We start from the raw sequence: 57,671 nt of genomic DNA on the forward strand, positions 1-57,671 counted from the left end.
ATATTTGGATGGGAGTCCAATACATATTATTAAAATTAAAGTGGTTCAAGTCGGAGGAAGGCTCCTTAGGGGGTCTTATCTTTTTTATAAATGGTGGTATATTATACAAATAATTTTATAAAATATGTATATACAGAAATATAATAATTAAATGCGTATTTTCGAAATTATTATTTCAAAAGAAGAAGCTGTTGATTAACAGAAATTTATTTATGGTTAGTTCAGCAACCGGGCCATTTAATGGAGTAGGACTTCATAAAAAACGGATTAAAATACGCGAAATATTCAGAGTTTTTATGGTATTCTTAAACAGAATGCAATTATGGGAGGTAAGAAGTATGTCTTTATTTTCACAAACGATAACTGACTTTTGGTGGGGGCAATTCTTGAAGGGAGACGTCTTCTATAGTGATGAAGTTTTTACTGTCACCATCAATCCTAATTTGAGCACAGACAGACGTGTCATGGTGCTAGAAACTTCCGACGGCAGGGTTTTGGCGGTCCTGACGCCTGCTATGGCAGATAAAATAGGCCTGTATCAACTAAAAGATCTATCTGAGAGAACCTTTCTCCAAAAATTGAATCGAGAGGGAATCATTCTGCATGGAGCAGATTATCTTTTTTATTTTTCAGAAACTGATAAGAACGTATTGCTACAAGAGAAACTGGAGAGTGGATTACGCCAATTAACAGAGAAAGCTGATACTGTTTTCTCCGAGTTCCAGTCCTCTGCCTCAGAACAAGACTTGGATAATGCTTATGTGGAATTAGATCACTGGGCGGTGTTCGGCTCTTTTGAGCAAGATCGCCTGGTCAGCGCCGCAAGCATGTATCCATGGGGGAATGCACAAATTGCGGATCTCGGTGTATTGACTCTGGCTCCTTTTAGAGGAAAAGGGCACGCCCGCAAAGTGGTACGTTCAATCTGTAAGTACGCCTGTATTCAGGGATACGAACCCCAGTACCGATGTCAGCTTGATAACCAGGAATCTGTGTCTCTGGCTAAAGCTGCTGGTTTGACATTGTTTGGAAAGTGGAATGTGATATCTCCCGACTCCACTGATTAAGAGCTTCATTTAGGAGGAATATAAATATTTCTTTGTAGGGGTCACCATACATGTCCATCAACTTAAGAACTTTCTTTAACCCCAAGTTTAAAAATACGCCATCCTTTTCTATGATTCTACAGAAAGAATAGCGTATTTTTTTATTTTAGGGAGTATTTTGTTTTATTAGCTTAATAACATTGGCTTGCCTCCGTAATTCCAAAATCCCCAAAATTTTTTTTAGAATAAGTTTTTCGAACCAGAAATGTATATTTTTAACTATAAAAACTATGGGAAGATTTATCTGTTTTTCCTTTTTACCTACTTGCTAAATTCAGCAAGTAAAATATTTTTAAAAGGATCAGAACGACTAGTTTTATGGCCATTCAAATTGATGGCCAATGTATGCTTGCCTCCAAGTGTGCCTCCAGCAAAAGTAGAAAACCCTGGAGAGGCACCTGCGTGTCCCCATATCGAGACACCGTTTGGAAGTTTAGTTTCATAGATTCCAAGACCATATCTGCCGATTTCAGCAATTCCTGTAGGAACTGTAGTAAGCATTTGTTTTAGTTGCTGTTCCTTCAGTAATTTGCCACTGAGTAAGTAAGAGAAGAATTTGTTTAAATCGTCAGCAGTAGAAATCATATCTCCATCCGAGCTACCTGGGTAAGAATAAGTAACGTCTTTTAGCTCACTTTCTCCGTCATATCTTTCATATCCACGGGCATGATTGGTACCTGGAATAACAGTTGAATTACCAGGTAGGAATGTATTCGACAATTCGAGCGGCTCAACAATCCGATTTTCAACCTCTTCCGCATAGCTGTTTCCAGTTACTTTTTCAATAAGGATACCCAGTATTACGTATCCTGTGTTTGAATAAGACCAGCCCTTACCTGGAGCAAAGTCTGGTGGAAGAGAAATTCCCATCTTTACTAATTCTTCAGCCGTATACAATTTTTTTGTATCCATAATATCATAGTCTTTTGACTTTAAGTATTCAGCAATCCCACTTGTATGATTCAATATCTGCCGAATCGTAATCTGGTTAGCATCATATCCGTTTCCTTGAATGACGCCAGGCAACCATTTTTCGATGGAGTCATCTAGATTCAAGCGGTTCTCTTCAGCCAATTGAAGTAGAACTGTTGCAATGAATGTCTTCGTCGTACTGCCAATGCGAAAGCGAAAATCTGTTTTCATCGGCTTCTTGGTTCTCAGATCCGCTATCCCGGCGGCATAGCTCCAATTTTTACCACCCTTAGAAATTTGAGCGAGTATTCCAGGGTATCCAAGTTGGAGTGAATCCCGCATTGCTTTCTTAACGGAAGTACGATCGCTTTGATTACTTGTTTGTAACGAACTAGATACATTTTGCGTGGGTTCTGCTTTTACAATTGAGGCTGGTGTTATGTATAACAGGGAACTTCCAGCTATTAAAAGTGATAGACTTGCACATGTAATTTTACTGCATGTTTTCATAAAGCATCCTCTCCTTTATTTAAATTGTAAAGTTAGTTGCTTGCTGTTTCGTATTAATCACACAGCTATCATCTCCAACAATGACAAAAAAGTCAGAGTTAAATTCGTAATCATATTCATAATTATTATTTTTACAAAGGCTATTCTGTCTTAACAAACGGTAAATCCCTTTTCTTCCACATGTATGTTAACCCCAGAAATTACTTCTTTTCCTTGAAACACTCTTGTTACTGGTTTGTTTTTCATATATAAGTCATATCTGTTCCGCCTTTCACACCTCCTTATATTTTTATCCTACACAATGAAAATCTCTTTTTTCTTACCTATTCCTTACAAATTACTTACGTTCAAAATAGCTTCTATAATAGGATAGAAGGAGCATCTGTACCCGAAAGTTCAAAGTATTTTCCAATAAATATATTTATCAAAAAGAAAAACAGGGGTTTTTCACTTCTATGTTTCTTTTTTTCGTTTTGGGGAACAATTAATTCTTAAGTTGATAGCGATGGGGTACCGCCAACAAGAAGCGAATTTTGCACGCTAAGCAAAAAAATAATAAGCTGTCCACATGGACAGCTTATTTACATAATTCTCGATATAGGAAGTAAATGTGGCACCTTTGTTCAAGTATCTATCTCTTTAAAATAAAGGGCTATTTTTTGTACGTGTTTTTAATTACAAAAAAAAATTGTTAAAAATACTTTACGAATTGTAAGAAATAAATTACAATCATTTCAAGAGGTGGTACTATTGTTACATAATAAAATTGTAGTTTGTCGAGCAGAAAGAGGTTGGTCTCAAGAGGAACTGGCAAAAAGAGTGGGTGTTAGTCGTCAAACTATCGCTACTCTTGAAAAAAATAAATATAATCCCTCTTTAATTCTTGCTTTTAAAATTGCAAATGTATTTGGAAAGTCAATAACTGACGTATTTGATTATCAGGAGGAGTGAGACATATGTTGTGGTTAAAATCTTTATCTTTAGTTTTAATATTCATCAGTCAGATGTATGTAATAAAATTTCAATCAAGCGATGAAGCAAAAGATGAAAGAGGGAGAGAAATTCAATATAAAACAAATAATATGTTGTACAACATATTATATTTAGGTATCATTGCCATTATTATTTTTCAATTAATAGATATTGTTCCTTTAGAATTTATACCTGATTTATTGTTATATTTTGTACTTTTATTAAGTGTGTTAGGTAGTATTTTGATATTTATCAATAGAAACAAGGGAAATTACTAATATAAGTTAGGTTTTTTATTAGACGATTGAACAAAGAATCATGTATATCATATACATGATTGGTTAACATAAAGTCTCATTATCGGTAGCAAGTTTTTCATATAATCCTTGTTTTTACTAAATTTTTTGTCTCTATGTCTATCTATCTCTTATACAAGATTTTATACATCATTGATATAGCGGGGATTCTAGGGATCTTCGCTATTCTTTTTTGCATAAAACCTTGTATAAAAAAGTAGTTAGACTAGTGTGTTTTACTCCGGTTCATTTCAAAATATAATTGAAAATTCATCTTTAAATTAAAAAAGAAGGTGTTACCTTTATATATTAATATCTTCGAAGTATTGTATAACAGATAATTTTTATGCATTATTGATTAGCATTGCTTATTGTGCTAACGAATCAGGATAGTGTGGCGACCGACCAACTAAATAGTTGTTTATCCTCAATTATTAGAAGGGAAGTTCTATCATTTCGCGAATTTATTAGACATAGACGAGTGCTATAATTTTCTATATCTACATAAAGAGGTGACTACGCATGAATCAAAGACCGTCAGAAGAAGAATACGCCGGGGGTTCCGGCGAGTATATCCGTTTGGTGCCGGACGGTAACATCATCGACATTCTGCTCGCCCAGGAAAAGCAAATGACCGAGCTCCTGGCATCGTTGACCGAAAGCCAGGCCGCATATCGGTATGCGGAAGGAAAATGGACGCTGAAAGAAGTCGTGGGCCACATTGCAGACGCGGAACGCGTCATGACCTACCGCCTGCTCCGGTTCGCAAGAGGGGACCAGACGCCTCTGACTGGTTTCGATCAGGAATTGTTCATGCCTCCTTTCGGAAGCTGGACAACCGCGCAATTGGCCGAAGACTACCGGGCCGTACGGCAATCAACGATCACATTGCTGCGCGGGCTACCGGCGGAGGCGTGGACCCGCAAGGGCACAGCCAACAACCTAAGCATTACGGTGCGCGCCCTCGCGTACGGCATCGCAGGACACGAACTTCATCACATGGGGGTCATCCGAAATCGGTACTTGAGTTAATCATCAGCTGAGGCCTTTGGAATGGAACTAACACCTCTCATGAAACCTTAGATACCGTTCTTATTGGGGTCCTGCCTCACAACCATCAACTTAAGGATTTAGACTATTTTTGAAATTAAAAGCACGTTACTATTCTCTTCTGTTAATGAGAAAGGGTGACGTGCTTTTTATGCATATGCAAAAAAACAAGAGTTATATCGATTTTTCTCATTTGGGGGTATTTGTTTTCTTAGCTTAATGGTGATGGGGCACTACTCTATAATGGTCAAATTAAAATTTAAAACAGTTATAGAGACTCCATACCTCGGAAATATTGTAACTATTAAGTTGTAAAAAGAACCGTAGTTTTTCACTTTTGAAAAAGCTATGGTCTTTTTAATTGTAGCAAAGATATGATGTGAGGGAGGTTTTGTAAATCAAAAAAACTTGATTAATTAGTTGTATAAAGAACTAAACAGCGTATATACTATAAATATCAAAAAAAGTTGATGAAGGGAGAGTGAACTACAATGGCACAAGATTTTCAGCTCTATGAGAAAAAGTTTAAAGCGTTGGCGGATCAAAAGCGTTTAGAGATTATGTATGAACTTTGTCAGCGAGGCCAGACGTGTGTATGTGATTTAACAGAAGTTTTTGAAATGACGCAATCTAAGTTGTCATATCATTTAAAGATTTTATTAGACGCAGGTCTAATTGTAAAAGAAACAAAGGGTACGTGGAGTTATTATGATTTAAATGATGCGGAAGTTAATAATTTATTATCAGAAGAATTATGCTGTATCTTTAGAAAAACAGGAAAAGGTAGTTGTTGTTAAAATTTTGCACTATTAATCAAAAAAAATTGATTAATAACATGTAAAGAGGAGGAATAAGGTATGAGATATGTTCACGTTGGTATAAATGTTACGAATTTAGAGAAGTCTATTGAATTTTACGAAAAGGTATTTGGTGTGTCTCCAGTTAAAGTGAAAACGGATTATGCAAAATTTTTATTAGAGACGCCAGGGCTTAATTTTACGCTGAACGTACGAGATGAAGTGAAAGGAAATCAGGTAAATCATTTTGGTTTTCAAGTAGAGACAGCTGAAGAAATCACATTACATAAAGAACGATTAGAAAAAGAAGGTTTCTTTGCGCGTGATGAGATGGATACGACTTGTTGCTATGCGGTTCAAGATAAGTTTTGGGTAACGGATCCGGATGGGAATGAGTGGGAGTTCTTTTATAGAAAAGCAGATAGTGATGTTCATAAAATAGAAGATCCATCTTGTTGCACGACTTCTAACGTAGTAGAAAAAAATTCTTGTTGTTAATAGGAGATGGAAAATAAAATGAAACGTTTATCTTTTCTAGACCGATATTTAACACTATGGATTTTTCTAGCGATGGCTGTTGGGATTGGTTTAGGGTTTGTGTTTCCTAGTGTAGTAGACGGACTGAATACATTGCAAGTTGGAACGACGTCTATTCCACTTGCTGTTGGTTTAATTGTAATGATGTATCCGCCGTTAGCGAAGGTTCGCTACGAGGAAATGGGTCGGGTATTTAAAGATGTAAAAGTGTTAGTTCTATCTTTAGTACAAAACTGGATTATTGGACCTGTACTTATGTTTGTTTTAGCAATTATTTTCCTTCCTGATAAGCCAGAATACATGGTAGGGCTCATTATGATTGGTTTAGCACGTTGTATTGCAATGGTAATTGTTTGGAACGACCTTGCTGATGGGGATAAAGAGTATGCAGCTGGTTTAGTTGCTTTTAATTCGGTATTTCAAATGTTATTCTTCTCAGTTTATGCATACGTGTTTGTAACGGTAATCCCAGAATGGTTAGGAATTGAAGGAGCTATCGTTAGTATTACAATGGTAGAAGTAGCGAAATCAGTATTTATCTATTTGGGAATTCCTTTTATAGCAGGTATGTTGACACGCTTTGTACTAGTTAAGTTAAAAGGAAGACAGTGGTATGAAAAGGTATTTATACCTAAGATTAGTCCACTTACATTACTTGCATTACTATTTACAATCATCGTTATGTTCTCTTTAAAAGGGGAAATGATTGTTAGTGTGCCATTAGATGTAGTAAGAATAGCAATTCCGTTATTCATTTATTTTATTGTGATGTTTTTTGTTTCTTTCTTTATGGGAAGAAAAATTGGTGCAAACTATCCGGTGACGACAACGTTAGCATTTACAGCAGGTAGTAATAACTTTGAGTTAGCAATTGCTGTAGCGGTTGGTGTGTTTGGTATTCATTCGGGCGCAGCATTCGCAGCTGTTATCGGACCGTTAGTTGAAGTCCCTGTAATGATTGCACTTGTAAACGTCGCTTTTTGGTTTAAGCGTAAATATTTTAATGATCAACCAGTATAATTTAAAAACAAAGGTGGAAAACAACATGGAAAACAAAAAGACAATTTATTTCTTATGTACAGGAAATTCATGCCGAAGCCAAATGGCAGAAGCCTGGGGAAAGAAATATTTAGGAGATAAGTGGAATGTTTATTCTGCAGGTATTGAAGCACACGGAGTAAATCCAAATGCTATGAAAGCAATGAATGAAGTAAATATCGACATAACGAATCAAACATCAGATATAATTGATGCAAACATTTTAAATAGTGCTGATTTAGTTGTTACGCTTTGTAGTCATGCAGATTCTGTTTGTCCTTCGACACCTTCGCACGTAAATCGTGTTCACTGGGGATTTGATGATCCAGCAGGAAAAGAGTGGTCCGAATTTCAACGTGTTCGTGATGAAATTGGTGAACGTATAAAGCGATTTTCTGAAACAGGGGAGTAAATAAAGGAAAGAGTCAATCTTCTATTGTGTTGGAGATTGGCTCTTTTTTTACTACACATATTCACTATTGGGGATTAGTTGAAAAAGAATAGATAATATTTTGTAAAATGACAAAGTTAAGATAAGAAATTTTGAAGAATGGTGAGGCGTTACTGATAACAAATACTAAATCAGTCAGTTTAGAAAAAATGATTGTTTAATCTATTCAAAAGAAAAATAAAAGTTATTTTTTGAAAAGCTGAATGATTTTTTGAGAATTATTCTCACGTAAATCATACCCTTCGCCGTGCGTTTCATCACTTGCCTTTGCTATTACGATGTCATCGTCAGATTCTATCCAAACAAAGAATTCTTGAATAGAATTATCTTGATAAGTAACCTTCATTTTTGAATGTATATAGTTTTTGGCATCTTAATCTAGAAGTAGTGTTTTTTTCTCTGCGCTTTCCATACTTGTGAAAATTGTTTTCATATTTTCTTTATTTATGATTTTGTAAACATCTTTTGAATTTACGTGACTAATCTCAAGTTTTTTCACTTCTTTTTGTTCAAACATAATTTGTTTGGATACATTTTCTTTTATTGTTGTGGATACTTCTGTATTGGAAGCTTTCGTTTCAGTTGAATGACCTGTACATCCAACTAATCCAGCGACACATAATACTCCAATTACCCCAAACTTTAAGTTCTTCAATTATAGGCCCCCCCATCTACTATTTTCTATAATTCTATTTCATATTTGTAATATCCTAGGTATGCTTAATTAAGTGAAATAAATTTTGTTATGGGAAGCACAATGAATTACATGTACCCTAGTTTTTTGTATGGAAGGAGAGAACGGGGTGAAACACATAATAAGAAATGTAGTAATGAATTATTTTAAAGAAATTCATACATTAGCAGTGGAAGAAGAATTACATAAGAACAGTTGGCATACAGATTTACACTATAAAATCATCGTAAATGGAAAGCGGTATTCCGCAAGATTTATAAATAGTAAGCGAACAATCAATCCAGCTTTTGGGGCGTTATTAAATGAACAACTGATAGAGCAAGTACAGTATACGTATTATTTACGCAAGCATGGGATTCCATTTATGCAGATTAACAAGAATAGGACGGGAGAGTCATTTACATTTGTCACTTGGAATGATGAACAATACCGATTTGTATTGTCTAATTGGATTGAAGGAGAACATATTACATATTGTACAGAAGCTATAGCAAAAGCCTTCGGAAAGGAAGCAAGAAAGATTCAGGATATTTCTAATGCATTTCAAAGCTCGATTTTTCAAAAGAAATCTCATTTGGATGGGTATGCCCAGTTTATTCATATGCTAGAAAGTAAGGCAAGCGCCTGCAAAGAATTACGAGAGTATATAAATCTAGCTAAATATCATATAGAGTGCGCATATACGAGTGAATTAGAATTTATCGTACAAACAGATTTAAATCCGTTGAATGTTTTATGGGACTCAAGTGAACAGGTAAAAGGAATTGTAGATTTTGAATCGATTGGATATGTTGATCGTATTGAAGGACTAGCCTTTTTACTAAAGTGGTATTCTCGAACAGAAGGAATACAATCACATGAAGTCAGTTCAAGTGTTGCTAGTGCATTTTTAGAAGGGTATAAGGCTCATAATATTGTAACATCAAATGATTATAAAAGACTTCCATCATTATTATGGTTATCCGGTAGTTTGAATTGGAATTTTGTGAAGAAAACGCTAAGTGTAATAAGTGATGAGAGGGAATTGGAAGAACATTTGGAAGTTTATAGAGTGAGGGGAGAAAGACTATCTTCATTATTAATTTGTACATAACATGTATGCTCCTAATTTGGGGTTTAAAAAGAAACCATATGAGGTGTTCTAAAAATGAAAATACAAATTGTATTGTTTGATGGCTTCGGAGAGCTCGTCTCCTTTGCACCGTTTGGGGTACTCAAAAGAGCGATATTGCCAATTTAATACTTGAAGTAAACAACAATGCAGTAAATGCTTTTATTCAAAACATCCGCAGAAGATTGTCTATTTTAGAAAGACCTTTAATGACAGCTTGTGGAGATAGTAAAAGTTATATCTATTCTAATTTTAATGCAAAATACGCACAAATGGCTCTAACGATACTTAGAACTCATTATAACTTTTGTATGCCATTTACCACAAAGGAAGGGAAAAAGAAAACAGTAAAAACACCAGCACAACGATTGGGGATTACTGACAAAGTGTTTGACTTAAAAGATATAATTTACTTTACATAGTTCACTCAAATAATGGTGGACTATATTTTTTAAAAAGATAAATGGAAAATTTATGTTAAAATAATGATAGAGATTTTGAAAAAATGTTCTTAAACTAACGGTCAGGATACTTTAAGAAGAATTTTTCAAAGGAAATGGTGGATATCATATTTTGAAGGGGTGATTGTAGTGAAGTAAGTGATTTTTTTAATCTTGGTTAAATACTTTGAAGGAAGGGATTTATAACTATGAATACAAAACTAATAATAGTAGAAGGTTTACCTGGATTTGGAAAATCAACCACTGCAAAGCTAATAAATGAAATTCTAAGCCAAAATAAAATTGAAGTTGAACTATTTTTAGAGGGAAATTTGAACCACCCAGCCGACTATGATGGTGTATCTTGTTTTAATAAATTTGAATTCGATAGATTATTATCTAACAGTGGAGATTTTAAAGAAGTGCTTCTTAAAAGAGTTCTAAAAAAAGGAAGCAATTATTTATTACCATACAGTAAGATGAAAAATGAGTTTGGTGATCAGTTTTCAGAAGAATTATTTAACGCTATTTTTGAAAATGATATATATGAATTACCATTCGATAAAAATGTTGAATTAATTGCTGACAAATGGAATGACTTTGCTGAAATTGCTCTAGAAGACAATAAGGTTTATATCTTTGAATGTTGTTTCATACAAAATCCATTAACTATTGGGATGATTAAATATGGTGAACAAAAAGAAAAAATAATAAATTATGTAATGAAAGTTGCAAAAATCATAGAGAATTTAAATCCAATGTTATTGTATGTAGAACAAGATAATCTTGAATTTTCATTTAGGAAGGCATTAAAAGAAAGAACTCCAGAATGGTCCACAGGAATTGTCGACTATTACACTAATCAAGGCTATGGGAAAGAACATAACCATTCAGGTGTAGAAGGAGCGATAAAAGTTCTTGAAGCTAGAAGGAATTTAGAGTTAGAAATATTCGATATGTTAAAAATGAAAAAAGAAAAAATCAATAATACAAAATATGAAATTGACTCATATAGGTCAATGTTAAAAGATAAGTTAACAATACAAATGGTGAAATAGCTTTTTACACTAACTGGTGCAATTCTTTAAAAAGGCACCGCTGTTTTTGATGCGTAAAGTAACATATTGCGAAATATTGTACTTACGCTAACGGGTACTTTAGTTGAAGAAGGACATAAAAACGCTCAGAATATTTTCTGAGCGTTTTAGTTTGCTATTTATAATGCGAAACGGGGTGCGAAATGCATACAAATTATTGTGTTATTTCTAATGGTTATTAGCATTTTTCTCTCCCTAAACTGAACCCGTTACTCATACGAGTAGGCTCTTTCTTTTATGTATTCATTTTCTATGGTTAATAATTTGGCTGAATATACCCTAATTTTATTCCCTTTGTGACAGCTTCTAAAGAAGAGGAAACAATGTTACAAGAAGCATCACCTTCAAAAATTTCATCAGCCGATAAAATAAGGGAAGTTCAACATAATGGACATAAACGGTGCTTATACATGTAAAGTAAGATGTCACGAAAATGAATAAAGCCTGATAATTTTTGTGCGCTTTGATTATGTAGAAATAGGGGGAAATGACATGAAAGGCAATACTCCTAAGAAAATTTTATTTATTCAATCGGGAATTCCTTTTTATTATCCAATGATCGAAGCAGCAATTTTGAATAGTTTACAAAAGGTAAACAGCGATACAAGTATGGTGAGTCCGGAAAAAGCTATAAAAACCGCGTTAAAAATGAGACCAGATTTTATTTTGGTACTAAGCGGTTTAAGTGAAGAATTTTATCATATTATGCCATTCTTAAAAAAGGCAGGGTTTACTACTGGGCTTTGGCTAACAGATGATCCTTATTATACGGATGTAACACAAAATCTTGTTCCGTATTATGATTACATATTTACGCAAGATTTAAATTGTATCAAGTTTTATAGGGCGATAGGATGTAAGAATGTGTTTCATCTTCCTTTAGCAGCGAATCACGAGGTATTTAAACCTTCTCTTAAAGAAGATACATATAAGTATGATCTTAGTTTTATAGGCACAGCATTTGAAAATAGAATTAACTTTGTTGATTCTATTTCAGAGTATTTAGCAGAAAAAAACACAAAAATTGTAGGGTTCGGTTGGGAGAAGTTAAAGAATTATGAAAGGTTAAAGGATAAAATACAACTCTTGCCACTTGCAAAGTATGAAGATGCGTTACAATTTTACGTATCTACTAAAATCAATATAAATTTGCATCGTTCACTAATTGATCAGGAATTGAATTGTAACTCTGCAAATATCCAAGCATATTCAGTAAATAATAGGACGTTTGAAATTAATGCCGTAGGTTCTTTTCAATTAACTGATATACGCCCAGATGTAGCAAAGCATTACATACCAGGTGTTGAAATAGAAACTTTTAATAGTGCATCGGAGTTTATACAAAAAGCGGAGTATTATTTGGAACATGTACAAGAAAGAAAACGTATAGCTGAAAAGGGGCTGGATAGGACTTTGAAATATCACACATATGATAAACGAATCATACAATTATTAAACTATATTAATTTGAGGGGCATGAAGATGTAGTTTAACCATTAACTTGAATGAATTATCATCGGTATACATGAAATTAAGCATTTAATGCACTGGAATAGACCAGAAGAGATTGCTGAAGATGTATTAAATTGGTTCATATAAAAAAGAGTGATAGGGGATAAGCAAAAGCATTACAGTTCTATCACCAATTCATTTTTTGCTATAATGGATGTGAAGCAGAAAACAGATAGAAAGATACTGCTAGTAATTTATACTTAAAATGTAGGGAGATTGAACAGAGTTATGGGGACAGAAAAAGAAATTAGTTCCGCTAAATTAATATGGAAGATGACGCGCCCGCATACGTTAACGGCGACGTTTTCTCCTGTAATTTTAGGGACAGTCGCATCACTTTATGTTGCCAAAATTGATTGGCTTTTATTTATTGCGATGATGCTTGCATGTTTAGCACTGCAAATTGCAACGAACTTATTTAATGAGTACTATGATTTCAAACGTGGATTAGATACCGCTGATTCTGTTGGCATCGGTGGCGGAATTGTCCGTCATGGATTGAAACCAAAAAATGTTTTAACAGTTGCGCTTTTATTGTATGTAGTAGCAGCAATTATTGGAGTTTATATTTGTATGAATAGTAGCTGGTGGTTAGTCGTCATCGGTTTAATTGGAATGGCGGTTGGCTATTTATATACAGGTGGTCCATTACCAATTGCGTACACTCCGTTTGGAGAATTAGTTTCTGGATTGTTAATGGGGACATGTTTTGTACTCATTGCTTTCTTTATTCAAACGAATACGATAACGACTGAAAGTGTATTGATTTCCATTCCAATTGGAATTTTAGTCGGTGCAATCAACATGTCAAATAACATCCGAGATATTGAAGAAGATATTAAAGGTGGAAGAAAGACATTAGTAATCCTCCTTGGGAGAGAAAAAGCAATAGTAACACTAGCTATAGCCTTTTTCATTGCTTATTTATGGATCGCTGTAATTGTATTGATGGGTTATATAAGTCCTTGGGCATTAGTGATGTTCCTAGGTTTACGAAAACCAATCTCTGCCATTCAAAGTTTCCAAAAAGGGGCAAAGGATCCCGGATATATGCGCATCGCCATGAAATCAACAGCGATGACAAATACGATTTTCGGCTTCTTATTATCAGCAGGATTATTAATTAGTTATTGGTTTTAAATGAAAAATATTGTTAAGTAACTTAACCCCAATTTCTCAATTTTACTATTGAGAGATTGGGGTTTTTATTTTGCTTTTGTTTAACGTTAAGAACATTTTCATTTGAAATGCAAATACCAATAAATTGCAACTTCATCATTTTCAATATCCAAACCTTTATAAACAAGAAAATCAAACCCACCAATTACAAATCCACATTTTTCATAAAATTTACATGCTGCGACATTATTATTTTGCGTTTCAAGCATGATACCGGGCATATTGCCTTCTTTTACCCACTTCTTTGCTTGGTCAACTAATCTTTTACCAACTCCGAGTGTACGATATTTTTTATCCACTGTTATATCTTCTATGTAAGCATAGTGATTCCAATTCTTTTTCAATATTATGAATCCAATGATTTGGTTATGTAACAGTGCTATGTAAATTACTTGATTAGGGTTATTAATATATTCATTGTACGCTAGTTCTTCATTCTCATTTTCATTTTGCTTTTGTAAATAACTTTTTTCATAACTCGGAACGTCTTCTACTGTATATTCTATGCGTCTATTTACTTTTGAAAGAGAAAGCATTAACCGAGCATTCACTATAAAGCTGTCATCAATCTCCGGGAAATTATCTAAATCATTTGTTTCTAACTCTCTAATTAAAAGGCTCATCGTGATACCTCCAAATCATATTATTTTTTCTGGTTCTTTATTTGATCCGAATTCATTCCAATTACAAAATTATAATAGAATTTCAATAGTAAGGCTATCATTACAAGCTCTTTCTGAAAGCATTAAATTTTATAAAGAGCAAGGGTATGAATTTGGGATATACAGTGATGAGAGTCATTTTTGTTTAAACTTCCAGAAAGATCAACGACTATAGTATAAGCTTATTTCTTTTAAAAAGTGTTTTTATTACTAAATCAATAACTAAGACAAAAGTCGATTTACTATTTTATAAAGAAATCGGCTCTTTCGTTTATGTATTACGTTACAAGAGCTTTCTTATTTTCTCCGGAATGTCCTTTTTAGAAATGTATGCAACAGAGTCTTTATAGTAAGAGTATCTTGTTTGGAATAATTGAGAAAATCTATATTGTAATATGAAAATTGCACTATGATACTAAAGGATACCTTGCAACAATTCCTATAAATTCTTCTCAACAATTGAAAATAAAATCAATCCAGATTATTATATTGTTATTGTAATTATAAATGTAATTACATTTTATTGAAGGAGGATACATAGATGAAAAACTCAAAAGGCTCTATTGAATCAGAGATAAGCAAAGCAATTACTCACTGGGAAAAGGACTACCTAGGACGCGGGTCTATATCTGTTAAGACAGATATATTACGGGATATGATTATCGTAAATTTACAAGGTATTTTAACGCCGGCTGAATATACTGTTTGCGAAACAAAAGACGGTATGCTAACGATAAAGAAAAATCGTTCGGAGTTAGTTGAATCTGGAATTGACGATTTGAAAGAGATCATACTAGAATTAACTGGAGAAAAAGTGAAAAGCTTTCATACGGATATAAGCTCCCGTACAGGTGAACGAGTAATGATTTTTAAATTGTTCCATAATCTTGAGGGGAAATTTTAAAAATTAAAACCACTGTAGGGGTAGTGGAAGATGCACTAAAAATGCAGTGAGGTAATTAAGACACCTACAAGTTGATTTTATTAGTATGGTGATAATTAGAAAACGAGAAAACTTGAAATTATTTACGTATAATGAATTTCGATTGAAATAACGCTCGGAAAAACGGATAAATAAATTGACAAACTGCTTAATATGGTTTATCTTATAATTGTTTTAAAAATTAATAGATGCTTATTTTAACTGTTTGCTATAATTAAGGCTTTAGCATTTTTTTAATATGTAATATTGACTAAATGAAAAAGTTTCTTAATTGAAAGATAGCACATAACATAAATTGATATATTGCTTAATCTAGGAGATCAAAGATATACTGTTATTTTTAAATAGGAGTAATACATACATTATTATCCTCTATAAAATGGGAGCTCTTCAAAAAACTTTATTGAAGTTAGTTGAAGTGAAACCGACAATCTCCATAATTCAATGATGATATAAAATCATTGAATTATGGAGATTGTCGGTTTTTTTTATGGGAAAAAACGATGCACTAAAAAGAGTGAATGAAAATTGAAATTTAAAAAACTATCGTAATTAAAAGGAATTTTTATAGGTTATTTTCGTTTGGAAGGGAGTATTTTACATGTTAATTTCGCTGAGTTCATCAACACTGTTAACATTATTTTTTATGGCGCTTAGTGCTTCTTGGCTAAGTGGATTATTGTTTTTAAATGCAAGGATGCCTTTACGTTTTATTCATATCCATATTGGTATCGCTGCTTTGCCTTCATTGGTTTCTTTACTCGCACTTGTTAATAACAATGGAGATAGAGTTGTGGGGCCTTGGCATCTAGATACTTTAGCTTGGCTAATGGCTTTCTTTGTTCTTACAGTTGGATTAATTATTCAGCGCTTTTCTGTACGTTACTTAATGGGGGATCGCTCATATCGGAAATATTTCGCTCTTTTTACATTTACTACAAGTATATCTTCAGTTGCATGGTTGAGTGATGATCTCCGTTTCATGATTATTTGTTGGGGCGCAACTCTTATAGGATTGATTCTACTCATAGGGCTAAATAAAGGGTGGAAAGTAGTTAGTGAAGCAACAAAAATTTCTAGTTATCTATTTACAATAAGCTGGATTGCGTTGTTATCAGCTATCATCTGGCTATTTCAAATAACTGGACAGTGGCAGTTAACATCAGTTTTAACGAATGAAAATTTAGTTCAACATGGAACATTGGAAAGAACAGCAATCAATTTATTAATTATATTGGCTGTGATGATTCCAGCAGCACAATGGCCTTTTCAAAGATGGTTAATTGAATCAGCTGTTGCTCCAACTCCTGTTTCTGCTATTATGCATGCGGGTTTAGTAAATGCTGGCGGTATCATGTTAACTAGATTTTCGCCTCTTTTTCATGATGATATTGCACAAATCATTTTACTTATTTTCTCTAGTATTTCGGTCTTAATAGGAACAGGAATTAGTTTAGTTCAAGTTGATTATAAACGTCAGCTAGTAGGCTCCACTATTGCACAAATGGGATTTATGCTTATTCAATGTGCATTAGGCGCTTATTTAGCAGCCGTTATTCATTTAATTTTACATGGTTTATTTAAAGCCACACTGTTTTTACAAGCTGGTTCCTCAGTACAACGTGTTGAGGTAGTGAAGCAATCTAATGAAAAGATGTCCAATTTATGGATGATAGTCGGGCGTATTTTAGGATTATTTATAGCAATTGCTTTCTGGTTTATAACTTCTGGAGAGGGGTATCAATTAGTTAGTGCGATCATCTTAGGCTGGTCATTATACTTTTCATGGAAACAGCTTGTTGTTTTTGGAGAGGGAAGAATGGGACGAATTGCTGGCTTAATTGTTTTGATTGGGCTTTCTCTCATTTACTTTACCGTTCATAATTCTCTTTATAAATGGTTGCATACTGACATGTATCAAAGTGTTCAACCTTCAGCTCCAGCCGTTATCTTTGTTATATGTATCTTACTATTTAGTAGTGTTATTTGTACTTTCGTTACTCGTAATCAATCTTCTACTTTATTCGCTGTACTTTATCTTTGGTTAGTTCGAGTAGGTGAGGCGAGACGAAAGTCAGTAGAAAGTCATCCAAGCTATCTGAAATATTATGTATCAAAGGGAGGTAATTCGTGATGAGCATACCGTCAATATTAAGGAAAGAGACTTTAAAAAAGAAAGATACAAACATTGATCTACAAGAAAATAATATAAATGATTTAGTTGTATTTGCTAGCCGAGTTATTGCACCACTTTGGCCTATCTCTACATTTGCAGCTCATCACCCTTGGATGGGACTTGAAAAGCAATCATTTGAACAAGTTGCAAATTGGTTAAAAGAAGCTCGTAATGTGGATATTTATCCTAGTGCCTCCATAATTCATTCGGCAAAGGCGAAAGGTGAGATTGAGGAATCATTTTTACAAATTGGCTTGTCTCGTTGGCTTGATTCACAATCTTTTCATATTCCGCGAGAGACAGCGGAGCGTTTTTGCCAAGAAGCTTTAAAGTTAGAAAGATTACCTTCTAGTCTATTATCATCGCCAGAATTAAATAAATTAGCAGAAGAAATACGTTATGTAAATACAGGGAGTATGAAAGACTCTTCTTTGCAACCAATAAGCTCGCTTATAGAGAATCAAAATGGTGACAACCTATCTGATATTCTTAATTATCATATTATTAAATGGTGTAAATTATATCTTGATGACGCCGGGGCAAGTTGGACGATGCCAAATCGAGAGAAAGGTTTTTATCGTGCATGGCAACACCTTATTAAATTTGATCCAGCGCTCAGTAAAAATGAACGTAAAGTTTTAATAGATTGGCCACAAGATGCCAATGTAGCTTTAACAAAAGCATTATCTGAACTAGGAATTTCTGAATCTAACATGCAAGCTTACCTTGAAGGGCACTTACTTTCTTTACCTGGATGGGCAGGAATGATACTATGGCGCTCCCAACAATCAATTGAGGAACAGGAACTTCTCATAGAATATTTAGCAGTTCGAATTTCTATGGAGCTAGCCATTGTAAAAACTTATTTACCTTTAAAAAATCAAAAGGTTGAGAAAAAGGTTTCGGTTGCTCCACTTATAGCTTCTTGGATCTATTGGGGGAATATTTCAACCCGGGAATGGTCACAAATGTCTGCAGCTGAACAAAGTGAATTATTAGCATTTGCTTATCGCTTTGATGAAAATACTCGCAAGAAACTTTGGCTGGAAGCTTGGGAACAGACGCATGCAGAGCAATTAAGGGAGAAGATTGCTGCTAAACAACGTGCAACTAATGATAAAAAGCGTGTATTAGCTCAATTAGCATTTTGTATTGATGTACGTTCAGAACCGTTTCGTCGCCACCTAGAAAAATTAGGTCCGTTCGAAACGTTTGGAATAGCTGGTTTCTTTGGGTTACCAATTGCGACTAGTGAACTGGGCAGTAATGACAGCCATCCTTCTTTGCCAGTTATATTAAAACCGAAACATCAAATAAAAGAGCTAACAGATGAAAATGAATTTAAATCTTATGAGCAACGTAAGATGGTAGGAAGTTCGGTACGTTATACATTTAAAACGATGAAACAGAACGTACTGACAAGTATGTTACTACCTGAGGTAAGTGGTCCTTTACTTGGTTTACAGATGTTGACAAGGAGTTTTGTGCCAAGAAGAGTAGGTGGCTTAATTCGTAACCTTCGTAAAAATATGTTGCAAAAGCCTAATACAACTTTCTCGCTTAATCATGTTCATGACACGAAATGTGAAATACCGATCGGTTTTACGAAAGAAGAAAAAGTGAACTATGTGCGTCAAGCTTTAAAAATGGTGGGACTGACAGAAAAGTTCGCGCCTTTAGTTGTAATGTGCGGCCACAGTAGTCAAAGTACGAACAATCCTTATGCTGCAGCGCTTGAGTGTGGTGCTTGTGGCGGAGCAGCAGGTGGATTCAATGCAAGAGTTTTTGCTACTTTATGCAATCTTCCAGAGGTAAGAGAGGCGTTGTCTGTTGAAGGTATTAAAATTCCTGAGGATACCATTTTTGCAGCAGCTGAGCATAAAACAACAGTGGATGAATTGGAATGGATTTATGTCCCGGAACTTTCGGAAATTGCGCAAGAAGCATTTGATTGTATTGAGTCGATTATGCCAAATGTGAGCCAACATGCAAATAGAGAGCGTTTAATGCAATTACCTAATTTTAAAACGAAAATAAAAAATCCGAGTAAAGAAGCACACCGGTTTGCAGAAGATTGGAGTGAAATACGTCCGGAATGGGGATTAGCCCGTAATGCATCTTTTATTATCGGGCAGCGTGAATTGACTCAGGATTGTGACTTAGAAGGTAGGGCTTTCCTTCATAATTATGATTGGAAACAGGATGAAAGTGGCGATATATTAGCTAACATTATTGCAGGACCAGGAACAGTAGCTCAATGGATAAATCTACAATATTACGCTTCAACTGTAGCTCCTCATTATTATGGTAGTGGAAACAAAACAACCCAAACCGTAACAGCAGGTCTCGGTGTTATGCAAGGAAATGCAAGTGATTTGTTGCCAGGCTTACCTTGGCAATCCGTTATGCAGTCAGATAGTGAGACGTATCATTCACCACTTCGTTTACTAATTGTAATTCAAGCGCCTATTACATTTATAGAACGTTTGCTAAATAGTAATTTCACATTTCGAGAAAAAGTTCAAAATGGGTGGGTTAGACTTGCAAGTGTTGATCCAGAGGGACGTTGGAAAAACTGGTAACAATCATGTAATGAATCATCAACTATTGTTACTAGCTTAAAAGTTTCATAAATACAATCATGAAGAAGGAGTGCTATATATGAATGCAAAGAATAAAAAGGTTTTATTGTTAACAGACATTGAACACGGAATAGAGCCTATCATACAACAAGTAACTAACATTCAACGAGAAAATATGTTGACTATACACAGCTGCGATTCTGTAATTGTACATCCTTTTGGAGATATAATGAGGTCTATTATTATTGCTATTTATCAAGAAAATGTTGAAGAAATTTTTATTGTCGGAATAGAGGATAAAGAAACTGATGCAGTTAATCTACAAATTCAACGTGATTCCATAAAAAATAACAGGGAACTAGACTATCTCTTTGAAAATTGTATGCCTGAATTTTCAAGTGGTAGCCTTGATGAATGGCTAAGCGGAAAAGAAAATGTTAGTGAAAATATTGAGAAGAGTATAGACATGATTCGTCATCATCCATTAGTACCGTCGGATGTTAAAGTTTATGGTTTCAAGATTGATAAAACAGGTGGAAAAGAAACGGTTATTAAAATTCCTACTAATAAAATAGTTGAAAAAGTTAACTAATTTATTAAGGACAAATAAATTCTTATGTATGAATTGCTGTTATATAATAAAATTTATTATGTTTTAAGAATCAGAAGGGGTAGCCATGCAAAATAAAATTATCGTTATGTTTCAAAAAGATTTTCGTTTATATGATAACCCAGCTCTATTTGAGGCTGCTCAGTCCGGTGAGGTTGTTCCGGTATATGTACATGACGAAACTTTTTCAATGGGAAGTGCGTCAAAGTGGTGGTTACACCATGCAATAATAGATGTAAAGAAACAACTTGATGTATTGGGTTCTACTTTAATCATTCGTAAAGGAAGTACGCAAGAAGAAATACTTTCTCTCGTAGAACAGTTAGGTATAACGGCTGTATATTGGAATATTTGTTATGATCCGGACAGATTACAATCTAATCAAAAAATGAAAATGATGTTAGAAGATAAAGGTATGATCTGTAAGGAATTTAATTCACATTTATTATTAGAGCCTTGGGTTATTAAAAAGAAAGATAACACTGAATATAAGGTGTTTACGCCTTTTTACAATGCATTTCAAAAGCAGGTAATATCTAAGCCTATTAGTAAAGTGCAGAGTATAAAAGGGGGAAGCTCTCTACCAGCAAGCTTATCTGTTTCAGAATTACACTTGCTGCCGACTATACCGTGGACATCTCATATTGAATCAATATGGGAGCCTACAGAAGAAGGGGCATACAAAACATTTAAGAAATTTTGCTCTAGCAAACTGGCCTCTTATAGTGAAAGAAGAGATTTTCCAAATCAAAATGTTCATTCGATGTTGGCACCTTATCTTTCATTCGGTCAAATATCAGCAAAGCTAATATATCATTACTTAATAAATAAAAGTACCGAAAGCCAATGTAGTCTTTTTGAAAAACAAGTAAATAGTTTTATACGTCAATTAATTTGGCGAGAGTTTTCTTATTATTTGCTATATCATTATCCGTTTACAGCATATAAACCTCTTAATAAGAGCTTTGAACATTTTCCGTGGAATAATGAAGAGGAGTTATTAAGAGTATGGCAGAAAGGTGAAACTGGTTATCCGTTTATTGATGCAGGAATGAGGGAACTGTGGCAAACAGGTTTTATGCATAATCGCACAAGAATGGCTGTAGCCTCTTTTCTTGTAAAGCATTTGTTAATTCCGTGGCAAGAAGGAGCAAAATGGTTTATGGATACACTATTAGATGCTGATATTGCAAATAATACAATGGGGTGGCAATGGGTTGCTGGAAGTGGAGCGGATGCATCACCATACTTTCGTATTTTTAATCCGATCACACAAGGAGAAAAGTTTGATAAAAACGGAGAGTATATAAGAAAATGGGTACCAGAATTAAAAGATATGCCTAATAAATATATACATAAACCGTGGGAAGCACCTGAGCATATTTTACAAAAGGCCAATATACAGCTTGGTCATACATATCCTTTGCTAGTCGTGGATCATAAGGCAGCCAGAGAGAGAGCACTTTGTGCATATAAAAGTATGAAAGAATTCGTATAAAATAGATTAAACAATATGTATTTAAAATATAAATATTAGAAATTTATCCATTACAAGGACATACTAATCATATAAAGTTTCTAAAACCTTCTATTGAAAAAGGAGAATGTTTATGAAAAAATCTAGTATTATAGTGTTCTTACTAACGTATGGTTTGTTTTATGTTTCTAGTATTTTATTTCCTATTGATCGTATGTGGTACGATGCGCTAGAAAAGCCGTCTTGGACACCTTCTGGCATGATAATCGGAATGATTTGGGCTATATTATATGGACTCATTGCATTATCAGTTGCAATTATTTACAACAAATATGGATGTAAGCCAAAAACATTTTGGTTTATATTCTTTTTAAATTACATATGTAATCAAGCATTCAGCTACTTTCAATTCAGTGAAAAAAATTTATTTTTAGCAACCGTAGATTGTTTACTAGTCGCTATTACTACGCTACTTCTCATTTTATTTTCTTCCAATTTATCTAAAGTATCGACATGGTTGCTAATTCCATATTTTGTATGGGCTACATTTGCTACATATTTAGCTTGGACCATTTATAGTATAAATTAAAGACGTAAATAAAAACTTGAGCATAATAAAATGCTCGAGTTTTTATGTGTATTAATGATAATCTAAAATATAGAATATATATATCTTAGGGAGGTCACCTTTGTGAAGAAATGGATAAAAATTACGCTGTACTCTTTACTAGGTATTTTAATTATAGGAAGTATTACTTTTTTAACTTGGTCTCAGTTTACATACAAACCAACGAAAGAGGCTATGTCGTTAGTGGATGATAAAAAAGATGAAGATCATATAGTTTTTGGAGAGAAAGATGTAAAAATAGGGGTTATTTTTTATCAAGGAGCTAAAGTAGAAGCCGAGGCTTATAGTTATTTAGGAGAAGCTCTTGCAAGAGATGGACATTTTGTAGTAATGCCTAAGTTACCATTAAATCTAGCGATACTTGGAATCAATGAAGTAGACAGTGTAATTGAACAGTATCCTGAAGTTCAAAAATGGTATGTTGCAGGGCATTCAATGGGCGGAGCTATGATTTCTAAGTATGCCTTTCAACATGAAGAAAAAGTAGGCGGAATCATTTTCTTAGGCTCTTATCCCGCAGATGATTTCTCTAAGAAATCGATTCCGATGTTATCTATTTATGGAGAAGTAGATGCGTTAGCAACTGTAGAAAAAATAGAGAACAATAAAAAGTTCATGTCAAAGAATACAACTATGCACATGATAAAAGGCGGAAACCATGCTCATTTTGGCATGTACGGTGAGCAAAAGGGTGATAATGCGAGTTTAATTACGGCAAAAGCACAACGAGATGAAACAGTGAAAGTAATGGAAGAATGGCTATTAAAACAGTGATAATGAATGTAATAAATTGATCGAAAGAATTCTCCTTCCTCAAGATATCTTAATGGTAGGTTGGAGAGGTAATCAAGAGCCAGCTCAATAAGAGTAGGCTCCTTTATTTAATTTCTACCTCTAATTGCTTCCTTATTTTCTCCGGAATATCCTTTTCAGAAATAGCCTCGTACGAGTAAACATACCTACCTTTCACATGAATTCTCAAGTAAGTTTTTCTTATGAAATCATTAGGAGTATTCGTTCCTACTGTATACTCTTCTTCATTTCCAGATTCATCAATGCCTTTTAACGAGTACATAGCTCTACCGTTCGTATGGTAATCCGGAACACCATATCCTTCCGCAACGGCATATACATTTTTTTCTTCAGCAAGTGGATTTAATATGTCTAGATCCCCGCGTAACATGAAGGGGAGTAAGTATATAAGAAGGCCTATTCCTATTATGCAAAGTATAAATTTCTTCATGATTGTTTCTCCTTTTGTTCATTTACATGATTCAGTATAGAAAAAAATTCTTATGAATTTAGAAGTGAATTTCTTAAGTTTTTCTTAAATAGGTTTTTAAAGGAGGGATAACATTGTATGGTTATTCTCTTGTGCAAATCGTGTTATGAGCTTAGATTTGCAATAATAAATGTTTTTTTATTAGATAATTACTTTACCAATAATCGAGATGTTTGCGGAGACATTTATTTTGGGGATACATAATTATATTTAGAGAATACCCAGTTACAGTATTTGAATTTTTAATAAGAAGGGATGCGAAGGAATGAACTCACAGAGACAAGGCTATGCAGGCTGGTGGCAAGGCGGACACGGTGGTTGGCCGGGTGGACACGGTGGTTGGCAAGGCGGACACGGTGGTTGGCAAGGCGGACACGGTGGTTGGCAAGGCGGACACGGTGGTTGGCAAGGTGGACACGGTGGTTGGCAAGGTGGACACGGTGGTTGGCCGGGCGGACACGGTGGTTGGCAAGGTGGACATGGTGGTTGGCAAGGTGGACATGGTGGTTGGCAAGGCGGACATGGTGGCTGGCAAGGTGGACATGGTGGTTGGCCGGGTGGACACGGTGGTTGGCAAGGTGGACATGGTGGACACGGATATTAAAAAGATACTATAAAATCATTTTTTTATGCAAAGTTTGTATATTTAGTATCGTTGTATATTTCATTTGTATAGTAAGGATATAGTGAAAACAGCAAAAAAATCCTGTGAAATAAGGATTCTATCCATAAAATTAAAGCAGGGGAAATGTCAAAAGAACAAAAGACACCGCTTTTTATTATTCAAGGAGAAAGAGACTATCAAGTTCAATCGAAAATCGAAATCCCTCTTTGGAAAGAACAATTAAAAGAACGAGATAACATTGATTATCGACTATATCCAAAGTTAAATCCCTTATTTACAGAAGGTTATGGAGAAATAAGTAAACCGGATGAATATTATAATTCTGCTAATATCCCTGAGTATGTTATAAATGATATTGTTGCTTGGGTGCAAGGAAGATTGCAATTAAATTAGCAACCATATGTTTTAATAAAGACTTTCTTTCTGTAATCAAAATAGAAACATTGTTATTAGGTTATATGTTTTTTAAAAGCACTCTTTGAAAAGGAGTGTTTTTTTTATTTTTCTTTCGATTTAATTAACGAAAAAAGTATCTTGTACTCCTTTTGTAATTTTTTCTAAATAGAATTTTTCTATAAAATAAGAGGCTTGCCTTCCAAACAAATCGTTATTTGTAACACTTTTATCAAAGCAAAGTTCTCATGACATCTCTTTGATATTCAAAAACATTAATAACCTATTGTGTAAAGTTTTTTGAAAATTTAGGTTTAACATCTTTAAAATAGGTGTATTACATATTACATAACAACTAAATAAAAAATCTAAAGGAGGAAAAATACCATGCATAAGAATGAAAGAAAACCGGTGGTTCATGAATATCAAAATGAACAGGAAGTAGTTATGAAAGTAAAAGAGCTAGAATTGCAAGGGATTCGCCAAGATGACATTTATGTCTTAGCACATGAAAAACATCTAACAAAAAAGATTGCGGATGATACAAACACAAATACGATTGGAGTAAAAGAACAAGGATTGGGCACAAGTATTATCAACTTTTTCTCCAAAAAAGGGGACGAACTCCGAAATCAAATGGAGGAAATGGGGTTGTCGAAGGAGGAAGCTAACTTATATGAAGAAAAATTAGATCAAGGGAGAATTTTACTCCTAGTAACAGCTGAAACACCAACGGCGAGTGATAGGCAGCCACAAAACTATCATTCTCTTTAATAGATTGCAACATCTGATAAATAGGTAAGATAATGCTAACTTCCTATTTTAAGAAAAAATTGAAATAGACTACATTTTAGATTGTAGCATTGAAGAAAATAAAGTAGAGAAGGGTGAGAAAATGAAACATACAATATTTAAATATGCTGTGATTGGGATTACAACCGGAGTCATGGTCTCCCTATTAAAAAAAGAAAATCGAAATGCTATACAAACAAAAGGAAAAAGCATAAAAGACAAACTACAAGAAGGAAACATAAAGGAAACATTAGAGAAGGTAACTGAGACAAGTAAACAATTCTCTGTAACTGCAGCTAATGTTGCAAAACAAACATTACCACAACTGCTTACAGCCACACCGGTTGTCATTTCTACTATTAAAGATTTAACAGAAAACGAAAATAACAAAAAGAAAAAAGATGAAAAGGATAACGAAATAAATGAAAATAGTAAGGACATAGACGGAGAAAAAACGAAAAATGAAAAGAAATATAGGAAAGAAGGGAAAGAAGAGAGTGCTTAGATTTAATTCTAAAAAGAGAAAGTGAGGAAAAAAGTATGAAATCTCTGTATGCAATTGATGTAGGAATTGGTTTTACTAAGCGGGCATATCGACAGGATGTAGATTCTGAGGTAACGATTAAGAGTGAAGCTTCCACACTAGCCCCTGTACCTAATCATGCTGAAAGTGAAGATTTAACAAAGGTAAGTTTTATAGACTTAGACTTTGCATACTACATGGGAAATGAAGCACATCAATCTGACGCTTCATTTCTTCCTCCATTTGACGAAGAAATAGAAAATTATTATGAAAGCGAACAGTTTAAACAACAAATATTTGGTTGCATTGCAAAGGATTATAAAGAAAATGTCGTGTTACCTTTAGTTGTTACCGGGCTTCCCGTTACTTGTTTTGGTAGTCAGCATGAACAATTACAACGTGCACTAAAAAAAGAAACTTCCGTGCAAATTGATGGGAAATTTATTAATATTACAGTGGAAAATGCTTTGATTCTTCAGCAACCGGTCGCTTTACATGCCTATTTCTTAAAAGAGGGAATCATTCAGGAACGAGATCGCATCTTAATTATTGACGGTGGATTTCGTACATTAGAAATGACAGATATGAAACAGAATGTCATTTTAAATCATTATGAGACAGAACTAGGATGTAGCAAGCCTTTGAAAAATATTAAGAATATCGTGCAGAATCATGCGGGTGAAAGTAATCACTTGCATATTAACGACATGCCAAACATATTAGAAAAAGGATATGGAGATCGAGAAGAAAATCCTCAGACAAGTCAGGTTGATACTTTGATTCAAAAAGAGTTGGATGCACACTTCCAAGACGTCATGCGTGTATTACAAGAACAATTTAAGTTAGAGCAGTATGATACTATTATTTGGACAGGAGGAATAGTAGATCTCCACAAAAAACGAATTGAAAAAATACAAGGTGAAATTTCTTCTTTCCGTATGGTAGACGCTTCGAAAGAGGCTGCACTTCATGGATACTACATTATTGGAAGTCAAGTATTTGACGATATCACCAATCAATCTGTATATGAATCTAAATTATAATAACGACCGAAATAGAGTTCGTTGAATAGACGTGCCAAATTATGTAGCTTCTTTTCCATATATAATAAATTCTTTATAAGAAAAGATAAAAAGTGCTTGTATAGAGGAAATGTTTAAATTTGAGAATAAAAATAGCTAATATATAGGGGGTCTTCCTTTTAATAGAATAAGACCTCCTATGCCATTTATTGTGTAATCTAGTTGATCTAAAAACTTTTCCTCCAAGACATGAATACCTACATACAAATTTCATATTAAGAATATTATTCGATCAAACATAAAACTATTCAGAAAGGAAGAATAATATGGAATGCATAAAAATGCCAAAATGGAGTTGGTATCATGTGAAAACTAGTGAGCTTGAAAAACTTTCTTCTATAATCCCTCGTGATGTAACATCTTATTTCTCTCAATTTGTAAAGAAAATAAGTTCTCCTTGTGAAAATGGATTATATGTTTATACGTTATCACTAAGTCAAACTTGTGTATATGGTTCGTTTTTATATGATCAAGATAAAAAGGACGCCAAAATTCAAAAATTTCTTCATTATTTCGTAGCTCATGGAATACTGATAACGGTCCAAGAAAAAGAGGAAGAGGATTTCCAAAAATTAATACATACTTTCCCTATGGGTACAAAAAATTGTAATAGTTCCGCTGAAGGATTATGTGCTATCTTGTCAATGTTTATATCTCACTATTTGCGAAAGGTTGACTATTTCGAAAACAATTTCAGAAATGTATTATGGGATTTTTATCATCATAATAACATAGCAGTTTTAGAAAAAATTTATCATATTCGTCATGAATTATTTATGAACACACATGTGTTTCGCTTAATACAAGAAGTGTTACAAGGCATAGAGGAAGCTTGGTTAGAAAATATAACAAAGACTCTTTGTTATAAACAAACATACTTGAAATTAGAGCGTGGATTACAACTTGTTAAAGAGTACCAAGAAGAATTAGACACGATGATTCATTTACAAGAAGTTGTCTCTTCTCATCGTGGAAATGAAATTATGAAAGCTCTTACTGTATTAACTGCTGTAAGTACGCCTTTGACGGCCTTAGGAGCATTGTGGGGGATGAATTTTAAATATATGCCTGAACTAGAATGGAAATATAGCTATTTAATTGCTCTCTTATTTATTATTTTCACAACAGGAGGTATGTATATGTATATGCGATTCAAAGGATGGACAGGTGATTTATTACGAGTAAAGAAAAAGAAATCTTTTTTTAAATCCAATTAATCCTGTTTATAAAAAATATGATAGATATTAATCTAGATATAGGGTTAGTAATATTTATTAATTGAGGTAGTATCATATCCCCATTAAGTTAAAGTTTTGATGTCCTCGCAATGATAAAAATGGTGAATATTTATATGAAAGATTAGAGCTCTCCTTCTTGTAGGAGAGCTCTAATCTTTGTTTAAAAACTATATCATATACATGGGCAGACTCATTATCTGAAATTTGTCCGGATTCAATTTAGAATACGACAAAAGAGAACTTGTGTTAGAAAACAAGCTCTATTTAAAAGAAATAACGTAATTGAGATACTTATATAGTAACAATTGTTTTCTTCTAATTCCATATGTCTTATGTTGAGAAATAAATTATAAGTGGCTTGATAAAGCTAAAATGAATGATTGACATAATATTTTGACGATAATATAATGAATCTCGAATTCAAGATAAGTTGTAAAGGATTGGTAATTACGAGGGTGATTAACGATGAGAGTCTATCTTTAAAGTTATTTGTTATATTATCAAAGGAATTACAGTCAATCACTAAACGTATTGAAAAGGATATAAAAATTTATGGACTTAATCCAACTGAATTTGCAGTGCTTGAGCTATTATACAGTAAAGCCGATCAGCCTATAAAAAAATTGGGGACAAAATATTACTTGCAAGTAGTAGTATCACGTATGTAGTGGATAGGTTGGAAAAGAAGAGGTGAAAACCATGTCCTAAAGACCGCCGTGTCACGTATGCGTCAATTACTTCAGAAGGTATTGAATTGGTGGATACTATTTTTCCTCAGCATAAAGAGGGGATTCGGCAAATATTTGGTAGTTTGGACTATATTGAGAAAAAATGATAATGAAACAGTTGAAAAAGTTAGGATATTACGCACAGAAATTGTAAGTTTGTAGAGGCTATTTCTGATTAGTAATATCCTAATTAAATATAAATTAAATAAATAGGAGGAAAAATTAATAAGTGGTAGTAAATGTATTATAATACAAAATGAATAAATCATATAATTTCAATTAGTACAGTAGGGAATAAAGTTGTTATGTTAACGTATACATATCGTCCTTTTCATTATAAATCTTTCATAAAGCGGAGAGTGGGTATCAAGAATGGAATTACGTCATTTAGAGTATTTTATTCAAGTTTGTAATAATAATAGTTTTACTAAAGCTGCGGAAGTTCTAGGTATTTCACAGCCGACTTTAAGCCAACAAATCCGTGTGTTAGAAGGTGAACTTGATACACCCTTGTTTCATCGAGTTGGAAGAGGTATCAAAATGACAGAAGCGGGTAAGCTGCTATTTGATAAAGGAAAATTTATCATGCAACAATTTGATGACGTTTATAATGAAATTTTTGAATTAAAGGGGGTAAAAAGAGGTGTAATTACTATAGGAGGTTTATTAGAGGATCTCACTTATTTAACACCTTATATTATGAAGTTTCAACAACATTATCCTAACATCGTAGTAAAAATTATAGAATCTGAAGTTGCTGTAAATCAAATCGTTGATAAAAATATTGATATAGGCATCACGCGTAGTGCTCAAATTCCAGATACATTAACAAGCACCCTTTTGTATAGCGAAGAGCTTGTCCTTGTCATTCCAAAAAATCATCCTTTGAATGAAACATCATTTGTTTCTTTTCGAGAATTAGTAGGACTGAGTAGAATAATGGTTTCATGTAGTTGTCGTGAATCTATTAAAATATATTGTGAGAGTTTAGGGTTATCTTTATCTGAAGCAAATATAGAAACAAAATCTTCTATTTCTCTATTGAGCCTTGTATACAATGGACATGGGGTTGCCATAATACCTCTTTCACTGGTTAACTTTGTTAATAATGATACTTTGAGCATAGTTCGTATTATTGACCCAACACCAAGTCAAGATATTAATCTTATTCACTTTGATGATAAATTTTTAAGTTTTGCAGCACTTATCTTTATGCAGAAGTTAAATAATCCTGAAAAAGTATTAGTATAATAAAAATAATAATGATTATAGTGTGAGAATTAAACATGATACATAATTCTTGGGAGAAGACCTAAATTACAGTCAAAGGGCAAGTAGATTTATATGTGTGGTGTAGTCACTTCAAAAGGGAATACCATGGACTTTTATTTAAGGGAAAAGGGCAGACTTTGCAAGGAGATAAGGCTGTTAAAAACAAGTCAAGTTAATCAATTAACTCTTCGGTCTTATCGCATAGTAATAGATTCCATTAGGGATATATTGCTATTTCTTTTTACGTATCCTTATTGCATAAAGAAAACCACCGGCATTATACCGGTGGTTTTGACTTAGAAAGCAAAGCAAGTACAACCAATACCCCATTTAGTTCCATCTTTTCCTATTACGGTATGAGTGTGTTGATGGAGAGGGTTACTGCAACTATGTAACTTGTGATCATGGGCATCGTGAGAAAGTATAGTGTGGGCTAGGTTAGCACCACCATAACCATAAACTCCCGTCGGTGACCAATCAGGTGATGCTGGCGGCAATTCAGGTGATAAACTTTTAAATTCATCATTTCCATAAACAACCTGCCCACCCATAATGGTGAGTAATGATTCAAGGTTCTTGATTTCTTCTTCTGGCACAGTAAAGTAGTCAGCAGACAATACAGCAATATCAGCAAACTGACCTACTGAAAGGGTTCCCTTTTTACCTTCATCACCAGAGAACCAAGCACTTCCTTTTGAATATAATTCCAGGGCTACTTTTCTATCAAGTTTATTTTTTTCATCGTATATCGAAAGACCACCAATGGTTTTTCCGGCAACCATCCAGTAAAGAGCGACCCAAGGGTTATAGCTGGAAACCCTGGTTGCATCACTACCAGCGCCAACAGGTATACCTAGGTCTAACATACGGTAAATTGGGGGAGTACGCTTTGCAGCTTCCTTTCCGTATAAATCAACAAAGTATTCACCTTGAAAAGCCATGCGGCCTTGGATGGCGATACCACCATTTAAAGCCTTAACACGTTCCATACTACGATCTGAGATTGTTTCTGCATGGTCAAACCACCATCGTAGACCATTAAAAGGAATTTCTTTGTTGACTTCCTCAAATACATTTAAGAATCGTGTGATTGACTCGTCATAAGTTGCATGTAAACGGAATGGCCAACGGTTTTCTACCAATAGAGAAATTACTTTCTTTAAGTCAGCTTCCATCATCGTAGCTAGTTCGGGCTGTGGCATTTGAAATTTTTCAAAATCGGCTGCCGAGAATACTAACATTTCTCCGGCACCATTCATTTTATACTTATCATTTCCTTGACCTGGAGAAACAATTTTTGCCCATGAAGCAAAGTCTTCATATTCATGATTTGGATTTTGTGTAAATAGATTATAAGCAATACGCAAAGTTAATTGTTCCTTCTCGGCTAAATGTTCAACAACTTTGTAGTCATCAGGATAATTTTGGAAACCACCACCTGCGTCAATGGCACTTGTAATACCTAATCTATTTAATTCGCGCATAAAATGGCGAGTTGAGTTAATCTGGTCGTCAAAATTAAGTATTGGAGCTTTACCCAAACTTGAATAAAGAATAGAAGCGTTAGGATTGGCAATTAAAAGGCCCGTTGGATTACCTCGTTTATCCCGCTCAATTAAACAACCTGAAGGGTCTGGGGTATCTTTTGTGTATCCCAGTGCACGCAGCCCTGCACGATTTACAAGTGCTCTATCGTAAAGATGTAGCACAAAGACAGGTGTGTCTTCAGAAACAGCATTAATCTCTTCCAAAGTTGGCATCCGTCTCTCTTTAAATTGAAATTCAGACCAACCTCCAACTACTCTTACCCACTGAGGAGCAGGTGTACGCCTTGCCTGTTCTTTGAGCATTTCGAGAGCAATGGTAATTGAAGGCACACCTTCCCATCGTAATTCCATATTATAATGAAGACCGCCACGAATAACGTGTATATGAGAGTCATTCAGGCCTGGAATAGCTCTCTTTCTTTTAAGGTCTATTTTTTTTGTTTTTTCTGTGGCACTATCAAGAAGCTCATCTCCACCTACTGCAGTTATTAAACCATCAGTTATGGCGATAGCAGATACCTCTGGTTGAGAGGGATCAAGGGTAGTAATTTTTCCGTTATATAAGATCATATCCGGTAAATTCATATTTACACCTCGTTTACTTCCTATTTTTTTGTAACCATGGATGAAATAATTTACCGAAAATCGGCATAACTACCCATGATAGCAAGGACACTATACATACAGAAACAAAAAAAGCGGACATAATAGGATTCATATGTTTTATAATAGGTCCTATCAATTTAGGAACTAACATGCTAAGAGGCCATACACCCAGAAGGGTAACAATAGACATTTTCCATTTTGGCGGTGGAACTGGTGTTTTCGGAGTAACAAACCAATAAGCCAAACTGCTTTCAGTTTTGTAAGTTGGATTAGTAACTTGAAATTGCTCTGCCGTTTTTAACAAATCTCGGCGAACATCTGATTCTTGCCAAGCACGTAGATGCTCATATGTATCAAAGCGAAAAATAACAGTATACTCTCTGAATTCGTTATTTGGGACTATTAGGTTTACGCCTAAATGCCCTGGGAATTTAGTAGCGGCAGCTTCGATTTCATGTCTCCATGTTTCAAACTGTTTTTCTTTACCTTGTTGAATTTCCCATGTAACAATCGTTGTTACTGGATCAGCAGTATCCATCGTGTTCCCTGTATAAGTCTCTTCGACAGCTACTCCTTCTTGTTTCATATTTTCCTGCTTGGAAGCGCGCCATGCACCATGGTATATGCGTATTCTACACCTTGACCATAAGCGCCAGTGTGTTCCTTTACAATCTCCATTACAGCATCATAAGTATCTTTGTGTGCCCAGTCACGTTGGTATTCAAGTAAAACTTGAATTGCTGTTACTGGAATTGCACCAGCTTGTTCTACACGACGCATAGCAGCGTTATGTGCTGTCAAACTAGTACCACCTGAAGCATCATCAACTGCATATACCTCATAGCCAGCTTTAATTGCTTCAAGCACAGGGAATGCAAGGCAAACTTCAGTCCAAAGTGCTGCAAATATTAATTTCTTTCTACCGGTTGCTTTAACCGCTTCAACAAATTTTGGATCTTCCCAAGAGTTCATTGAACTGCGTTCTATAATTTCATGGTTTGGGAATATGTCAAGAATTTGCGGCCAAAAATAACCAGAAAAGCTGCGTGTCTCAACTGTAGTAAGAATAGTAGGTACGTTAAAAGTTTTTGCTGATTTAGCAAGCAGCATAACGTTATTAATCAATGTTTGTCTATCAATACTTGCAACTCCAAAAGTCATTTGAGGTTGAAAATCAATCAAAATTAAGGCACTGTTCTCCGGATTTAACAATTCTAAATTACTCATAATAAAACGCTCCTTTTTTAATTGTTTTTTTGAAAGCAATTTGTTTTTTGTTAATTGAAGTTGTAATCATAAAAATAAAAGCTCTGCTATACTTTTTAATTTAAAATGTAGTGCTGATTTAATCAGCACTACATTTATACTATCCACTTTAAAAAAAGTGATTTAAAGCTATTTCTTTGGAATACATTTATACATTTTGTTTACTAAGATCTCGTTGAGCTCCTAAATAGCTTCCAATTATATTTTGATAACCTGGAAGATTACTAGCAAGTAAATTGCCAAAACCTTCAACATCGTTTCGCCAATCGCGTTGTAATTCGCAAGCTACGCTAAACCAGTTCATAAGTTGTACGCCATTATGTGCCATACGCGTATTGGCAGCATCTGCAACTTGTTTGCTGAAAGTTCCTGAAGCATCAGTAACAGCAAATACTTCATATCCAGCTTTTATAGCGGAAAGTGCCGGGAAAGCAACACAAACGTCCGTAACTACGCCCGCGATGATAAGTTGTTTTTTTCCAGTTTCTTCGATTGCTTTTACAAAATCATCATTATCCCATGCATTAATTTGTCCAGGTCGAGCTATTTTTTGTGCGTGAGGAAAGAGATCAACCAATTCTTGCATTAAAGGTCCGTTAGGTCCGTTTTCAAAGCTAGTTGTTAAAATAACTGGTAAATCAAAAAACTTAGCAGTGTGAGCAAGAGCTAAAACATTGTTCTTAAATTCATCAACACCATAGTCACGTACTAGTCCGGACATAAGACCAGTTTGATGATCTACTAAAAGAACGACAGCATCATCTTTGTTAATACGAGAATAGAGATCAGTCATTATGTATTCCTCCTAAAAATTAAGTAATCGAAGAAAGTTTAAACAGTAGAATATTATCCTAAATTTCTTCGTTTGTTACGATTAGTTTTTAAATAAACTGACCGTTAATATGAGTGATAGCAGCATTCACGGAACATGAAGTGCTATACAAATTTATAGTATTTGAAAACGAATTGGTTAATCAATTCTAAATTATCTATAATTTGTATAGGTCATAACTATAGTTGTTTTTCACTATAAAATAGATTGATTTTACCTATACATTCTATAGATAGAACGATATTGATAGTCACCTATTTTTGTTATTAGAATTGAATATGAGGAATGTTTAGCAAATACTTCGTGATGGAAAAGTATAAGATGAGGAATTGTTCCATAACCAGAAAATGAATTCATCAGAACAATAGAGTTTCAAGCTTAGTGTTCACAATATAAATGTGTATAAATAGGTTATGAGATTTATCCGAATTATTGAAGAAAAGGATACATATTAAAGGAGGTAGGACAATGGCAAAAATTACTGTAGGAACCGAAAATCAAGCGCCAATTGAGATATATTATGAGGATTATGGTATAGGAAAACCAGTTGTACTAATTCATGGTTGGCCGTTAAGTGGTCGATCTTGGGAATACCAAGTTCCCGCTCTTGTTGAGGCTGGATACAGAGTTATAACATATGATCGTCGAGGCTTTGGAAAATCATCTCAGCCGTGGGAAGGGTATGAATATGATACCTTTACTTCTGATTTACATCAACTATTAGAACAGTTAGAGCTTCAAAATGTCACACTTGTTGGTTTTTCTATGGGTGGAGGCGAGGTAGCCCGATATATTGGAAAATATGGAACCAATAGAGTAGAGAAGGTTGTATTTGCAGGAGCTGTACCACCATACCTTTACAAGTCAGCAGATCATCCTCAGGGTGTATTAGATGATGTAGCAATTCAAGGATTTGAAAATGGAGTAAAAAGTGATCGCCTAGCATTCCTTGATGAGTTTACGAAAGGATTTTTTGCTGCTGGAGATCGAACTGACTTAGTTAGTGAACCATTTCGACTTTACAATAGGGATATCGCTGCGGGTGCATCACCTAAAGGAACGCTAGATTGTATAGCTGCTTTCAGCAAAACAGACTTCAGAGGCGATTTAGCCAAGATTAATATACCTACCCTTGTTATTCATGGTGATTCAGATGCAACTGTACCATTTGAATATAGTGGGAAATTAACACATGAAGCAATTCCTAATTCTAAAGTAGCGTTAATAAAGGGTGGTCCACATGGGCTAAATGCAACGCATGCCAAAGAATTTAATGAAGCACTCCTATTATTTTTAAAGGACTGATTACAACTATATAATTGTTAATTGATACATTATAAATAAGTTGCAATTCTATCATATTTTTTCTAATAAATGGAAATACCTAAAGGTGAATAATTTTGAGGAGGTTTTCAATTATGGCAGAAAACCAGGACAAGAATTCTCTAGAGGAACAAGACGTGAAACGTGAGACATTGACAACACGACAGGGGCACCCTGTGAAGGATAATCAAAACATCCGAACAATTGGGAATCGTGGTCCAGCAACACTTGAAAATTATCATTTCATCGAAAAAATTTCTCATTTTGATCGAGAAGAGGTTCCGGAACGTGTAGTACATGCGCGAGGAGCTGGAGCATTTGGGTATTTTGAAACCTATGGAAAAGTTGGAGATGAGCCGGCAGAAAAATATACTCGTGCGAAAGTATTTTCAGGGGCTGGTAAAAAAACACCGTTAATGGTTCGTTTTTCTACAGTAGCTGGAGCCAAGGATTCACCAGAAACAGCAAGGGATCCACGAGGTTTTGCAGTGAAAATGTATACGGAAGATGGTAACTGGGATTTAGTAGGGAATAATTTGAAGATTTTCTTTATTCATGATGCGATGAAGTTCCCAGATATGATTCACGCATTTAAGGTTGATCCAGTTTCAAATGTGTCGAATCCTCAGCGGATGTTTGACTTTGTTTCTCGTACCCCAGAGGCAACGCATATGATTACATTTTTATTTTCTCCATGGGGTATTCCAGCAACATATCGCCATATGCAGGGATCTGGTGTAAACACTTATAAATGGGTAAATGAAAAAGGCGAAGCTGTATTGGTGAAATATCACTGGGAGCCGAAGCAGGGAATTCGAAATTTAACACAAGAAGATGCAAACAGTATTCAAGCAATGAATGTTAGTCATGCAACACAAGATTTATATGAAGCAATTGAGCGCAAAGATTATCCAGAGTGGGAGCTATTTGTACAAATTATGGAGGATGGTTATCATCCAGAACTCGATTTTGATCCTCTTGATGATACGAAGCTTTGGCCAGAGGAGCAATTCCCGTGGTTACCAGTAGGACGTATGGTTCTTGATCGTAATCCAGTTGATTACCATTCAGAGATTGAACAAGCTGCTTTTGGTACAGGAGTACTTGTTGATGGCATGGACTTCTCAGATGATAAAATGCTACAAGGTCGTACTTTCTCTTATTCAGATACTCAACGTTATCGCGTTGGTGCAAACTATCTGCAATTACCTGTAAATGCACCTAAAGCACCTGTTCGTACAAATCAACATCGTGGTCAAATGGATATGCGTAATCCGAAAGAGTCTGGAGAAAATCCGCATATTAACTATGAGCCATCTATGCTGGGTGGTTATAAAGATGCAAAACAAGAAAAGCATCACCCACACCAACCAACTTACAATGCGGCTGCTATGAGTGCACCAATCGATCGTCCTAATAATTATGGTCAAGCAGGTCACACATATCGTAGTTTTGAGGAGTGGGAACGAAATGAATTGGTTAAAAATCTATCTGAAGCACTTGCAGTATGTGACAAAAGAATTCAGAATGCGATGATTGAACACTTCACGCAAGCTGATGAGGATTATGGCCGTCGTGTCAAAGAAGGTATTGAAAAGAAAATGAAAGAAGCTAAAACGGAAGCCAAACTTCCAGGCCACGAAGTAAGTAAATCAAAATATGGCCAAGGTTCATTAGCTGCAAACGAAGCAACAAAAGATGCAGTAAAGGAAAGCAATGAATCAGATCCTTATTAATTAGACGTAAGCACAATAGGAGATACTTAGGAGTGCCGTAAAAATGGTTAGGTAGTCTTTCATACGATTAGTAAATTAGTTTTATTTAAAAATATGAGAGGTACTAAATATCATAAGATAGTTGATAAACAAGTAAAAAATAAAGCATTTAAAAAGATGCTCTTGGATAAATCCAGGAGCATCTTTTTAAATGCGGCATAGTGCACCACTGTAATCAATTTAAAGAATCGAAATCTTCTTAACAGCTAAAATGTATGGATTAGAGTTTTTTTAGGTCTCTTAGGTGGATTACTATATTACTATCAAGATAATATTTTGAATAATCCTCAAAACAAAGAAATGCACATTTTCTTATTTTGGGTAGTGAAGTTTCTTAAGTTGATTTGGAGCCTTTATATCCTAAGTAAAAAGTGTAGGCTACAGCCTACAAATATTCATCTCCCACTTAAAATTGTCGTTTTACACCTTCACATTTTTGAGGAAGAAATATCTTGTCAGAAAACAATAAAATCTTATTAATTTTTATAATTGGTAGAATTTTTATAGAAATAATTCTCTTAATATATTAAAATAACATTGTATTATGTCAAATTTTAATTAGGGGAGAGAAATTTTATGTTGAAAAAAATCATTCCAGTTGCTTTAGCATTAAGTACAGTTACTTTTACTAGTGTATTCGCTGTGCCTTCAGCCCAAGCAAGTACAGAACAAAACCGCTACATAGATGTACAAATGCTCGGTATTAACGATTTTCATGGGCAACTAGACACTGTAAAAAAAATTAACAATAAAGATGCAGGGGGAATTGAGTACTTAGGGGCTTATTTACGTGATCGTGAAAAACAAAATCCGAATACATTAAAGGTACATGCTGGCGATGTTGTTGGAGCAAGTACTCCTGTTTCAGCATTATTACAAGACGAACCTACGATTGAATTTCTAAATGATTTGAAATTCGATGTTGGAACTATAGGAAATCATGAATTTGATGAAGGTGTTGCGGAAATGAACCGCCTTATTTATGGTGGATACCATGAGAAAACAGGAAATTTTAAAGGAGCAAAATTCCCATATGTTGCCGCAAATTTCTATAATAAATCCACGGGTCGATTATTTTTACCACCATTCACTATAAAAAAGGTACAAGGAGTTCCTGTTGGATTTATCGGAGTCGTAACAACGGATGTTCCTAACCTTGTTATGCCTACTATGCTAAAGAATGTAGAAATTACAGATGAAGTTGAAGCTATTAACAAATCCGTAAAGCAATTAAAAAAACTAGGCGTTAAATCTATCGTTGTTCTTGCGCATAACGGAGGTACAACAGATGGGAACGGCGTAACAAATGGTGATATCGTCCGATTAGCAAATCAGACTGATCAAGAAGTCGATGTTATTTTTGGTGGGCATAGCCACACCTATGTAAATGGAACTGTCAATAATAAACTTGTCGTACAAGCAAATTCTTATGGTATGGCTTTTGCTGATGTTGATGTAAAGATTGATCGTAAAACACAAGATATTGTTGAGAAAAAAGCAGAAATTGTTACAACTTACCATGAAGGCATGGAGCCTGATAAAAAAATAAAGAAGAAGATGGAGAAATATCAAGCAAAAATCGCACCTCTTGTCAATGAAGTTGTAGGTAAGTCTATTGCGCCACTAGATCGCAAACTCAATATGGCTGGTGAATCTACTCTTGGAAATTTAGTTACTGATGCCCAGCGTACAACAATGCAATCCCAAATTGCACTTATGAATCCTGGTGGTATTCGTAATGACTTAGATGCTGGTGATATTACATGGGGAGAAATATATGGTATTCAACCATTCGGAAATCAATTAATAAAAGTAAATTTAACAGGTCAAGACATTCGTGATATTTTAAACCAACAATGGCAAAAAGACATAACAAGAATGCTTCAAATTTCAGGGATCCAATACACTTGGGATGCAAACAAACCTAATGGAGAAAAAGTAACAAGTATTCGCTTAACAAATGGAGAAGAAATTATTCCTTCTAAAACTTACAGCGTCGTTGCGAACGCATTTCTAGCTTCAGGTGGAGATGGATTTGTATCCTTTAAAAACGGTAAAGATGCTGAAACAGGACCAACTGATTTTGAAGCATTAGTAGATTATATAAAAAAATCAAAAGAACCAATTCAGTCTATTATTGATGGAAGAATTCAAAAAATAAATTAGTTTTTTATTAATCTCACAAAAAATAGATTACCTATACTTTTTAGTGTACAGGTAATCTATTTTTTGTGGGTTTGAAATAAATTATTACTGTGGCCAATTAATAGTGGCGGTGAATTTGGCCCCTATGGAACATTAAAATCAGATGATCCAAACTGTTAAAACTACATCTTTGGACAAGTTAAAAAAGATCAATTTTTTATTGATTTACGTAAGGCAAACGGAGTGACAAAAACTTGGTTAAGTGAACAACATCCAATTTTCGCTGGGATAACTACCGAAGGGCCTGATATACCAAAAACTGTTGATATATCATTAGGTAAATCATTTGATATACTTGTTCAAATTCAAGAATTGAGTCCATCTCAACTTTTTGCTGTGTAACAGTTTGTATTACGAAGCTATTAACATTGGAAAAAAGGAGAATGTAACTAGTTATGCAGATAAATCTTGGCACATGCGCTATGTAGGAGCAGCATTTGCAAAATTAGAAATTGAACTAGTTGTAACTATAGTCTTAGATAATACGAAAGACATAGTGGGTTAGATTAAGTTGATTTTTCTTTAATCTGTAATAACAGTTATAAATTAATTTTAATTATCATATGAAATAGGAAAAATCATTATAAGTTATAATTATTACTTGTTTTTTTGTTTTACTTGTTCTTTTAATTCATCAAGGGTCTTACCGCTAATATTATCAGTAATAGTTTCATGTATTTCATTTTTTAATACAATTGTCTTTCCTGCAAGTTGTGCTTTGGAAGACATTTTACTTTCATTAATAGTTTCTATGTTTGTCTGAAGATCTGCTTTGTTATTTTCATCAAAGGTAATTGCGAATGGTTCAATTGCTCCGTAGTAGTTACCAAATAATTGATCTTTCTTCAAAAACATCATATATTTTTTATTAACTTTAGGTTCGATATATAAAGGATCCTTATTTTGCACCTCTTTAGTAGTTACTTTAGTAGCTTTTTTTGTAACTGTGCCATCTGGTGCAACAACTGCATTAGAATCTTCAAGTTTTACAGTTTCAGCGAAACGATGATTGATTTTTATTTGTTTATTTTCAGTCATACCTTTAATTGTTTCGGAAATTTTGAAATTATATAGATGTCCTTCAACATAATTTTCTTTGTCTTCTTCCAATGGATTACTTGGATTACGTGCCATATTCCATTTAGAGTCAAGACCTTCATATTCACCGATTACAACTAGATCTGCTTCATTAATCATTTGATTTAAGTCACTTGTAGCAGGGAAATCCTTACTGAGAATAACAGTTTCAGTATTATTATCTTCACCAGCAACAGGGGAGAAGTGACTATTAAATACTGAATATCCTCCAAAACCAATTACTGTAGCCAAAGGTATTGCAATTATTATAGTTTTTGTTTTTTTACTTAACATTAAGAAACCATCTCCTTTTTCTGTTAATAGATTGCATTTACGCCATTTTTATCGTCAGTTTGAGGGACATGCATAGTAGTACGATTACGATTGCTGTTCATAATTGAAGTACCACTGTTGTGACCTATTCCTATTGCATGACCAAACTCATGGACTCCTGTACTTTTAGCAACATTTGATTTTGTAATATTTGTATTACCTGCGTTAATATCACCAGCAAATTTCGTTACTTTTTTAGTAGATGTATTATAAGATGTCTTCATTCTTCCATAATAAGTAGAGGAACTTTCAAACCAAGAGTTTAATGTGTTCACAGAAGAAGCAGAAACTGTAAAATTAATACGAGAAGCAGTGTACCAGGCTGAATCGGCAGCTTGCCAACCGGATTTGATGATACTTGAACCATCGTCTAATCTGTCTCCCCATTTATATGTAGCTGATTTTGAAGGTAGCTTCCATCCTTCTTTTACATAAGCCTCTGAAACTCCAACGCTTGAAAAAACAAACACAGTACCTAATAAAAATGCAGTAATCCCTTTTTTAAAATTCATATTATCCCTCCAAAGATTATTTTTAACAAGAGAATTATAGCACCATTCTCTTCTTTTGGATTAATATTTCATTAACATTTAGAATATTTTGTATTGAGAAAATATAATTTAGGGAGACTTTATTATAATGTATAAATATAAAGCAATGAAATGGTGTCTATGTTTATTCATATTTACTTTTTTAATTATTATTGGTAAAACAATTTGGTCCAGTATAGATGTGGCAGGAGTGTCTAGCGTGTCATCGAATTCTGAAACTATAGTATTAAATAAGACATTCAAAACTACAAATCATTTAAGCGAAATGGTTGAAGAAGCAGACGTAATTGTACTAGGTGAATATGACGGCTTATACTCTAAATGGAATATGGCAAACAGTTTATCACATGAGATTCAAAGTGAAGATGTTGAAGGCCATTTGTTTAGTTTTCATGTCAAAGAAATCTTAAAAGGGGACTATGTAAAGAATGAAATCTTAATAAATCATAGATATTCAGAAAATCTCGTATTAGAGGAAAGTAATGAAATCATTGATAAAAATGGAGTCATTCTGAAAGGTGCTACGAAAGTGTTTACTAAAAAAGTAGAAAATAAAGATCCATTGTATATAAAACCAAAATCCGAGGAGACATATATAGTTTTTTTAAAAGAAAATAATAAACTTGGACATTTTTATCCAGCTTTAGAACCTTTTATGATTGAATTTGATTTAAGAAATATTGCACACCTAAAGAGCAATCTAATAAATTGGGATAAAAATAAATATAAATTTGAAACAAAGGTTAAGGATAAAACTTTTCATATTGAAAATGAAATAGATTCAACCATCAAAGATAATATTAGCGGAAAAAAATTGAGGGACATTAAGGATTTTGTGAAGAGGACTTCAAAAATGAAATAACATTGTCGTAAGCTATATTTCTATTATTAATTGAAAGTTATTACCCTATAAATTCAGTCATTTATTATATAACTGAGTGCATAAAAAATGAACTAAAATCTAATAAATAACGTAAAAGCTAAAAGAGTTTCGCTTTGAGAACATCTCAAAATATTAAATTGATGGTAACTTTGTTGTATCTCTTTAAACATACCTATATTAAAACCCAAATTTCTCAATTTAATGCTGAGATATTTGGGTTTTTCTAAAGCAATCAATTTTTCAAAAAATTTTTAGAAATTTAAAGATAAAGTATTGTATACATGTAAGTATGATTAAAAATGAAAAGTTGTAAATGCTAAATTTAATTAAATATGCCTTACTCTCTTTACCATTGGCCTGAGTGAATAGTTTATAGGAAATTACACTGGCTAAAGATGCGATAATTGTTCCAAGCCCTCCAATATTTACTCCTAGTAATAAAGCTTTCCAATCAGAAGTAAAGTTTGATAGAAGAATTGAAGTAGGAAAATTGCTAATCAATTGACTCAAGAATATGGAACTAAAGAAGACTGAAGTATCTCCTCTTAAATTAGCGCGAGCAAATGTCTCCAGCGCATCGGAATGGGAAATGTTTCCGATAAAAATAAAAAAACAGACAAAGGTTATTAGAAGAAAGTAATCAATCTTAAATAGTAAGTTTCTATCTAACGTAAATGCTGCCATCAATGTAACTATTAGCGCAATGTAATAATTAATGACACCAAAAATAGATGCAATGATAGTGATAAGTATCAAAATCCAGATGGTAGCTTTTTTTCGATTTTTCACGGTAATAACAGGTAGTTCTATTTTCAAATCTGTTTTTTGAAGTTTTTGAGTAAATATAAATAACAAACTGATTCCAAGTACAGCTAAAAGTAGGATTGAACCTAAAAATGGGATGAGCTTAATTCCATAGTAAGAATATAAGTATAAATTTTGTGGGTTTCCCATAGGCATCAAGCTACTGCCGATATTTGCCGCAATTGTTTGCAGGATGATTGTATCCATCATGTTCATTTGTGTTTTTTTACTAATGACAAGTGTTATTGGCACAAAAGTGAGGAGAGCGACATCATTTGTTACAAACATGGAGCAAATAAAGCATAACAAAATTAGAATAATAGATATTGATCTGCTGTTATTGCATTTATTTAAAATGGCAACGGCAAGTTTGTCTAATATCTTTAGCTGTTCAAAGGCCTTAATGGCCACCATTAGATTAAATAAGCTAATTAACACTTCAAAGTTAATATATTCGATCTTTGGCGAATATATAAAGCAGCTTACAATTGCTAGTATCAGTGAAATGGTAAGTACTATATCCTTTTTTAAAAATCCGAATTTCATAAGGAGTCTTTTTTTATTTTGAACGAATACTATTTCTTTCACAATACACCACCTGTAATCTATGTTAGTAGAATGAAACGCAAGGGAAATATACATTTAATAATAGGTATTCAACAAATTTTTTTATATTGCAATAAAATTAATAGCTTTTCTTATCAATTGGTTGTTCTAACATTTGAAACTTAAATGGAATAATATTAATAACGTTTTCAAAAAATAATAATATGAGTAGTTTTTTATTTGTGGAGCTGCCAAAAATCATATTTTTGGTTAACTCGATATTGCTAGAAAAGAGGATATCATAAGGTCCTAAATAAGAGTTTTGTAATGTTTCATCCCTTCAACAAAATCCTTTTTTGCTTAGTGTCTTTAATATTGTAAATATGTACAATATAGACGAATCCCACTAGGGGATTAATTGAGAAAACAAATGTTTTTTGTATGATACCATAAATAAATTAAATGTTTTATTTTTAAAATATTCTTATAATACCCTATCGATTCTTGATTTCAAATACTTTATATGAAGTTCTAAAAGAGAAAAAGTATGCATGTTTTTATGAAGAAAATAGAGGCTTGTCAAAGGTTAGGTAGAACGGAATCCGCGACGTTTGGATACTGTATAAAATTCACAAAATCTCAGTGTTTTTTAGATGAAAAAACCTTAAAATATTTTTTGTTTTTATAAAAATCTGTACTTTTTCGTAACATTCTGTACTTTTAATTATAAATTAAAGACAAGGTTCTCTTAGTTGAAGATTGAAAGCGCTTAATAGATTTTTCGTGAAGTTTTTACCTAGCCTATTTTTGAGATTAGTAGTGAGAAAGGAGATATTTCCATGTTCTTGAGAAAATTAACAAAAAACCAGTTAATCACTATTGATTATTATGATTTAAATGTAAATCACCGGTAAACGAAACAAACATAATAGTACAACAACATTAGTGGATAAGAATATTAGTTTTACAGAAGGGGATAGAGCACCGTGTGTATAAACGTTAAGTTTTTCAAAATTCCAGTTTTACAGTTACATGTTGTGACGTTTGCTTAAACAGGCCAATCCTATTAATATAGAAAATTTTTATCCTTGTTGTATTTGAATATGAATGAGGTATTTATGCCAGGGAATATAGGTGATTTTATATAGATTATGATAGATAAATTTGGGGTATGGAGTGATAATATGGAAAGGTTTTTTGTAGATTTAGTCGGATCAACGAATGATTTTTTGTGGTCTAAATTGTTAATTATTATGCTTGTTATTTGCGGAATTTATTTTACATTTAAATTGAATTTTGTACAGTTTCGAATGTTAAAAGAGATGGTCCGTGTATTAATGGAGGGGAAAAGTGGTTCTAAAGATCAAATCTCTCCTTTTCAAGCGTTTTGTATTGGTATGGCAGCTCGCGTTGGAACAGGGAATATTACAGGAATTGCAATTGCGATTGCATTAGGAGGTCCTGGAGCTGTATTTTGGATGTGGATTATTTCTATTATTAGCTCGGCATCCAGTTTTGTTGAAAGTACATTAGCACAGATATATAAAGTAAAAGATAAAACTGGCTTCCGCGGTGGTCCATCCTATTATATGGAAAAAGGATTGAATAAACGTTGGATGGGAGTATTATTCTCTATTTTAATCACAATTACTTTTGGTCTTGTATTCAATTCAGTACAATCAAATACAGTTACAATTGCTTTTCAAAACTCATTTGGTACAGATCGTCTAACAGTCGGGATAATCATGGCCATTGCTTTCGCTGCGATTATCTTTGGTGGTGTACAACGTATTGCAAAAATGGCTGAATACAAAGTGGTATTTTTAGCGGTATTATACATTGGAGTTGCATTATTTGTTGTAGTTACCAACATATCAAAAATGCCGGAAGTTCTTTCTCTTATTGTTCAAAACGCATTTGGTTTTAAACAAATAGCAGGAGGTTCAATTGGTGCAGCACTTATGAATGGAGTTAAACGTGGTTTATTTTCAAATGAAGCTGGTATGGGAAGTGCACCAAACGTTGCTGCAACAGCAACAACAAGTCATCCGGTGAAACAAGGACTGATTCAAGCATTTGGTGTATTAACGGATACACTGATCATTTGTACTAGCACTGCCTTTATTATTTTGCTTTCTGATGCATATAAACAACCGGGGTTAAATGGTATTGCACTTACACAAGCAGCATTAAGTGAACACATCGGTTCTTGGGCATCGGGTTGTCTTGCTATCTTTGTTTTTTTATTTGGATTTGGTGCGTTAATTGGCAACTATTATTATGGTGAAACAAATATTCGCTTCTTACATACAAGTAAAGTGTGGTTAATGATATACAGAATAAGTGTGTTGGCTATGATTGTATTTGGTTCTGTTGCAAAGATTCAAATTGTATGGGATTTAGCGGACTTATTTATGGGCTTTATGGTTATTATTAATTTAATTGCTATTACCTTACTTTCAAAAGTAGCATTTGCGGCGTTACAAGATTATATAAACCAGAAAAAAGCTGGTAAAGATCCTGTTTTTTATAAAGAAAACATTAAAGGGCTTGAAAATGTTGAATGTTGGGATAGTTATGAGGAAACTTCAAAAAAGAAAAGTGTGTAATAAGAAAGATATTCAGACTGCAATATGTCTGAATATCTTTCTTGGTTCTAGTGCAAATATTATTGATGATATTAAAGAAAAAATTATTCTATATAAAGTTAATAGTACGGGGGAATATTGTTAAATGATAAAGGATTCTATCGTTCAAATTGAGGGTCAAGAAAAAGTTTGCTTAGATCAATGGGTAGCTCATTATCGAACGTATGCAGCTAAGGGACGAAGCGCCAGTTATATTCCCGCTCTGGGAGAAATAAATGTATCGCAGTTAGGTATTTGTATAGTAAAGCCAGATGGAACAATGATAAAGTCAGGAGATTGGGAGGTACCTTTCACATTACAAAGTATATCAAAAGTAATCGGATTTATAGCCGTTTGTTTAAGTCGCGGTATTTCTTATGTATTAGAACGAGTTGACGTAGAGCCAACTGGAGATGCCTTCAATTCGATTATTCGTTTAGAGATACATAAACCAGGAAAACCTTTTAATCCTATGATTAATGCTGGAGCGATTACGATAACTTCACTTTTGCCAGGGATATCGGTGCAAGAAAAATTAGAATCTCTATACGTATTAATTGAAAAAATGATAGAGAAGCGTCCTGCTATTAATGAAATAGTATTTCAATCAGAATGGGAAACGGCTCATCGTAATAGAGCTTTAGCATACTATTTAAAGGAGAATGGTTTTCTAGAATCAGATGTGGAGGAGACACTAGAGGTTTACCTAAAACAATGTTCGATTGAAATAAATACAGAAGATATTGCCTTAATAGGGCTTATACTAGCACATGATGGATATCATCCTATTCGCAAAGAACAAGTGCTCCCTAAAGAAGTAGCTAGGTTAACAAAAGCTTTAATGCTTACTTGTGGAATGTACAATGCTTCTGGAAAATTTGCTGCTTTCATTGGATTACCAGCTAAGAGTGGGGTATCCGGCGGAATTATGACACTTGTTCCCTCAAAGTCTAGGAAGGATTTATCGTTCCAAGATGGATGTGGTATTGGTATTTACGGACCAGCCATTGATGAATATGGGAATAGTTTACCAGGAATTATGTTGTTAGAACATATTGCAAAAGAATGGGATTTAAGTATATTTTAAAAAGGAGCACAGATATTTTGATGTTAGAGCGAGTCCAAAAGTGTTCAGACCTTATATTGTGTCTGAACATTTTTGAGTTATAAAGTATCTTTCTAAAGTAGAAGAGTGTAATGAATACTCACAATCTGTAATGCTTTCGTTTATATCTTATTTATCAGTTTTTGAAAAAAATAGAGTAAGTGTTGTATTAATGCAAATAGGTTTGTATACTGACTGTTAGGCGAAAGTGAGAAGTGATTATTTTGAATCTTAGTAATTTAGTAAAAAAAGACATTTATATTCTCGTTTTAATGATACTTACAGTACCCTTAGTAGGTGAAATAAAGTCATTTCCCTTAAATGAAACATTTAGAATGAGCTTTGGTGCACCAACATTTTTCTTTTTTTTGTTATTGTTTCGACGAGTTCCAGCATTTTTACCGGGTTTTTTAACAGCGATAGTCGTTGTAGTATTTCGTATCTCAATGGATGTCATTATAAAGGGAAATATGGATTGGTTAGCCGCTTTTCATACTCACTATCCTAGTTTTTTCTTTTATTTTACGTATTCGTATCTCTTTCATTTAGCAAAAATCAAACGTTTTTATCATCAACCACTAATGATTGGTTTGATTGGTTGTATTATTGAAATATTGTCAGACTGTGTGGAATTAATGATTCAATATTTCGTATTAAAAACATCGATCACATCCGAGGCAATAAATGAGATCATTGTTATCGCATGTTCCCATAGTTTTATAGTTCTAAGCTTTTTCAATATGATGAAATTGTATGAAGCACAATCAAGGGAGAGACACATAAAGAAACAAAATGAACATATGCTTATGCTCATCTCTAATTTATATGAAGATGCTGTTCATTTAAAAAAAACATTACAAGATGCTGAGAATATAACAAAAAAATCCTATGATTTATATAAAACCTTAGATTCTTTTGAGCATAAACAGATGGATTTTCAGTTTCAGGATTTAAGGCAACAGGCATTACAAATTGCTGGTGAGGTCCATGATGTTAAAAAGGATAATCAACGTATTTTTGCGGGGCTTTCAAAACTAATTTCTGATGAAAGTTTTACAGATTATATGTCTGTACATGAACTGGTAAATATCATTATACGGGCGAATACGAAATATGCACAGTTACTAGAGAAAGACATTCAATTTGTGTATAAAATTGATGGTGTACATTCTCATTATCATATTTATACAATCTTATCTATTATAAATAATATCGTTACAAACGCTGTAGAAGCTATCCAAGGTATGGGAACCATCACAATTGACATTAATAAAGACCACCATTTTGTTGAATTTCAAATAGGCGATAATGGTCCCGGTATTTCTTCAAAATATAAAGATTCAATTTTTGAGCCTGGTTTTACTTCTAAATATGATGATTTAGGCAATCCATCGACAGGCATCGGACTATCGTATGTTAAAGAAATGGTCGAACAACTTGAAGGTGATGTTACGCTTGAGGACAGAACCGAAGGAAAAGGATCAATTTTTATAATTAGATTAGGAATTGATCATATAATTTCGAAAGGGTGATTCTATGTATTTTTATATAGTAGATGATGAAAAAGCGGTTCGCTCAATGTTGGCTCAAATTATCGAGGATGAAGATCTTGGAGAGGTTATAGGAGAAGCTGAGGATGGTTTATCTTTAGAGCAATACATGCCAATCCTTAAAAATATAGATATTTTATTTATCGATTTGTTAATGCCGATTCAAGATGGAATAAAAACAATTCGTCAAATAAAGCCTTCGTTTAAAGGGAAAATCATCATGGTCTCTCAAGTAGAATCAAAAGAATTAATTGCTGAAGCTTATTCGCTTGGCGTTGAATACTATATTATTAAGCCAATTAACCGGATTGAAGTATTAACAGTTGTTCGGAAAGTCATTGAAAGAATTCGTTTGGAAAAATCGATAAAAAACATTCAAGAATCGCTTAATACGGTACTAAAATTGGATAGTAATTCAAGTGCGCAAGAAAAATACCGTAATGAAAAACATTTAAATACTTTTAATCATTTTCAAAATTCCATTCATTTTCTTTTGTCTGAATTAGGAATAGCCAGTGAAAGTGGAAGTAAAGATTTAATGGATATGCTAGATTATTTATATAAATATGAACAAGATAACACGTTGGAACAAGGGTTTCCCTCACTAAAAGAGATTTTTATGAATTTAGCTCAAAAAAAACTTGGGGATTCAGCTGAAGATACCGAATTAAAAAGGTTCATAGAAGCTTCCAAACAACGGATTCGGAGAGCAATTTATCAATCATTAAACCATTTAGCATCCCTTGGACTTACTGATTTTTTAAACCCGAAGTTCGAAAATTATGCTTCTAGATTTTTTGATTTTACTACCGTAAGGAGAAAGATGACAGAATTGAATAATGAACCAACATTACCTGCTCGTATTGATACGAAAAAATTTATTCAAGTTCTTTATTTTGAAGCAAAACGAATACACTTGGAATTAAGATGATAAACTCTTGCTCATTATTACTTTCAATTAATAGATTGATAGTTGTTTTAATGTTATTTGTTTTATATAGTTTTTCTAAGAGAGTATTTTCCTTAATTTCATATTGGTTTTAAAATCAGAAAATTCCGTATCGATTCGGTAGAAATGTACTAACTTAGAACAAAAGAATATGTATTTTTTAAACATTAATATTCATTTAAAAAAATGAGTATTTCCAAAATAAAATATAAATACATAGTAAGTTGAATTTTAAAAAAGATGCTATCTTCTAGCATCTTTTTTCTTTAAGAGGAAATATCATTAATCCTTATATTATTTAAAATTCAAATGCGGGCATATAAATAAGGGAAAAGGAGATAATATTTAACAAATTATAATTGGAAATGATATTTTAGGTCAGAAATGTTTTTATACTAACTAGGCTATTGGTACTAAATAAGTATAATGTCTTGCTTTTCTGCTCTTTAATCTTATAGTTATTTTTTATTAAGTACATATCGTTCTTTAGAAATCTCAATCCTAGCAGAGTATATAAATTGGGTGATAAAAATGTGGAACATAATTACTTCTTATCTTCCAGATTGGAAAGTCTTTGTACAAGCTTTTATTTTGTTTTTAATTCCGTATACTATCTCAAGATTTTTTCATTGGGTTCGTATGTCAGAGAAAGAGTGGGAAGAATGAGTTGGTGGAAGTCAAGAGACAAACAAGTGAAAAAAAATAATATTCAAAGTAAAACGAAACAAGGGTATAAACCTTCTCAAAATGCAACCGTTCATTTCACAAATGATTTTGCCTCTAACTTAGAACTTATAAAGCAACAAATCGGACATAATTCTGATGTTCGCTTTCGGAAGTTTAATATTGGACGCACAGATATTCAGGCTGGGATCATTTTTGTTGATGGTCTATCAGATAAAGAGATAATTGACAAACATATTATGAAATTACTAATGGATGATTTTTCTGACGAATATAAAAATGAATCTTCTTATGTGGAGGGGACTGTTTCAAAAGAATATATTAAAAATAAAGTTCTTACAATTAGTGAAGTAGCAGAAGTCCATTACATAAAAGATTTGATATCCAAAGTATTGATAGGTTCAACAGCTCTTTTAATTGATGGTTTAGCAGATGTGTTTATTCTTGGTACAACAAAAGCAAATAAACGAAACATGGAAGAACCAGTATCGGAGGCATTAGTCAGAGGTCCACGGGTAGGGTTTACTGAAGTATTAAGTGACAATACCTCACTTTTGCGACGGCATTGTGCGGATGAGAACTTATCATTAGTAAAGCTACCAGTAGGAGAGCGTGCAAAGAAAGAGCTAGTTGTCGCATTTATTAAAGATCTTGCTAGTACAGAATTGGTGGAAGAAATAAAAAACAGGATTCAGAAAATTGACATAGATAGTGTACTCGAATCTGGTTACATAGAGCAACTCATTGAAGATAATTATCTCAGTCCTTTCCCGCAGATTCAAAATACAGAACGACCTGATCGTGTTATTAGTGCTTTGATGGAAGGCCGAGTAGCTATTTTGTTAGATGGAACACCATTTGTTTTAATTGCTCCAGTTACATTTAGTATGCTACTGCAATCACCAGAAGATTACTATGAAAGGTGGATTCCTGGTACGCTTCTCCGCTTATTACGCTTCATGACAGCTTTTGTTTCATTATTTGCCCCAGCACTGTATATTTCTTTCATTTCATTTCAGCCAGGATTAATTCCCACTAAGCTCGCTATTTCTATTATCGGATCGCGAGAAGGAGTGCCTTTTCCCGCTCTAATAGAAGCATTGATTATGGAAGTGGCTATTGAAGTTTTACGGGAAGCAGGTTTACGTTTGCCTAAACCTATTGGACCTGCAATGGGAATTGTGGGCGGGTTAATAATTGGTCAGGCTGCCGTAGAAGCAGGTATTGTTAGTCCAATAATGGTTATCGTTGTTGCGGTAACAGCTATTTCTTCTTTTACTATCCCGCAATATAGTGTGGGAATTACGTTACGCATTCTTCGTTTTGTAGCTATGTTTTGTGCTGCGATATTTGGCTTGTATGGAGTTATTCTCTTCTTTCTTTTACTTTGCAGTCATTTAGTGAAACTGAAAAGTTTTGGAGTTCCTTATACTAGCCCTGCTGTTCCGTATCGATTTAGTGACTGGAAAGATTTTATGGTTCGCATGCCATTAAAAATAATGAGACGTCGGCCAAAAATAATGCATACAAAAAAAACTATCCGCAAAAGGTAGCTGATGACGAAAGGAAGTGGCCTTCAGTGATTACTATACCTAAAGACCGAATAACAACTTCACAAGCAGTTGTTATTATTGTAAATTACATACTTGGAACAGGAATCCTCACTCTGCCCAGAGCATCTGTAGAAAAAGTGAAAACACCAGATGTATGGCTAAGTGTGATATTAGGTGGGATACTCGCAATGGTTTCAGGAGTAATTATGGTCAAATTAAGTCAGCAGTTTCCAAATAAAACATTTTATCAATACAGTCAAGATATTGTAGGGAAATGGATAGGCAGGTTGCTTAGTTTTCTTATTATAGGGTATTTTCTTACAACTTCAGCCTTTCAAATTCGTTCAATGGCAGAAGTAATAAGCTTTTTTTTGCTGGAAGGAACCCCCACATGGGCTATTGTTATGCCTTTTATGTGGATAGGTCTTTATTTGATTATGAGTGGTATTAATTCAATTGCACGGATGTTTGAAATAATATTTCCTATTACTATTTTTATTTTTTTACTCATTTCCTTTATGAGTATCGGAATATTCGAGATAGATAATCTCCGTCCCGTATTAGGTTTGGGAATTAAACCAGTGATAGATGGGATAAAAACAACGTCTCTCGCATATACAGGACCTGAAATCATGTTAATTCTTTTGGTGTTTATGGAACAACGAAATAAAGCAGTAAAAGCTATTTTAGTTGGAATTTCTATTCCGTTAATCTTTTATGTAATAACTGTTGTAATGGTCATTGGTGCATTATCAATTGATGGGGTTGTAACAAGAACATGGCCAACAATTGACCTTATGCGCAGTTTTGAAATTTCTGGTTTGATATTTGAACGTTTTGAGTCTTTACTGCTTGTAATATGGATTATGCAAATATTTGCTACATATACAATTAGTTACTATGCAGCTGCATTAGGATTAGCGCAACTCTTTAAAAAGAGTATTCATCCGTTTATTTTTGCTTTGATTCCAATCATTTACATCATTGCTATGACTTCGAAAAATGTAAATCATTTGCTTAAATTGGGGGATATGCTCGGTAATGCGGCTTTATTTTTATTTGGTTTACTGCCACTGCTCCTTCTTATTATTAAGCGATTAAAAGGAGGAATAGTGTGAAAACGAAATTTAATTATATGCGGTTCTATTTGGCTTTGTTAGGGACGCTTTTGCTTCTATTTTTAACAGGATGTTGGAGCAGTAAAGAAATAGAAGAGTTGAGTTTAACTGCAGGTATAGCACTAGATAAAGGGAAGGAGTCAATAATTGAGAAAGAGGATGAGGAAGGAAGGTATCCAAAAAGAAACCTCATAACAGCTACTTATCAAATTGTTAGTTCGCAAGCGCAAAGTAAAGGGAACGGACAACAAAAACGGTATATAAATGTTTCTGAGACCGGTGATTCCATTCATCAAATTATTCGTGAGTTTTCATTGAAAAGAGAGAGCACAATGTTCAGCCCACATTTAAAAAACATTGTTATTAGTGATAGTCTTTTACGTACATACAGTTTAGAACAATTACTTGAACAGTATCTCCGTGACAATGAGGTTCGGCTTAGCTGTATGATCTTAATTAGCAAGGGTCTAGCGAAGGAGGTACTGGAATCAAACAAAAACGGGGAAATCCCAGCATTTCGTTTGTCTGGAATTGCAGATAATCGAAATAGAACAACAAGGATTTTACCTCCTGTATCGCTCGCTAAATTAGGAGGAAAGATGCGGTCAGGATCCAGTTTTCTTTTGCAAAATGTAATCTCAATAAAGGGAGAAACAAAATTTGCAGGAGCTGCTGTAATTAAAGGGAAGACAAAAAAGTTGATGGGCTTTTTAAATGAGCAGGAATTGGAAGGAGTAGTATGGATAAACGGAAAAAGGAATGGTGGTGTGGTAAAAACTTTTGATAAAGAATCAAAGAAACTTATTATATACGAAGTAAAGTCAATAAAAAGCAAAATCATACCACATGTTAACGGAAATAATATTTCCTTTGATGTAAACATTGAATCAGAAGGACGTTTGTCTGAAAATTGGATGCAATCAGGAAAAGATTTTGAAAGTGAATTTTTAAAAAGAGAAGAAAAAGCTATTGAAAAAGAAGTAAAGTACTTAGTACATCATGTTACAAAAAAAATACAAAAAGAATATCAAGTCGATATTGTGGGTTTTGGTAACCAATTAAGAATTAAACACCCGAGAACATGGGAGAAAGTCAAAAAAGATTGGGATCGAACATTTAGTAAGGTACCGATTAAATATCATATAAATGTAACTATACAAGATTATGGAGCGTCAAGTTTAAAACGATGAGACGTCTTAATTGACCTTATATTTACACAAAAACAAAAAGTTAAAAAAATTTTAATTTAAAAATTTTTGTAACTTTTTGTTTTTTTATGTCCTTCTTATTATAAATTAAAGAAATGATTTTATTAAAAGTTCATTATTTCTTTATCCTATGCATTTCTTTTGCGCTATAAAGAAGATCACAATAGTTACTATTGGCGTGTTATTTAACGTTAGGAAAGAGAAATCGCTATATGTCTTGAGTAGGAGGGAGTTTGAAGTGCAAGCGAAAGCAGTGCAAATAGAAGAGATCTATCAAGAAATATTAGACGGTAAAAGAAGTAGGTTTCCACCGAATACATGGAAAGAAGATAGCAATAGAGAGCTATCTAAAAGGGTCACAAAATATTTAATTGAAACAATTTTAAAATGGAATGAAGAAGATATTAAACAAAAATGGAATACGCCTTTAATTATAAAATATCGATTACTCGGCGCGCTCAAACATGGTTATGATAACAGTCCCTATAAGATGATTGAAGACTTATATCCTAATAGATTTAAAGAGTGGGAGTTTGGTATGGCACCATTAAATTTTTGGACTAAAGAAAAAGCTCTTGAAGTATTAAAATGGACTGTTGAAGAAAAAGAAAAGCTAAGTAAAGTAGAACTACTCAAATTCTATAGTAAAAAATGGTTAGAGAAAAATAAACTCAGTGCACCATTAGTTATGTATTGGAATGGTAGCCCTTATGCAATGATAAATTCTTTATATCCTAATAAATTTAAAGAGTGGGAATTTAGTATGACTCCTAACAAGTTTTGGACTAAAGAAAAAGCATTGGTAGCATTAAGGTGGACTATTGAAGAAAAAGAAAAATTAACTTCTTTTCAATTATTACAAGTTTACAGTGTAAAATGGCTTACTATTCATAAATTAATTTCTCCTTGTCAAATATTCTGGAATAACAGTCCGTACTCCATGATCAATGAGTTATATCCTGGTCAAAATAAAGAATGGGAATATAAATTCACACCTACCGGATTTTGGACTGAAAAAAAAGCATTAGAGGCGCTGAAGTGGACTATTGAAGAAAAGGAAAAACTAACAGAGGAGCAATTACTATCTATTTACACACAAAGGTGGTTAATTAAACATAAGTTATGGACACCATTAAGAAGATATTGGAAAGGAAGTCCATACAATATGTTAAATACTTTATACCCCAATCGTTATGCAAAAGATATGTTAAAAGGTTATAAAAATAAATAATGATTATATTAGAAGTCTTACTTATATCATGCAATATCAAGTTTAAGATAGAGTTAATAAAATATTGATTTAATTAATTCTTAACTTAATTATAGGAGCGAAATTATATGTCACCTTTACGGAATGAAGCATTAAAAATGCATAAAGAAAAACAGGGGAAGATTGGTGTTTATTCTAAAATTAAAGTACAAAATTCAACAGATTTAAGTCTCGCTTACTCACCAGGTGTTGCTGAGCCATGCTTAGAGATTTATAAAGATGAAAGCAAAGTATATGATTATACAATGAAAGGGAATCTAGTTGGGGTTATATCTGATGGAACTGCAGTATTAGGTCTTGGGAATATTGGACCTAAAGCAGCTATGCCAGTGATGGAGGGAAAAGCTTTACTTTTCAAATCATTTGCTGAGATCGATGCTTTTCCTATTTGTTTAAACACTAATAATCCGGATAAGATTGTTGAGGTTGTTAAATTATTAGAACCAAATTTTGGTGGGATAAACTTAGAAGATATTGCAGCACCTCAATGCTTTGAAATTGAGGAGCGTCTAAGAAAATCTTGTGATATTCCTGTTTTCCATGATGATCAACACGGTACAGCTATTGTAACGATTGCTGGCCTAATTAATGCACTTAAGTTAACAAATAAAAAAATTGAAGATGTACAAATCGTTGTAAATGGTGCTGGTGCTGCTGGGATAGCCATTGTTAAGCTGTTACTTCATATGCATGTAAAAAATGTTATTTTGTGTGACACAAAAGGGATAATATATGAACAGCGACCTATTGGAATGAATGCGCTTAAAGAAGAAATAGCTCGTATTACAAATATAGAACAGAAGCGGGGAAAATTAGCAGAGGCCCTTATTGATGCTGATGTATTTATTGGCGTATCAGCTGCAGATGTAGTTGATGAGGATATGATTCGTTCTATGAATCATAATCCTATTATTTTTGCCCTGGCTAACCCTACACCTGAAATTATGCCTAATAAAGCAAAAAAAGCAGGAGCACTAGTAGTTGGTACAGGACGTTCTGACTTTCCTAATCAAGTAAATAATGTACTAGCTTTCCCCGGAGTTTTTCGTGGAGCCTTAGATGTACAAGCAAAAGAAATTAATGAAGAAATGAAGCTAGCAGCTGTTTATGCAATAGCTGAGTTAATTTCAGAAGAAGAGCTTCA

Annotated in this window: 49 protein-coding genes and 7 pseudogenes (1 of these 56 running past the window's edge); 44 read left to right on the top strand and 12 right to left on the bottom strand. The window is 33.7% G+C overall.

The window, feature by feature from the left end:
• The first annotated feature begins 338 nt into the window (after positions 1-338).
• Positions 339-1,067, top strand: coding sequence for a GNAT family N-acetyltransferase (locus tag V7S50_RS30870; protein WP_252209159.1), 729 nt, complete (start codon positions 339-341; stop codon positions 1,065-1,067).
• 300 nt (positions 1,068-1,367) lie between these two features.
• Here the strand turns inward: V7S50_RS30870 and V7S50_RS30875 are convergent, their stop codons facing one another.
• Positions 1,368-2,528 (bottom strand): serine hydrolase domain-containing protein, encoded by a 1,161-nt coding sequence (locus V7S50_RS30875; protein WP_242256729.1) that lies wholly within the window; start codon positions 2,526-2,528, stop codon positions 1,368-1,370.
• Between the two features lie 750 nt (positions 2,529-3,278).
• Here V7S50_RS30875 and V7S50_RS30880 point away from each other — a divergent pair.
• The 7 genes from V7S50_RS30880 to arsC all read left to right on the top strand — a co-directional run bounded on the left by V7S50_RS30880 (position 3,279) and on the right by arsC (position 7,630).
• Complete coding sequence (locus tag V7S50_RS30880) at positions 3,279-3,479, top strand: helix-turn-helix transcriptional regulator (protein ID WP_050845654.1); 201 nt, start codon at positions 3,279-3,281, stop codon at positions 3,477-3,479.
• Positions 3,480-3,484: 5 nt separating this feature from the next.
• A complete protein-coding gene (locus V7S50_RS30885) occupies positions 3,485-3,778 on the top strand; it encodes a hypothetical protein (protein ID WP_242256731.1) in 294 nt (97 codons plus the stop codon).
• 540 nt (positions 3,779-4,318) lie between these two features.
• A complete protein-coding gene (locus V7S50_RS30890) occupies positions 4,319-4,828 on the top strand; it encodes a DinB family protein (protein ID WP_242256733.1) in 510 nt (169 codons plus the stop codon).
• A 509-nt stretch (positions 4,829-5,337) separates the two neighbouring features.
• Complete coding sequence (gene arsR, locus V7S50_RS30895; RefSeq protein WP_000046018.1) at positions 5,338-5,643, top strand: arsenical resistance operon transcriptional regulator ArsR; 306 nt, start codon at positions 5,338-5,340, stop codon at positions 5,641-5,643.
• A gap of 60 nt (positions 5,644-5,703) precedes the next feature.
• Positions 5,704-6,141, top strand: coding sequence for an ArsI/CadI family heavy metal resistance metalloenzyme (locus V7S50_RS30900; RefSeq protein ID WP_242256734.1), 438 nt, complete (start codon positions 5,704-5,706; stop codon positions 6,139-6,141).
• Between the two features lie 18 nt (positions 6,142-6,159).
• Complete coding sequence (gene arsB / locus V7S50_RS30905; protein ID WP_242256736.1) at positions 6,160-7,200, top strand: ACR3 family arsenite efflux transporter; 1,041 nt, start codon at positions 6,160-6,162, stop codon at positions 7,198-7,200.
• 25 nt (positions 7,201-7,225) lie between these two features.
• Complete coding sequence (arsC, locus tag V7S50_RS30910) at positions 7,226-7,630, top strand: arsenate reductase (thioredoxin) (RefSeq protein WP_242256737.1); 405 nt, start codon at positions 7,226-7,228, stop codon at positions 7,628-7,630.
• A 223-nt stretch (positions 7,631-7,853) separates the two neighbouring features.
• On the opposite strand, the pseudogene V7S50_RS30915 reads toward arsC, so the two are convergent.
• A pseudogene (locus V7S50_RS30915) lies at positions 7,854-8,324 on the bottom strand (hypothetical protein).
• 148 nt (positions 8,325-8,472) lie between these two features.
• Between V7S50_RS30915 and V7S50_RS30920 the strand changes: the two are divergent.
• The 6 genes and pseudogenes from V7S50_RS30920 (at position 8,473) to menA (ending at position 13,663) form a co-directional block, all read left to right on the top strand.
• Positions 8,473-9,456, top strand: coding sequence for a phosphotransferase (locus tag V7S50_RS30920; protein WP_242256738.1), 984 nt, complete (start codon positions 8,473-8,475; stop codon positions 9,454-9,456).
• A gap of 54 nt (positions 9,457-9,510) precedes the next feature.
• Positions 9,511-9,591: pseudogene (locus V7S50_RS30925) on the top strand (DJ-1/PfpI family protein); the annotation flags it as partial.
• Positions 9,579-9,896: pseudogene (locus V7S50_RS30930) on the top strand (insertion element protein); the annotation flags it as partial. The pseudogenes V7S50_RS30925 and V7S50_RS30930, both read left to right, overlap by 13 nt.
• 227 nt (positions 9,897-10,123) lie before the next feature.
• Positions 10,124-10,972 (top strand): hypothetical protein, encoded by an 849-nt coding sequence (locus V7S50_RS30935; RefSeq protein ID WP_242256742.1) that lies wholly within the window; start codon positions 10,124-10,126, stop codon positions 10,970-10,972.
• 531 nt (positions 10,973-11,503) lie between these two features.
• Entirely contained in the window at positions 11,504-12,499 is a 996-nt protein-coding gene (locus tag V7S50_RS30940; protein WP_242256744.1) for a CgeB family protein, read from the top strand.
• Between the two features lie 252 nt (positions 12,500-12,751).
• Positions 12,752-13,663 carry a 1,4-dihydroxy-2-naphthoate polyprenyltransferase gene (gene menA, locus V7S50_RS30945; RefSeq protein WP_242256746.1) on the top strand — a complete coding sequence of 304 codons (912 nt, stop codon included), beginning with the start codon at positions 12,752-12,754 and terminating at the stop codon, positions 13,661-13,663.
• A 98-nt stretch (positions 13,664-13,761) separates the two neighbouring features.
• Here menA and satA read toward each other — a convergent pair whose 3' ends face one another.
• Positions 13,762-14,325 carry a streptothricin N-acetyltransferase SatA gene (gene satA / locus V7S50_RS30950; RefSeq protein WP_242256747.1) on the bottom strand — a complete coding sequence of 188 codons (564 nt, stop codon included), beginning with the start codon at positions 14,323-14,325 and terminating at the stop codon, positions 13,762-13,764.
• A gap of 97 nt (positions 14,326-14,422) precedes the next feature.
• Here satA and V7S50_RS30955 point away from each other — a divergent pair.
• The 8 genes and pseudogenes from V7S50_RS30955 to V7S50_RS30990 form a co-directional block, all read left to right on the top strand.
• Positions 14,423-14,539, top strand: a pseudogene (locus tag V7S50_RS30955) (polysaccharide deacetylase family protein); the annotation flags it as partial.
• 366 nt (positions 14,540-14,905) lie between these two features.
• Positions 14,906-15,268, top strand: a complete 363-nt coding sequence (locus V7S50_RS30960; RefSeq protein WP_242256749.1) for a DUF2294 domain-containing protein — start codon at positions 14,906-14,908, stop codon at positions 15,266-15,268.
• A gap of 640 nt (positions 15,269-15,908) precedes the next feature.
• Positions 15,909-17,441: an NADH dehydrogenase subunit 5 gene (locus V7S50_RS30965; protein WP_242256751.1), complete on the top strand. Its 1,533-nt coding sequence runs from the start codon at positions 15,909-15,911 to the stop codon at positions 17,439-17,441.
• Positions 17,441-20,065, top strand: coding sequence for a DUF2309 domain-containing protein (locus V7S50_RS30970; protein WP_242256754.1), 2,625 nt, complete (start codon positions 17,441-17,443; stop codon positions 20,063-20,065). The genes V7S50_RS30965 and V7S50_RS30970 overlap by 1 nt, the downstream gene beginning before the upstream one ends.
• A gap of 79 nt (positions 20,066-20,144) precedes the next feature.
• On the top strand, positions 20,145-20,657 hold the full coding sequence (locus V7S50_RS30975) for a carbonic anhydrase (RefSeq protein ID WP_097951913.1): 513 nt from the start codon (positions 20,145-20,147) through the stop codon (positions 20,655-20,657).
• Positions 20,658-20,742: 85 nt separating this feature from the next.
• Complete coding sequence (locus tag V7S50_RS30980) at positions 20,743-22,173, top strand: cryptochrome/photolyase family protein (RefSeq protein WP_242256756.1); 1,431 nt, start codon at positions 20,743-20,745, stop codon at positions 22,171-22,173.
• A gap of 112 nt (positions 22,174-22,285) precedes the next feature.
• Complete coding sequence (locus V7S50_RS30985) at positions 22,286-22,741, top strand: TspO/MBR family protein (RefSeq protein ID WP_242256758.1); 456 nt, start codon at positions 22,286-22,288, stop codon at positions 22,739-22,741.
• Between the two features lie 102 nt (positions 22,742-22,843).
• Positions 22,844-23,554, top strand: coding sequence for an alpha/beta hydrolase (locus V7S50_RS30990; protein WP_242256760.1), 711 nt, complete (start codon positions 22,844-22,846; stop codon positions 23,552-23,554).
• Between the two features lie 103 nt (positions 23,555-23,657).
• Here V7S50_RS30990 and V7S50_RS30995 read toward each other — a convergent pair whose 3' ends face one another.
• Positions 23,658-24,023: a YxeA family protein gene (locus V7S50_RS30995; RefSeq protein ID WP_309259050.1), complete on the bottom strand. Its 366-nt coding sequence runs from the start codon at positions 24,021-24,023 to the stop codon at positions 23,658-23,660.
• Between the two features lie 304 nt (positions 24,024-24,327).
• Between V7S50_RS30995 and V7S50_RS31000 the strand changes: the two genes are divergently transcribed.
• Complete coding sequence (locus V7S50_RS31000; RefSeq protein WP_336376715.1) at positions 24,328-24,666, top strand: hypothetical protein; 339 nt, start codon at positions 24,328-24,330, stop codon at positions 24,664-24,666.
• Positions 24,667-24,780: 114 nt separating this feature from the next.
• Positions 24,781-25,080: pseudogene (locus V7S50_RS31005) on the top strand (alpha/beta hydrolase); the annotation flags it as partial.
• A gap of 120 nt (positions 25,081-25,200) precedes the next feature.
• On the opposite strand, the gene V7S50_RS34200 reads toward V7S50_RS31005, so the two are convergent.
• On the bottom strand, positions 25,201-25,290 hold the full coding sequence (locus tag V7S50_RS34200; protein ID WP_375296223.1) for an acyl dehydratase: 90 nt from the start codon (positions 25,288-25,290) through the stop codon (positions 25,201-25,203).
• Positions 25,291-25,467: 177 nt separating this feature from the next.
• On the opposite strand from V7S50_RS34200, the gene V7S50_RS31015 reads away from it, so the two are divergent.
• From V7S50_RS31015 to V7S50_RS31040, 6 genes and pseudogenes are all read left to right on the top strand, one after another.
• Positions 25,468-25,854: a general stress protein gene (locus tag V7S50_RS31015; protein WP_242252641.1), complete on the top strand. Its 387-nt coding sequence runs from the start codon at positions 25,468-25,470 to the stop codon at positions 25,852-25,854.
• A gap of 121 nt (positions 25,855-25,975) precedes the next feature.
• Positions 25,976-26,377, top strand: a complete 402-nt coding sequence (locus V7S50_RS31020) for a hypothetical protein (RefSeq protein WP_063224968.1) — start codon at positions 25,976-25,978, stop codon at positions 26,375-26,377.
• 35 nt (positions 26,378-26,412) lie between these two features.
• Positions 26,413-27,438 (top strand): ParM/StbA family protein, encoded by a 1,026-nt coding sequence (locus V7S50_RS31025; RefSeq protein ID WP_242252642.1) that lies wholly within the window; start codon positions 26,413-26,415, stop codon positions 27,436-27,438.
• A 305-nt stretch (positions 27,439-27,743) separates the two neighbouring features.
• A complete protein-coding gene (locus V7S50_RS31030; protein WP_242252643.1) occupies positions 27,744-28,694 on the top strand; it encodes a magnesium transporter CorA family protein in 951 nt (316 codons plus the stop codon).
• Positions 28,695-29,122: 428 nt separating this feature from the next.
• Positions 29,123-29,597, top strand: a pseudogene (locus V7S50_RS31035) (MarR family winged helix-turn-helix transcriptional regulator).
• Positions 29,598-29,815: 218 nt separating this feature from the next.
• Positions 29,816-30,694 carry a LysR family transcriptional regulator gene (locus V7S50_RS31040; RefSeq protein WP_242252644.1) on the top strand — a complete coding sequence of 293 codons (879 nt, stop codon included), beginning with the start codon at positions 29,816-29,818 and terminating at the stop codon, positions 30,692-30,694.
• Positions 30,695-31,011: 317 nt separating this feature from the next.
• Here the strand turns inward: V7S50_RS31040 and V7S50_RS31045 are convergent, their stop codons facing one another.
• From V7S50_RS31045 to ycaC, 4 genes are all read right to left on the bottom strand, one after another.
• Complete coding sequence (locus V7S50_RS31045; protein WP_242252646.1) at positions 31,012-32,847, bottom strand: amidohydrolase; 1,836 nt, start codon at positions 32,845-32,847, stop codon at positions 31,012-31,014.
• A 13-nt stretch (positions 32,848-32,860) separates the two neighbouring features.
• Positions 32,861-33,454, bottom strand: a complete 594-nt coding sequence (locus V7S50_RS31050; RefSeq protein WP_242252648.1) for an antibiotic biosynthesis monooxygenase — start codon at positions 33,452-33,454, stop codon at positions 32,861-32,863.
• A complete protein-coding gene (locus V7S50_RS31055) occupies positions 33,451-34,095 on the bottom strand; it encodes a hydrolase (protein ID WP_000067162.1) in 645 nt (214 codons plus the stop codon). The genes V7S50_RS31050 and V7S50_RS31055 overlap by 4 nt, the downstream gene beginning before the upstream one ends.
• Before the next feature lie 187 nt (positions 34,096-34,282).
• Positions 34,283-34,927 (bottom strand): isochorismate family cysteine hydrolase YcaC, encoded by a 645-nt coding sequence (gene ycaC, locus V7S50_RS31060; RefSeq protein ID WP_000131219.1) that lies wholly within the window; start codon positions 34,925-34,927, stop codon positions 34,283-34,285.
• Positions 34,928-35,434: 507 nt separating this feature from the next.
• On the opposite strand from ycaC, the gene V7S50_RS31065 reads away from it, so the two are divergent.
• The 4 genes and pseudogenes from V7S50_RS31065 to V7S50_RS31080 form a co-directional block, all read left to right on the top strand.
• Positions 35,435-36,271, top strand: a complete 837-nt coding sequence (locus V7S50_RS31065; protein ID WP_242252650.1) for an alpha/beta fold hydrolase — start codon at positions 35,435-35,437, stop codon at positions 36,269-36,271.
• Positions 36,272-36,384: 113 nt separating this feature from the next.
• Positions 36,385-38,025: a catalase gene (locus V7S50_RS31070; protein WP_252209156.1), complete on the top strand. Its 1,641-nt coding sequence runs from the start codon at positions 36,385-36,387 to the stop codon at positions 38,023-38,025.
• A 615-nt stretch (positions 38,026-38,640) separates the two neighbouring features.
• Positions 38,641-40,230, top strand: a complete 1,590-nt coding sequence (locus tag V7S50_RS31075; protein ID WP_063224977.1) for a bifunctional metallophosphatase/5'-nucleotidase — start codon at positions 38,641-38,643, stop codon at positions 40,228-40,230.
• A 99-nt stretch (positions 40,231-40,329) separates the two neighbouring features.
• Positions 40,330-40,611: pseudogene (locus V7S50_RS31080) on the top strand (erythromycin esterase family protein); the annotation flags it as partial.
• A gap of 255 nt (positions 40,612-40,866) precedes the next feature.
• On the opposite strand, the gene V7S50_RS31085 reads toward V7S50_RS31080, so the two are convergent.
• Positions 40,867-41,640, bottom strand: a complete 774-nt coding sequence (locus tag V7S50_RS31085; RefSeq protein WP_242252652.1) for a cardiolipin synthase — start codon at positions 41,638-41,640, stop codon at positions 40,867-40,869.
• Positions 41,641-41,663: 23 nt separating this feature from the next.
• On the bottom strand, positions 41,664-42,191 hold the full coding sequence (locus V7S50_RS31090; RefSeq protein WP_001009604.1) for a matrixin family metalloprotease: 528 nt from the start codon (positions 42,189-42,191) through the stop codon (positions 41,664-41,666).
• A gap of 127 nt (positions 42,192-42,318) precedes the next feature.
• Between V7S50_RS31090 and V7S50_RS31095 the strand changes: the two genes are divergently transcribed.
• Positions 42,319-43,092 (top strand): hypothetical protein, encoded by a 774-nt coding sequence (locus tag V7S50_RS31095; protein ID WP_242252653.1) that lies wholly within the window; start codon positions 42,319-42,321, stop codon positions 43,090-43,092.
• A gap of 261 nt (positions 43,093-43,353) precedes the next feature.
• On the opposite strand, the gene V7S50_RS31100 is transcribed toward V7S50_RS31095, so the two are convergent.
• On the bottom strand, positions 43,354-44,505 hold the full coding sequence (locus V7S50_RS31100; protein ID WP_242252654.1) for an anion transporter: 1,152 nt from the start codon (positions 44,503-44,505) through the stop codon (positions 43,354-43,356).
• Positions 44,506-45,647: 1,142 nt separating this feature from the next.
• Between V7S50_RS31100 and V7S50_RS31105 the strand changes: the two genes are divergently transcribed.
• From V7S50_RS31105 to V7S50_RS31145, 9 genes are all read left to right on the top strand, one after another.
• A complete protein-coding gene (locus tag V7S50_RS31105; RefSeq protein ID WP_063225007.1) occupies positions 45,648-47,072 on the top strand; it encodes an alanine/glycine:cation symporter family protein in 1,425 nt (474 codons plus the stop codon).
• Between the two features lie 124 nt (positions 47,073-47,196).
• Positions 47,197-48,177, top strand: a complete 981-nt coding sequence (gene glsA / locus V7S50_RS31110) for a glutaminase GlsA (RefSeq protein ID WP_063224983.1) — start codon at positions 47,197-47,199, stop codon at positions 48,175-48,177.
• Between the two features lie 233 nt (positions 48,178-48,410).
• Positions 48,411-49,727 carry a sensor histidine kinase gene (locus V7S50_RS31115; RefSeq protein WP_063224984.1) on the top strand — a complete coding sequence of 439 codons (1,317 nt, stop codon included), beginning with the start codon at positions 48,411-48,413 and terminating at the stop codon, positions 49,725-49,727.
• Positions 49,728-49,731: 4 nt separating this feature from the next.
• Entirely contained in the window at positions 49,732-50,676 is a 945-nt protein-coding gene (locus V7S50_RS31120) for a response regulator (RefSeq protein WP_063224985.1), read from the top strand.
• 680 nt (positions 50,677-51,356) lie between these two features.
• Positions 51,357-52,931: a spore germination protein gene (locus V7S50_RS31125; RefSeq protein WP_063224986.1), complete on the top strand. Its 1,575-nt coding sequence runs from the start codon at positions 51,357-51,359 to the stop codon at positions 52,929-52,931.
• Positions 52,932-52,957: 26 nt separating this feature from the next.
• On the top strand, positions 52,958-54,049 hold the full coding sequence (locus V7S50_RS31130; RefSeq protein ID WP_242252655.1) for a spore germination protein: 1,092 nt from the start codon (positions 52,958-52,960) through the stop codon (positions 54,047-54,049).
• A complete protein-coding gene (locus V7S50_RS31135; RefSeq protein ID WP_242252656.1) occupies positions 54,046-55,239 on the top strand; it encodes a Ger(x)C family spore germination protein in 1,194 nt (397 codons plus the stop codon). The genes V7S50_RS31130 and V7S50_RS31135 overlap by 4 nt, the downstream gene beginning before the upstream one ends.
• Before the next feature lie 256 nt (positions 55,240-55,495).
• A complete protein-coding gene (locus tag V7S50_RS31140) occupies positions 55,496-56,488 on the top strand; it encodes a DUF4046 domain-containing protein (protein ID WP_063224989.1) in 993 nt (330 codons plus the stop codon).
• Between the two features lie 107 nt (positions 56,489-56,595).
• Positions 56,596-57,671, top strand: the 5' portion of a protein-coding gene (locus V7S50_RS31145; protein ID WP_242252657.1) for an NAD(P)-dependent malic enzyme. It continues 169 nt past the right edge of the window; only the first 1,076 of its 1,245 coding nucleotides appear in the window; the start codon lies at positions 56,596-56,598; its stop codon lies off the right edge, out of view.

Source organism: Bacillus sp. CCNWLW194 (genome assembly GCF_037120585.1).
Lineage (GTDB): Bacteria > Bacillota > Bacilli > Bacillales > Bacillaceae_G > Bacillus_A > Bacillus_A basilensis.

Coding starts and splice junctions, on each gene's coding strand:
- V7S50_RS30870 (WP_252209159.1), top strand. CDS start 339: ATGTCTTTATTTTCACAAACGATAACTGACTTTTGGTGGGGGCAATTC.
- V7S50_RS30875 (WP_242256729.1), bottom strand. CDS start 2,528: ATGAAAACATGCAGTAAAATTACATGTGCAAGTCTATCACTTTTAATA.
- V7S50_RS30885 (WP_242256731.1), top strand. CDS start 3,485: ATGTTGTGGTTAAAATCTTTATCTTTAGTTTTAATATTCATCAGTCAG.
- V7S50_RS30890 (WP_242256733.1), top strand. CDS start 4,319: ATGAATCAAAGACCGTCAGAAGAAGAATACGCCGGGGGTTCCGGCGAG.
- arsR (WP_000046018.1), top strand. CDS start 5,338: ATGGCACAAGATTTTCAGCTCTATGAGAAAAAGTTTAAAGCGTTGGCG.
- V7S50_RS30900 (WP_242256734.1), top strand. CDS start 5,704: ATGAGATATGTTCACGTTGGTATAAATGTTACGAATTTAGAGAAGTCT.
- arsB (WP_242256736.1), top strand. CDS start 6,160: ATGAAACGTTTATCTTTTCTAGACCGATATTTAACACTATGGATTTTT.
- arsC (WP_242256737.1), top strand. CDS start 7,226: ATGGAAAACAAAAAGACAATTTATTTCTTATGTACAGGAAATTCATGC.
- V7S50_RS30935 (WP_242256742.1), top strand. CDS start 10,124: ATGAATACAAAACTAATAATAGTAGAAGGTTTACCTGGATTTGGAAAA.
- V7S50_RS30940 (WP_242256744.1), top strand. CDS start 11,504: ATGAAAGGCAATACTCCTAAGAAAATTTTATTTATTCAATCGGGAATT.
- menA (WP_242256746.1), top strand. CDS start 12,752: ATGGGGACAGAAAAAGAAATTAGTTCCGCTAAATTAATATGGAAGATG.
- satA (WP_242256747.1), bottom strand. CDS start 14,325: ATGAGCCTTTTAATTAGAGAGTTAGAAACAAATGATTTAGATAATTTC.
- V7S50_RS30960 (WP_242256749.1), top strand. CDS start 14,906: ATGAAAAACTCAAAAGGCTCTATTGAATCAGAGATAAGCAAAGCAATT.
- V7S50_RS30965 (WP_242256751.1), top strand. CDS start 15,909: ATGTTAATTTCGCTGAGTTCATCAACACTGTTAACATTATTTTTTATG.
- V7S50_RS30970 (WP_242256754.1), top strand. CDS start 17,441: ATGAGCATACCGTCAATATTAAGGAAAGAGACTTTAAAAAAGAAAGAT.
- V7S50_RS30975 (WP_097951913.1), top strand. CDS start 20,145: ATGAATGCAAAGAATAAAAAGGTTTTATTGTTAACAGACATTGAACAC.
- V7S50_RS30980 (WP_242256756.1), top strand. CDS start 20,743: ATGCAAAATAAAATTATCGTTATGTTTCAAAAAGATTTTCGTTTATAT.
- V7S50_RS30985 (WP_242256758.1), top strand. CDS start 22,286: ATGAAAAAATCTAGTATTATAGTGTTCTTACTAACGTATGGTTTGTTT.
- V7S50_RS30995 (WP_309259050.1), bottom strand. CDS start 24,023: ATGAAGAAATTTATACTTTGCATAATAGGAATAGGCCTTCTTATATAC.
- V7S50_RS31000 (WP_336376715.1), top strand. CDS start 24,328: ATGAACTCACAGAGACAAGGCTATGCAGGCTGGTGGCAAGGCGGACAC.
- V7S50_RS31015 (WP_242252641.1), top strand. CDS start 25,468: ATGCATAAGAATGAAAGAAAACCGGTGGTTCATGAATATCAAAATGAA.
- V7S50_RS31020 (WP_063224968.1), top strand. CDS start 25,976: ATGAAACATACAATATTTAAATATGCTGTGATTGGGATTACAACCGGA.
- V7S50_RS31025 (WP_242252642.1), top strand. CDS start 26,413: ATGAAATCTCTGTATGCAATTGATGTAGGAATTGGTTTTACTAAGCGG.
- V7S50_RS31030 (WP_242252643.1), top strand. CDS start 27,744: ATGGAATGCATAAAAATGCCAAAATGGAGTTGGTATCATGTGAAAACT.
- V7S50_RS31040 (WP_242252644.1), top strand. CDS start 29,816: ATGGAATTACGTCATTTAGAGTATTTTATTCAAGTTTGTAATAATAAT.
- V7S50_RS31045 (WP_242252646.1), bottom strand. CDS start 32,847: ATGAATTTACCGGATATGATCTTATATAACGGAAAAATTACTACCCTT.
- V7S50_RS31050 (WP_242252648.1), bottom strand. CDS start 33,454: ATGAAACAAGAAGGAGTAGCTGTCGAAGAGACTTATACAGGGAACACG.
- V7S50_RS31055 (WP_000067162.1), bottom strand. CDS start 34,095: ATGAGTAATTTAGAATTGTTAAATCCGGAGAACAGTGCCTTAATTTTG.
- ycaC (WP_000131219.1), bottom strand. CDS start 34,927: ATGACTGATCTCTATTCTCGTATTAACAAAGATGATGCTGTCGTTCTT.
- V7S50_RS31065 (WP_242252650.1), top strand. CDS start 35,435: ATGGCAAAAATTACTGTAGGAACCGAAAATCAAGCGCCAATTGAGATA.
- V7S50_RS31070 (WP_252209156.1), top strand. CDS start 36,385: ATGGCAGAAAACCAGGACAAGAATTCTCTAGAGGAACAAGACGTGAAA.
- V7S50_RS31075 (WP_063224977.1), top strand. CDS start 38,641: ATGTTGAAAAAAATCATTCCAGTTGCTTTAGCATTAAGTACAGTTACT.
- V7S50_RS31085 (WP_242252652.1), bottom strand. CDS start 41,640: ATGTTAAGTAAAAAAACAAAAACTATAATAATTGCAATACCTTTGGCT.
- V7S50_RS31090 (WP_001009604.1), bottom strand. CDS start 42,191: ATGAATTTTAAAAAAGGGATTACTGCATTTTTATTAGGTACTGTGTTT.
- V7S50_RS31095 (WP_242252653.1), top strand. CDS start 42,319: ATGTATAAATATAAAGCAATGAAATGGTGTCTATGTTTATTCATATTT.
- V7S50_RS31105 (WP_063225007.1), top strand. CDS start 45,648: ATGGAAAGGTTTTTTGTAGATTTAGTCGGATCAACGAATGATTTTTTG.
- glsA (WP_063224983.1), top strand. CDS start 47,197: ATGATAAAGGATTCTATCGTTCAAATTGAGGGTCAAGAAAAAGTTTGC.
- V7S50_RS31120 (WP_063224985.1), top strand. CDS start 49,732: ATGTATTTTTATATAGTAGATGATGAAAAAGCGGTTCGCTCAATGTTG.
- V7S50_RS31125 (WP_063224986.1), top strand. CDS start 51,357: ATGAGTTGGTGGAAGTCAAGAGACAAACAAGTGAAAAAAAATAATATT.